The organism is Paramylibacter ulvae (genome assembly GCF_014652655.1).
In the GTDB taxonomy this organism is placed as follows: domain Bacteria; phylum Pseudomonadota; class Alphaproteobacteria; order Rhodobacterales; family Rhodobacteraceae; genus Amylibacter; species Amylibacter ulvae.
This window is the reverse complement of sequence record NZ_BMZF01000001.1, coordinates 863,558-920,254: the sequence shown is the minus strand read 5'-3', so window position 1 is coordinate 920,254 and position 56,697 is coordinate 863,558. Positions and strand designations below refer to the sequence as shown.

Annotated in this window: 59 protein-coding genes and 2 tRNA genes (1 of these 61 running past the window's edge); 34 read left to right on the top strand and 27 right to left on the bottom strand. The window is 50.0% G+C overall.

The features are described 5' to 3' along the window. Nucleotides 1-25 precede the first annotated feature (25 nt). Entirely contained in the window at nucleotides 26-277 is a 252-nt protein-coding gene (locus tag IE094_RS04565; RefSeq protein ID WP_189639344.1) for a hypothetical protein, read from the top strand. Between the two features lie 152 nt (nucleotides 278-429). Here the strand turns inward: IE094_RS04565 and IE094_RS04560 are convergent, their stop codons facing one another. Continuing rightward, complete coding sequence (locus IE094_RS04560; RefSeq protein WP_189639343.1) at nucleotides 430-636, bottom strand: cold-shock protein; 207 nt, start codon at nucleotides 634-636, stop codon at nucleotides 430-432. A 187-nt stretch (nucleotides 637-823) separates the two neighbouring features. Then, nucleotides 824-1,585 (bottom strand): NAD kinase, encoded by a 762-nt coding sequence (locus tag IE094_RS04555; protein ID WP_189639342.1) that lies wholly within the window; start codon nucleotides 1,583-1,585, stop codon nucleotides 824-826. A 244-nt stretch (nucleotides 1,586-1,829) separates the two neighbouring features. On the opposite strand from IE094_RS04555, the gene glyA reads away from it, so the two are divergent. The 5 genes from glyA (at nucleotide 1,830) to IE094_RS04530 (ending at nucleotide 6,282) form a co-directional block, all read left to right on the top strand. Further along, nucleotides 1,830-3,116, top strand: a complete 1,287-nt coding sequence (gene glyA / locus IE094_RS04550; RefSeq protein ID WP_189639341.1) for a serine hydroxymethyltransferase — start codon at nucleotides 1,830-1,832, stop codon at nucleotides 3,114-3,116. Between the two features lie 99 nt (nucleotides 3,117-3,215). Continuing rightward, entirely contained in the window at nucleotides 3,216-3,536 is a 321-nt protein-coding gene (locus IE094_RS04545) for a hypothetical protein (RefSeq protein ID WP_189639340.1), read from the top strand. Nucleotides 3,537-3,608: 72 nt separating this feature from the next. Further along, the gene (locus IE094_RS04540) at nucleotides 3,609-4,895 is read left to right on the top strand and encodes a homoserine dehydrogenase (protein WP_189639339.1); all 1,287 of its coding nucleotides are present in this window, start codon (nucleotides 3,609-3,611) and stop codon (nucleotides 4,893-4,895) included. 71 nt (nucleotides 4,896-4,966) lie between these two features. Next, nucleotides 4,967-5,932 carry a class II fructose-bisphosphatase gene (glpX, locus tag IE094_RS04535; protein ID WP_189639338.1) on the top strand — a complete coding sequence of 322 codons (966 nt, stop codon included), beginning with the start codon at nucleotides 4,967-4,969 and terminating at the stop codon, nucleotides 5,930-5,932. 5 nt (nucleotides 5,933-5,937) lie between these two features. Next, nucleotides 5,938-6,282 carry a hypothetical protein gene (locus tag IE094_RS04530; RefSeq protein WP_189639337.1) on the top strand — a complete coding sequence of 115 codons (345 nt, stop codon included), beginning with the start codon at nucleotides 5,938-5,940 and terminating at the stop codon, nucleotides 6,280-6,282. On the opposite strand, the gene IE094_RS04525 is transcribed toward IE094_RS04530, so the two are convergent. Further along, on the bottom strand, nucleotides 6,279-6,962 hold the full coding sequence (locus tag IE094_RS04525; protein ID WP_189639336.1) for a Crp/Fnr family transcriptional regulator: 684 nt from the start codon (nucleotides 6,960-6,962) through the stop codon (nucleotides 6,279-6,281). The genes IE094_RS04530 and IE094_RS04525 overlap by 4 nt on opposite strands. Before the next feature lie 107 nt (nucleotides 6,963-7,069). On the opposite strand from IE094_RS04525, the gene recJ reads away from it, so the two are divergent. From recJ to IE094_RS04510, 3 genes are all read left to right on the top strand, one after another. Next, nucleotides 7,070-8,833 carry a single-stranded-DNA-specific exonuclease RecJ gene (gene recJ, locus IE094_RS04520; RefSeq protein WP_189639335.1) on the top strand — a complete coding sequence of 588 codons (1,764 nt, stop codon included), beginning with the start codon at nucleotides 7,070-7,072 and terminating at the stop codon, nucleotides 8,831-8,833. A gap of 74 nt (nucleotides 8,834-8,907) precedes the next feature. After that, nucleotides 8,908-8,982 (top strand) — tRNA-Glu (locus IE094_RS04515). An 86-nt stretch (nucleotides 8,983-9,068) separates the two neighbouring features. Further along, nucleotides 9,069-10,001, top strand: coding sequence for an alpha/beta hydrolase (locus IE094_RS04510; RefSeq protein WP_189639334.1), 933 nt, complete (start codon nucleotides 9,069-9,071; stop codon nucleotides 9,999-10,001). On the opposite strand, the gene IE094_RS04505 is transcribed toward IE094_RS04510, so the two are convergent. Beyond that, on the bottom strand, nucleotides 9,998-11,998 hold the full coding sequence (locus IE094_RS04505; protein WP_189639333.1) for a CocE/NonD family hydrolase: 2,001 nt from the start codon (nucleotides 11,996-11,998) through the stop codon (nucleotides 9,998-10,000). The two genes, IE094_RS04510 and IE094_RS04505, sit on opposite strands and share 4 nt — an antisense overlap. Nucleotides 11,999-12,092: 94 nt before the next feature. Here IE094_RS04505 and IE094_RS04500 point away from each other — a divergent pair, with 94 nt between their 5' ends. Continuing rightward, complete coding sequence (locus IE094_RS04500; protein WP_189639332.1) at nucleotides 12,093-13,064, top strand: DMT family transporter; 972 nt, start codon at nucleotides 12,093-12,095, stop codon at nucleotides 13,062-13,064. Between the two features lie 5 nt (nucleotides 13,065-13,069). On the opposite strand, the gene IE094_RS04495 is transcribed toward IE094_RS04500, so the two are convergent. From IE094_RS04495 to IE094_RS04480, 4 genes are read right to left on the bottom strand one after another with little or no spacing between them, the layout of a single operon-like run. Then, nucleotides 13,070-14,242: a pyridoxal phosphate-dependent aminotransferase gene (locus tag IE094_RS04495; RefSeq protein WP_189639331.1), complete on the bottom strand. Its 1,173-nt coding sequence runs from the start codon at nucleotides 14,240-14,242 to the stop codon at nucleotides 13,070-13,072. 33 nt (nucleotides 14,243-14,275) lie between these two features. Next, nucleotides 14,276-15,493 (bottom strand): NAD(P)/FAD-dependent oxidoreductase, encoded by a 1,218-nt coding sequence (locus IE094_RS04490; protein ID WP_189639330.1) that lies wholly within the window; start codon nucleotides 15,491-15,493, stop codon nucleotides 14,276-14,278. Then, entirely contained in the window at nucleotides 15,490-17,193 is a 1,704-nt protein-coding gene (locus IE094_RS04485) for a hydantoinase B/oxoprolinase family protein (RefSeq protein ID WP_189639329.1), read from the bottom strand. The genes IE094_RS04490 and IE094_RS04485 overlap by 4 nt, the downstream gene beginning before the upstream one ends. Continuing rightward, the gene (locus IE094_RS04480; protein ID WP_189639328.1) at nucleotides 17,193-19,283 is read right to left on the bottom strand and encodes a hydantoinase/oxoprolinase family protein; all 2,091 of its coding nucleotides are present in this window, start codon (nucleotides 19,281-19,283) and stop codon (nucleotides 17,193-17,195) included. Before IE094_RS04480 ends, IE094_RS04485 begins: the two co-directional genes overlap by 1 nt. A 210-nt stretch (nucleotides 19,284-19,493) precedes the next feature. On the opposite strand from IE094_RS04480, the gene IE094_RS04475 reads away from it, so the two are divergent. Beyond that, nucleotides 19,494-20,372 (top strand): hypothetical protein, encoded by an 879-nt coding sequence (locus tag IE094_RS04475; protein ID WP_189639327.1) that lies wholly within the window; start codon nucleotides 19,494-19,496, stop codon nucleotides 20,370-20,372. Here IE094_RS04475 and IE094_RS04470 read toward each other — a convergent pair whose 3' ends face one another. After that, complete coding sequence (locus IE094_RS04470) at nucleotides 20,373-20,972, bottom strand: GNAT family N-acetyltransferase (protein ID WP_189639326.1); 600 nt, start codon at nucleotides 20,970-20,972, stop codon at nucleotides 20,373-20,375. It lies immediately after the preceding gene. Between the two features lie 166 nt (nucleotides 20,973-21,138). Between IE094_RS04470 and IE094_RS04465 the strand changes: the two genes are divergently transcribed. Further along, the gene (locus tag IE094_RS04465) at nucleotides 21,139-21,531 is read left to right on the top strand and encodes a helix-turn-helix domain-containing protein (RefSeq protein ID WP_189639325.1); all 393 of its coding nucleotides are present in this window, start codon (nucleotides 21,139-21,141) and stop codon (nucleotides 21,529-21,531) included. A gap of 13 nt (nucleotides 21,532-21,544) precedes the next feature. On the opposite strand, the gene IE094_RS04460 is transcribed toward IE094_RS04465, so the two are convergent. After that, nucleotides 21,545-22,249 (bottom strand): orotate phosphoribosyltransferase, encoded by a 705-nt coding sequence (locus IE094_RS04460; RefSeq protein WP_189639324.1) that lies wholly within the window; start codon nucleotides 22,247-22,249, stop codon nucleotides 21,545-21,547. Between the two features lie 104 nt (nucleotides 22,250-22,353). Here IE094_RS04460 and IE094_RS04455 point away from each other — a divergent pair, with 104 nt between their 5' ends. After that, nucleotides 22,354-23,553, top strand: a complete 1,200-nt coding sequence (locus IE094_RS04455; RefSeq protein ID WP_189639323.1) for an AMP-binding protein — start codon at nucleotides 22,354-22,356, stop codon at nucleotides 23,551-23,553. After that, complete coding sequence (locus tag IE094_RS04450; RefSeq protein ID WP_189639322.1) at nucleotides 23,550-24,656, top strand: thiolase family protein; 1,107 nt, start codon at nucleotides 23,550-23,552, stop codon at nucleotides 24,654-24,656. The genes IE094_RS04455 and IE094_RS04450 overlap by 4 nt, the downstream gene beginning before the upstream one ends. Here IE094_RS04450 and IE094_RS04445 read toward each other — a convergent pair. Genes IE094_RS04445 through IE094_RS04435 form a run of 3 tightly spaced genes read right to left on the bottom strand, consistent with a single transcriptional unit; the run spans nucleotide 24,645 to nucleotide 26,511 of the window. Next, nucleotides 24,645-25,190, bottom strand: coding sequence for a biotin transporter BioY (locus IE094_RS04445; RefSeq protein ID WP_189639321.1), 546 nt, complete (start codon nucleotides 25,188-25,190; stop codon nucleotides 24,645-24,647). The genes IE094_RS04450 and IE094_RS04445 overlap by 12 nt on opposite strands. 9 nt (nucleotides 25,191-25,199) lie before the next feature. After that, nucleotides 25,200-25,808, bottom strand: coding sequence for an energy-coupling factor transporter transmembrane component T family protein (locus IE094_RS04440; RefSeq protein WP_189639320.1), 609 nt, complete (start codon nucleotides 25,806-25,808; stop codon nucleotides 25,200-25,202). After that, entirely contained in the window at nucleotides 25,801-26,511 is a 711-nt protein-coding gene (locus IE094_RS04435) for an energy-coupling factor ABC transporter ATP-binding protein (protein WP_189639319.1), read from the bottom strand. The genes IE094_RS04440 and IE094_RS04435 overlap by 8 nt, the downstream gene beginning before the upstream one ends. 253 nt (nucleotides 26,512-26,764) lie before the next feature. Here IE094_RS04435 and IE094_RS04430 point away from each other — a divergent pair, with 253 nt between their 5' ends. From IE094_RS04430 to blaOXA, 3 genes are all read left to right on the top strand, one after another. Continuing rightward, a complete protein-coding gene (locus IE094_RS04430; RefSeq protein WP_189639318.1) occupies nucleotides 26,765-27,010 on the top strand; it encodes a hypothetical protein in 246 nt (81 codons plus the stop codon). Between the two features lie 191 nt (nucleotides 27,011-27,201). Next, nucleotides 27,202-28,416 carry an MFS transporter gene (locus IE094_RS04425; RefSeq protein WP_189639317.1) on the top strand — a complete coding sequence of 405 codons (1,215 nt, stop codon included), beginning with the start codon at nucleotides 27,202-27,204 and terminating at the stop codon, nucleotides 28,414-28,416. A gap of 5 nt (nucleotides 28,417-28,421) precedes the next feature. Then, nucleotides 28,422-29,207 (top strand): class D beta-lactamase, encoded by a 786-nt coding sequence (gene blaOXA / locus IE094_RS04420; RefSeq protein WP_189639458.1) that lies wholly within the window; start codon nucleotides 28,422-28,424, stop codon nucleotides 29,205-29,207. A 203-nt stretch (nucleotides 29,208-29,410) separates the two neighbouring features. Here the strand turns inward: blaOXA and IE094_RS04415 are convergent, their stop codons facing one another. The 5 genes from IE094_RS04415 to pdxH form a co-directional block, all read right to left on the bottom strand. Then, on the bottom strand, nucleotides 29,411-33,061 hold the full coding sequence (locus IE094_RS04415) for a vitamin B12-dependent ribonucleotide reductase (protein WP_189639316.1): 3,651 nt from the start codon (nucleotides 33,059-33,061) through the stop codon (nucleotides 29,411-29,413). A gap of 474 nt (nucleotides 33,062-33,535) precedes the next feature. Continuing rightward, a tRNA-Pro gene (locus IE094_RS04410) sits at nucleotides 33,536-33,612 on the bottom strand. Between the two features lie 54 nt (nucleotides 33,613-33,666). Beyond that, on the bottom strand, nucleotides 33,667-34,167 hold the full coding sequence (locus IE094_RS04405; protein ID WP_229802034.1) for a DUF192 domain-containing protein: 501 nt from the start codon (nucleotides 34,165-34,167) through the stop codon (nucleotides 33,667-33,669). Then, nucleotides 34,127-34,624, bottom strand: a complete 498-nt coding sequence (locus IE094_RS04400) for a cold-shock protein (RefSeq protein WP_189639315.1) — start codon at nucleotides 34,622-34,624, stop codon at nucleotides 34,127-34,129. Before IE094_RS04400 ends, IE094_RS04405 begins: the two co-directional genes overlap by 41 nt. A 104-nt stretch (nucleotides 34,625-34,728) precedes the next feature. Next, the gene (pdxH, locus tag IE094_RS04395) at nucleotides 34,729-35,334 is read right to left on the bottom strand and encodes a pyridoxamine 5'-phosphate oxidase (RefSeq protein ID WP_189639314.1); all 606 of its coding nucleotides are present in this window, start codon (nucleotides 35,332-35,334) and stop codon (nucleotides 34,729-34,731) included. 138 nt (nucleotides 35,335-35,472) lie between these two features. Between pdxH and fabI the strand changes: the two genes are divergently transcribed. Genes fabI through IE094_RS04375 form a run of 4 tightly spaced genes read left to right on the top strand, consistent with a single transcriptional unit; the run spans nucleotide 35,473 to nucleotide 38,293 of the window. Beyond that, the gene (fabI, locus tag IE094_RS04390) at nucleotides 35,473-36,294 is read left to right on the top strand and encodes an enoyl-ACP reductase FabI (protein ID WP_189639313.1); all 822 of its coding nucleotides are present in this window, start codon (nucleotides 35,473-35,475) and stop codon (nucleotides 36,292-36,294) included. Beyond that, nucleotides 36,291-36,794 carry a xanthine phosphoribosyltransferase gene (gpt, locus tag IE094_RS04385; protein ID WP_099591693.1) on the top strand — a complete coding sequence of 168 codons (504 nt, stop codon included), beginning with the start codon at nucleotides 36,291-36,293 and terminating at the stop codon, nucleotides 36,792-36,794. Before fabI ends, gpt begins: the two co-directional genes overlap by 4 nt. A 6-nt stretch (nucleotides 36,795-36,800) precedes the next feature. Beyond that, nucleotides 36,801-37,952 carry a trans-sulfuration enzyme family protein gene (locus IE094_RS04380; RefSeq protein ID WP_189639312.1) on the top strand — a complete coding sequence of 384 codons (1,152 nt, stop codon included), beginning with the start codon at nucleotides 36,801-36,803 and terminating at the stop codon, nucleotides 37,950-37,952. Nucleotides 37,953-37,954: 2 nt separating this feature from the next. Then, the gene (locus IE094_RS04375; RefSeq protein WP_189639311.1) at nucleotides 37,955-38,293 is read left to right on the top strand and encodes an antibiotic biosynthesis monooxygenase family protein; all 339 of its coding nucleotides are present in this window, start codon (nucleotides 37,955-37,957) and stop codon (nucleotides 38,291-38,293) included. Here IE094_RS04375 and IE094_RS04370 read toward each other — a convergent pair. After that, nucleotides 38,290-39,450 (bottom strand): M20 aminoacylase family protein, encoded by a 1,161-nt coding sequence (locus tag IE094_RS04370; protein WP_189639310.1) that lies wholly within the window; start codon nucleotides 39,448-39,450, stop codon nucleotides 38,290-38,292. The two genes, IE094_RS04375 and IE094_RS04370, sit on opposite strands and share 4 nt — an antisense overlap. 70 nt (nucleotides 39,451-39,520) lie before the next feature. Between IE094_RS04370 and mazG the strand changes: the two genes are divergently transcribed. The 9 genes from mazG (at nucleotide 39,521) to IE094_RS04325 (ending at nucleotide 47,285) form a co-directional block, all read left to right on the top strand. Then, nucleotides 39,521-40,360 carry a nucleoside triphosphate pyrophosphohydrolase gene (gene mazG, locus IE094_RS04365; protein ID WP_189639309.1) on the top strand — a complete coding sequence of 280 codons (840 nt, stop codon included), beginning with the start codon at nucleotides 39,521-39,523 and terminating at the stop codon, nucleotides 40,358-40,360. After that, nucleotides 40,353-40,865 (top strand): hypothetical protein, encoded by a 513-nt coding sequence (locus IE094_RS04360; protein WP_189639308.1) that lies wholly within the window; start codon nucleotides 40,353-40,355, stop codon nucleotides 40,863-40,865. The genes mazG and IE094_RS04360 overlap by 8 nt, the downstream gene beginning before the upstream one ends. Before the next feature lie 4 nt (nucleotides 40,866-40,869). Beyond that, nucleotides 40,870-41,361, top strand: coding sequence for an anthrone oxygenase family protein (locus IE094_RS04355; RefSeq protein ID WP_189639307.1), 492 nt, complete (start codon nucleotides 40,870-40,872; stop codon nucleotides 41,359-41,361). A gap of 82 nt (nucleotides 41,362-41,443) precedes the next feature. Further along, entirely contained in the window at nucleotides 41,444-42,457 is a 1,014-nt protein-coding gene (locus IE094_RS04350; protein WP_189639306.1) for a Fe(3+) ABC transporter substrate-binding protein, read from the top strand. Between the two features lie 141 nt (nucleotides 42,458-42,598). Beyond that, nucleotides 42,599-43,846 (top strand): cation:proton antiporter, encoded by a 1,248-nt coding sequence (locus tag IE094_RS04345; RefSeq protein WP_189639305.1) that lies wholly within the window; start codon nucleotides 42,599-42,601, stop codon nucleotides 43,844-43,846. 75 nt (nucleotides 43,847-43,921) lie between these two features. Further along, nucleotides 43,922-44,344 (top strand): Fur family transcriptional regulator, encoded by a 423-nt coding sequence (locus IE094_RS04340; protein WP_189639304.1) that lies wholly within the window; start codon nucleotides 43,922-43,924, stop codon nucleotides 44,342-44,344. Continuing rightward, nucleotides 44,341-45,201, top strand: coding sequence for a DMT family transporter (locus IE094_RS04335; protein ID WP_189639303.1), 861 nt, complete (start codon nucleotides 44,341-44,343; stop codon nucleotides 45,199-45,201). The genes IE094_RS04340 and IE094_RS04335 overlap by 4 nt, the downstream gene beginning before the upstream one ends. Nucleotides 45,202-45,269: 68 nt before the next feature. Further along, the gene (gene eno, locus IE094_RS04330) at nucleotides 45,270-46,547 is read left to right on the top strand and encodes a phosphopyruvate hydratase (RefSeq protein WP_189639302.1); all 1,278 of its coding nucleotides are present in this window, start codon (nucleotides 45,270-45,272) and stop codon (nucleotides 46,545-46,547) included. A gap of 114 nt (nucleotides 46,548-46,661) precedes the next feature. Then, nucleotides 46,662-47,285: a thiamine phosphate synthase gene (locus IE094_RS04325; RefSeq protein ID WP_189639301.1), complete on the top strand. Its 624-nt coding sequence runs from the start codon at nucleotides 46,662-46,664 to the stop codon at nucleotides 47,283-47,285. Here the strand turns inward: IE094_RS04325 and olsA are convergent. The 3 genes from olsA to IE094_RS04310 form a co-directional block, all read right to left on the bottom strand. Next, nucleotides 47,269-48,078 (bottom strand): lyso-ornithine lipid O-acyltransferase, encoded by an 810-nt coding sequence (gene olsA / locus IE094_RS04320; RefSeq protein WP_189639300.1) that lies wholly within the window; start codon nucleotides 48,076-48,078, stop codon nucleotides 47,269-47,271. The genes IE094_RS04325 and olsA overlap by 17 nt on opposite strands. A 1-nt stretch (nucleotide 48,079) precedes the next feature. Further along, nucleotides 48,080-48,850 (bottom strand): GNAT family N-acetyltransferase, encoded by a 771-nt coding sequence (locus tag IE094_RS04315; RefSeq protein ID WP_189639299.1) that lies wholly within the window; start codon nucleotides 48,848-48,850, stop codon nucleotides 48,080-48,082. A 92-nt stretch (nucleotides 48,851-48,942) separates the two neighbouring features. Then, nucleotides 48,943-49,122, bottom strand: coding sequence for a DUF3553 domain-containing protein (locus tag IE094_RS04310; RefSeq protein ID WP_229802030.1), 180 nt, complete (start codon nucleotides 49,120-49,122; stop codon nucleotides 48,943-48,945). Between the two features lie 89 nt (nucleotides 49,123-49,211). On the opposite strand from IE094_RS04310, the gene IE094_RS04305 reads away from it, so the two are divergent. Next, nucleotides 49,212-49,766: a histidine phosphotransferase family protein gene (locus IE094_RS04305; RefSeq protein WP_189639297.1), complete on the top strand. Its 555-nt coding sequence runs from the start codon at nucleotides 49,212-49,214 to the stop codon at nucleotides 49,764-49,766. A gap of 2 nt (nucleotides 49,767-49,768) precedes the next feature. Here IE094_RS04305 and IE094_RS04300 read toward each other — a convergent pair whose 3' ends face one another. The 3 genes from IE094_RS04300 to IE094_RS04290 are packed head-to-tail and all read right to left on the bottom strand — an operon-like array spanning nucleotide 49,769 to nucleotide 51,841. Further along, on the bottom strand, nucleotides 49,769-50,299 hold the full coding sequence (locus tag IE094_RS04300; protein WP_189639296.1) for a gamma carbonic anhydrase family protein: 531 nt from the start codon (nucleotides 50,297-50,299) through the stop codon (nucleotides 49,769-49,771). Continuing rightward, on the bottom strand, nucleotides 50,296-50,943 hold the full coding sequence (gene gmk, locus IE094_RS04295) for a guanylate kinase (RefSeq protein WP_189639295.1): 648 nt from the start codon (nucleotides 50,941-50,943) through the stop codon (nucleotides 50,296-50,298). Before gmk ends, IE094_RS04300 begins: the two co-directional genes overlap by 4 nt. A gap of 4 nt (nucleotides 50,944-50,947) precedes the next feature. Further along, nucleotides 50,948-51,841 (bottom strand): YicC/YloC family endoribonuclease, encoded by an 894-nt coding sequence (locus IE094_RS04290; RefSeq protein WP_229802028.1) that lies wholly within the window; start codon nucleotides 51,839-51,841, stop codon nucleotides 50,948-50,950. Nucleotides 51,842-51,978: 137 nt separating this feature from the next. Between IE094_RS04290 and IE094_RS04285 the strand changes: the two genes are divergently transcribed. Continuing rightward, a complete protein-coding gene (locus IE094_RS04285; RefSeq protein ID WP_189639294.1) occupies nucleotides 51,979-52,677 on the top strand; it encodes a PAS domain-containing protein in 699 nt (232 codons plus the stop codon). Nucleotide 52,678: 1 nt separating this feature from the next. On the opposite strand, the gene IE094_RS04280 is transcribed toward IE094_RS04285, so the two are convergent. Then, the gene (locus IE094_RS04280) at nucleotides 52,679-54,049 is read right to left on the bottom strand and encodes a class II 3-deoxy-7-phosphoheptulonate synthase (protein WP_189639293.1); all 1,371 of its coding nucleotides are present in this window, start codon (nucleotides 54,047-54,049) and stop codon (nucleotides 52,679-52,681) included. Between the two features lie 157 nt (nucleotides 54,050-54,206). Here IE094_RS04280 and IE094_RS04275 point away from each other — a divergent pair, with 157 nt between their 5' ends. Continuing rightward, complete coding sequence (locus IE094_RS04275) at nucleotides 54,207-55,178, top strand: GlxA family transcriptional regulator (RefSeq protein ID WP_189639292.1); 972 nt, start codon at nucleotides 54,207-54,209, stop codon at nucleotides 55,176-55,178. Here the strand turns inward: IE094_RS04275 and IE094_RS04270 are convergent, their stop codons facing one another. Continuing rightward, nucleotides 55,179-56,237 (bottom strand): PQQ-dependent sugar dehydrogenase, encoded by a 1,059-nt coding sequence (locus IE094_RS04270; protein WP_189639291.1) that lies wholly within the window; start codon nucleotides 56,235-56,237, stop codon nucleotides 55,179-55,181. Nucleotides 56,238-56,331: 94 nt separating this feature from the next. Here IE094_RS04270 and IE094_RS04265 point away from each other — a divergent pair, with 94 nt between their 5' ends. After that, nucleotides 56,332-56,697 carry the beginning of a 3-hydroxybutyrate dehydrogenase gene (locus tag IE094_RS04265; protein ID WP_189639290.1) on the top strand. Its footprint extends 417 nt past the window's final position, so 366 of the gene's 783 nt are visible here — the first part of the coding sequence; its start codon is at nucleotides 56,332-56,334; its stop codon lies off the right edge, out of view.

The following is a 56,697-nucleotide window of genomic DNA, read 5'->3' as shown; positions in this document are numbered from 1 at the left end:
GCCGTTTAACCATTAGGAGAATAAAATGATGAAAACGACACTTATCACAGCCGCAGTTATCACCAGCTTTGCTGGCGCTTCTTTCGCACAAGACACATTGGCGTGCGACGAAGAAACAATCGCAGCGGTTGCGGCAGCAGTCGAAGCATCACCAGAAGCCACGAAAGAGGCTGCCATGTCTGAATTGACAATGGCCAAGGAAAAAATGGCTGAAAATGATGCGGAAACATGTGCATTGCACCTGACAAATGCATCTTCATTGTCAACACAACAATAAGAATACAAAACCGCCAGCCATCCCCCTTACGCTGGCCGACCCCTCGCATTTTGCGGGGGGTTTTTTTGGGTATCGTATGATCGGGCATAAAAAAACGGTGGCTTGGATCACCAAACCACCGTTCAAATCAAATCGATAAATCGAAGCTTATATTATAAAGCTTCCAGATTGATCGCAGATTGTTTGCCGTTACGACCATCTTCCAGCTCGTAAGTAACTTTCTGATCGTCATTCAAACCTTGCAAACCAGCCGCTTGTACCGCTGTGATGTGTACGAACACGTCGTTTCCACCATCATCAGGTGCGATAAAGCCGTAGCCTTTAGTTGCGTTAAACCATTTTACTGTGCCGTTAGCCATCAGTATTCTCCTAAAAATATCGCCATCCGCATTATGCGATGACTGTGGTGCAGTGCGATCTCAAGAAACAAACCGTCTGCGTAGGCTTTCGGAGAATTTTTGTGAAAGAGTACTTCACAATCGCTATCTAGGCTTGCGCCATACAAAATGCAAGGTTTCTTTGATATTCCCTTAAAAATAGGCGATGTTAGGCGAATTGTTCGCGGATCAGACGTTCTTCTAATCCATGACCTGGATCGAACAGAATGCGATGTTCCAAGTCTGGGGCACTTATGATTTCAACGGCGAGCACATCGCGGGCTTCGGCGCTATCGGCGGCGGCGGTGACTGGGCGCTTTTCGGGTTCCAAAACATCAAACCGCACCTTTACTCCCATCGGTAACAATGCACCGCGCCAACGGCGTGGACGAAACGCAGACATTGCCGTTAATGCCAAAATTTCAGCACCAATTGGCAAGATCGGACCATGCGCCGAATAGTTATATGCGGTTGATCCCGCAGGTGTCGCCAATAATGCGCCATCACAAACCAATTCGGACAATCGCACCTTATCATCGACGGAAATTTTCAATTTGGCCGCCTGTGGTCCTGCGCGTAACAGGGATACTTCGTTGATTGCTAATGCTTTTTGTTTGCTGCCATCGGCGCAAAATGCGGTCATTGCCAGTGGGTGGATCACCGCCATTTCGGCATCTTTGATCCGCTGTTCCAGATTATCCTCGGCATATTCATTCATCAAAAACCCAACAGACCCACGATTCAATCCAAAAACAGGTGTCGACAGATGTTGTGTGCTATGCAGCGTTTCCAACATGAACCCATCTCCGCCCAACGCAATAATCGCATCGGCATTTTCGGCGGGCGCATTTCCATATCTGTCAATCATTATCGCCAACGATTTTTGCGCCACTTGCGCGCGGCTGGCGACAAAATTCAATTTCAATGCCATATGCAATTCACCTTTTCACTTTGTGTTCTTGTACCATGCGATGTTCGCATCGGAAACACCATGCGCCTATCAGCGCGCAATAATATTGTTTATGAGTTTTTTTCACGCGCTTGGCTATTTCAATAAAGCCAGAGTTTAGCTATTTCACCGCCTTAACGGGGATACATGTCGCATTTATGCTTTGACTGGCCCGATGTTTCCGATAGGAAACTTTTGACAATGCTCGGCCAACAGGAGACGCGCCATGACAAAAGACAACGGATTTTTCACCCAAGATATCGCTGATCGCGATGCAGAATTATTTGCTTCGATTACGGCAGAGCTGGGCCGTCAACGAGATGAGATCGAATTGATCGCATCCGAAAACATCGTATCCAAGGCCGTGATGCAGGCACAGGGTTCGGTTTTAACCAATAAATATGCCGAAGGTTACCCAGGGCGTCGTTATTATGGCGGCTGCCAACATGTGGATGTTGCAGAAAACCTTGCCATTGATCGCGCCAAGCAATTGTTCGGCTGTGACTTTGCCAATGTGCAACCCAATTCAGGATCACAAGCAAACCAAGGCGTGTTTCAGGCGCTGTTGCAACCGGGTGATACGATCCTTGGGATGTCATTGGATGCAGGTGGTCACCTAACGCACGGTGCAAAACCAAACCAATCTGGTAAATGGTTCAACGCCGTTCAATATGGTGTGCGCAAACAAGACAGCCTGTTGGATTATGACCAAGTCCAAGAATTGGCAAATGAGCACAAACCAAAAATGATTATCGCGGGTGGTTCTGCGATCCCCCGCCAAGTGGATTTTGCCAAAATGCGCGAAATTGCCGACAGCGTTGGTGCATATTTGTTTGTCGACATGGCACATTTTGCAGGTTTGGTCGCGGCGGGCGAACACCCATCACCATTCCCATACGCGGATGTTGCAACCACAACCACACATAAAACATTGCGCGGCCCGCGTGGTGGTATGATCCTAACCAACAATCCTGATATCGCGAAAAAGGTAAACTCTGCCATTTTCCCAGGGATCCAAGGTGGCCCGTTGATGCATGTCATCGCGGCCAAGGCAGTGGCCTTTGGCGAAGCGTTACAACCAGAATTCAAAACCTATCAAAAACAAGTACGCGCGAATGCTGTGGCATTGGCCGATCAGTTGATGAAGGGTGGTTTGGACATTGTATCAGGCGGTACAGACACGCATTTGATGCTGGTCGATTTGCGCCCCAAAGGTGTGAAGGGCAACGCAACAGAGGCCGCGTTGGGCCGTGCACATATTACCTGTAACAAAAACGGAATTCCGTTTGATCCAGAAAAACCAATGGTGACATCTGGTGTGCGTTTGGGAACACCTGCGGGCACAACACGTGGGTTTGGCGAAGAAGAATTTCGCGCAATCGGTGATATGATCATCGAAGTCGTCGATGGTTTGGCCGCCAATGGCGAAGACGGTAACGCCGCCGTTGAAAAATCGGTCAAGGCCAAGGTCGAAGCGCTCTGCGCGAAATTCCCAATCTATACTGACCTTTAATCGGTCAATCGACGCCGATATAAAACTCCAAGATCAGCGCCCTTGTGACACGGCCCGCTGATCTTTACATTACCGTATATAATTGCGGGATATAAGCAGATGAATTTCCAAACTGGAACATTGATAATTGTAATGGGCGCCCTGTCTGCCTGTTCGATCAAAAACCATGTGCCCGACTTGGAATATTTACCTCAAAGCGATGTGCAAAACCATACTTGGCCCGAATTGGTCCCCACGGATGAGCTCGCCAATAAGGCCGTTCCAATTGATCCTGCAAGTATAGAGGCGTTGAACACAGTTGCCGCACGCGCCAATGGGTTACGCCAACGCGCGGCGGGTTTACGCACCGCACCGATCACATCTGCACGGGTTGCGAATTTGCGCGCACGCGCGGCGGCACTGATTGCTGCTGAATTTTAGCCGAATCTTCATTGCCCCAATCGCTCCTTTCCGATAACAGACAGGGGAATTTATTGAACGGAGCAATCGCATATGTCTCACCCTTTGCGTCTTGGTATCGCGGGTCTTGGCACCGTAGGTGTCGGTGTCATCAAAATCGTAATGCAACATGGGGATTTGTTGCGCGCACGTTCTGGGCGCGACATGACGATCACGGCTGTTTCTGCACGTTCCAAATCCAAAGATCGCGGTGTGGATTTATCAAGCTTTGCTTGGGAAGATGATCCCGTTGCATTGGCCACACGCGATGACGTGGATGTTTACGTTGAATTGATGGGCGGCGAAGACGGCCCCGCATTGGCATCAGTAAAGGCCGCGCTCAACGCAGGTAAACATGTCGTAACCGCGAACAAGGCGATGTTGGCCATCCACGGTCAAGAATTGGCCGAACTGGCCGAATCCAAAGGTGTGAACCTGCGATTTGAAGCCGCTGTCGCCGGTGGTATTCCAATCATCAAATCCCTGACCGAAAGCCTTGCAGGCAACAAAATCACCCGCGTGATGGGCGTGATGAACGGCACCTGTAACTATATCCTCACACGTATGGAAACCGCAGGTTTGCCGTATGATGAAGTGTTTGAAGAGGCAAACCAACTTGGCTATCTCGAAGCGGATCCAAATTTGGATGTGGGTGGTATTGATGCGGCACATAAATTGGTGCTGTTGTCATCCATCGCTTATGGCACACAAGTGGATTTTGCATCGGCGCAATTGCAAGGTATCCAACGCATTTCGATCGTGGATATCAAACACGCTGCTGAAATGGGCTATCGCATTAAATTGCTTGGCGTATCACAAATGACAGATGCGGGTTTAATGCAAACCATGCGCCCGTGTTTGGTTCCCGCCCTATCCCCGCTGGGCCTGTTGGAAGGCGGCACAAATATGGTGATTGTTGAAGGCGACAGCGTTGGCCAAGTGGTTCTGCGCGGCGCGGGTGCTGGCGAAGGGCCAACCGCAAGTGCAGTGTTTGGCGATGTGATGGATATCGCGCGCGGGATCAATATCCCTGTGTTTGGCATCCCTGCTTTACAGCTCGCAAAATCAACGCCAGCGGATTCATCTGGCGAAAGCGCATATTACATGCGCCTCAACCTGAAAGACCAGCCAGGCGCCATGGCCAGCGCATCCAGCGCATTGGCCGATGCGGGCATTTCCATTGATAAAATGACCCAGCACAGCAGCGACGACAATGTTGCCCGCGTGTTGATCGTTACCCATCCAACAACAGGTGAAACCGCATCGAATGCAGCACAAGCAATCGAAAACACAGGTGTTTTGGAATTGCCCCCTGTCGTGCTAAAAATCGAAACAGTTTAAATAAATTTTACAATTGATGCATAATACCGCCCGCAAATCACTTGTTGGCGCGCAAAGAATAGGACAATACAATGGCTGATAAACAAGTATTCCAAGATCGCATGTTATCACTTGGGCTGGCACGCGTATCAGAGGCCGCCGCAATCGCATCCGCAAAATGGATTGGGCGCGGCGATGAAAAAGCAGCGGATCAAGCCGCGGTCAACGCCATGCGTGAACAGCTAAACTTGTTGGATATCAAAGGCGTTGTTGTCATCGGCGAAGGCGAACGCGACGAAGCACCAATGTTATACATCGGTGAAGAGGTCGGATCGGGCGATGGTCCAGGTGTGGATATCGCGCTGGACCCACTGGAAGGCACCACATTAACCGCCAAAGACATGCCAAACGCATTGACCGTGATCGCCATGGCACCGCGAGGCACAATGTTGCATGCACCCGATGTTTATATGGATAAACTCGCGATTGGCCCGGGTTACCCCGTCGATACAGTAACCATGGATATGTCGCCCAAAGAACGTGTTGAAGCATTGGCCAAAGCCAAAGGTTGCAGCACGGAACAAATTACCGTTTGCGTTTTGGAACGTCCCCGCCACGAAGATATGATCGCAGAATTGCGCGGTACTGGTTGCGCTCTTCGCCTTATCACCGATGGTGATGTGGCGGGTGTGATGCACACCGCAGAGGCAGAAAAAACTGGCATTGATATGTATATGGGTTCTGGTGGCGCACCAGAGGGGGTTTTGGGTGCCGCCGCATTGAAATGTATGGGCGGGCAAATGTATGGCCGTCTGACATTTCGCAATGATGACGAACGTGGCCGCGCCAGCAAGGCAGGCATCACCGATTTCGATAAAATCTACACACGTGATGAACTCGTCACCGATGATGTGATTTTTGCAGCAACAGGTGTAACCGATGGTTCGATTGTATCAGGTGCGCGCCGCGATGGTGATTTCATGGAAACCGAAACTATTTTGATGCGCTCACGAACTGGTTCCGTGCGCCGCATTCAATACCGTCAAAACAACAACTGATCACGATGGTACGCCGCGTCGGATTCAGCGAACCAGATACCGAAGCCAAGAAAAAACGCGGCGTTTATAGAAATGCCGCAAACGACGCCGTCGAAACCAACAGCAACGAAATTGAATCTGGAACCCCGCCTGGGCGCTTGTTTAGCATTATTTTCCTCTGCCTCTGGTTAACCGGTTGGTCCGCCGCAATTTTCTTTGTTTTTGACACAATAATTAATGGTAATGGCGGCGCATTTTTATATGTCTGGCTTATTCTTGCATTGATTGGTTGGTGCGTGGCGGTTTTAAAGCTTTTCACATTGGTCTTTGGCAAACATGAGGGCGCGAACGCAAGCAGTGACGATCGCTAAGTCGCGAATTTAACCGTATCCGCCATCGGTTGTGATCGCTCCACCTTGCGCGCCAAATCGGTACTGAACAACGCAATCAACGCGTTATTCAGCGGCGCAGAACGGCGCATCATTTTGCGCAGGTCTGACACCTGCCAATATACAAAAACCGCACCTGTTTGCGCCGTAACGCTGGCCGATGCCGCCGATTGATTTAAAAACCCGACTTCACCAATAAAACTGTTTAATGGAACGTTATATTCAACACCGCCTTTGTACATCACTGCCTTGCCCGCGACCAACAGGTATAATCGTTCATTCAAATGCCCCGTTTCACACAGAACTGTTTGTCCGCTGGCCGTGGTTGTTTCGCTATCGCGCATTACTTTGCGAAATTGACCGGGCGTAAGCGTTGGGAAACATTGGTAAATCACACTTTGATCCGAGTTCATTGCAAATGTTGTGCGTTCCAAAATCAAGGTGCAGATCATCGCAAAATTAATCAACGCCATGGTGCCAGATGCAAAAATCGCATCCCAAAGTGGCGTATCGTTGATGTTAAAATAATACAGAATATAAAATGCGGATCCGATCAAAACCAAACCCCGCAAAATCAATTGGTCCCGCGCCAAAAAACCCAGCGAAAAAAACAATAGAGCGAAATGAACTAAGATCGCTGCCGAAAAAATGTAATCAACCATTGCATTCACTCCCTGAATCGCTCCGACAGTAGCGTGAAAAACCATGTTAATCGGTGTATTATATCACTGTTTCGCATGCTAAGTTTACGCAAATGAAAAGGCCACACATGACCCAAAAGCCCGATGACACTGCATTTCTTGGCGTAGCGCAATCCGCAACGGGGCGACGCTGGTGTGGGTTGTCTGTCGAAACAGATCGCCAATCACAATTGATCGCGCAACAAACAGGATTGCCCAATGCGGTGGCACGTACATTGGCGCGGTTGGGCGTGAACGAACAAGACGCAGTCAGTTATCTTTCTCCAAGTTTGCGTGAATTGATGCCCGATCCGTCGAAACTTCGCGATATGGAAACGGCGGCTGCGCGGATCAACGAAAGCGTTGTGAACAAACAGCGTATTGCGATTTTTGCTGATTACGATGTGGATGGCGCCACATCCGCCGCACTATTATTCAACTGGTTCGCCGATCTTGGAATATCGGCGACAATATATGTCCCCGATCGTATCGACGAGGGGTATGGCCCAAATGACGCCGCGATGATGGAACTCGCCGCCAATCATGATCTGATCATTTGTGTCGATTGTGGCACATTATCCCACGGCCCGATTGCGGCGGTAGCGGGAACGGATGTGATCGTGCTTGATCACCATTTGGGTGGTGAAACCTTGCCCGCTGCATATGCGGTGGTGAACCCCAATCGCCAAGATGAATCAGGTGATTTGGGATATCTTTGTGCCGCGGGTGTGGTGTTTTTAACCTTGGCCGCGATCAACCGCATTCGCCGCGGCGTGGGCGCACCCTGCCCTGATTTGATGCGATTGTTGGATCTGGCGGCACTTGGCACGGTTGCCGATGTCGCACCGCTGATTGGGTTCAACCGCGCATTGGTGCGCCAAGGTTTGAAAATCATGGCCAAACGCGAACGGGTTGGTCTGGCAAAACTGGGCGACATTGCGGGGCTTAAATCCGCGCCGACGTCATATCATCTCGGCTTTATGTTGGGGCCGCGTATCAATGCAGGTGGGCGTATTGGCAAGGCGGATTTGGGGGCACGATTGTTAACCACCAATGACCCGCACGAAGCAGAGGCAATCGCAGATCGGCTCCACCAGTTAAACGATGAACGCCGCGAGATAGAGGCCGAAGTCCAGCTCAAGGCAATGGCCCAAGCAGAGGATCGCGGGCTTGATGCCCCCCTTGTCTGGGCCGCTGGCGAAGGCTGGCATCCAGGCGTTGTTGGCATCGTCGCATCGCGATTAAAAGAATCGACTAACCGCCCCAGCGTTGTCATCGGTCTGGATGGTGACGAAGGCAAGGGTTCGGGGCGATCCGTCAGCGGCATCGATCTGGGTGCCGCCATTGCCACCTGTGCCCGCGAAGGTGTGTTGATCAAGGGCGGCGGTCATAAAATGGCGGCAGGACTTTCTGTTGCGCGCGATCAATTGGATGCGGCGATGGCCCGCCTATCTGCATTATTGGAAAAACAAGGTGCGGGTAATATTGGCCCGCGTGACTTGCATCTGGATGGTGTAATTGCGCCCAGCGCCATAACACCCGAATTAATTGAACAGTTGGAAACCTGCGGCCCATTTGGCGCGGGCGCACCTGCCCCGCGATTTGCGCTTCCATCTGTTTCGATCAAGTTTGCAAAACGTGCGGGTCAGAATCATTTACGCCTGACATTGGGTGATGAAAACGGCGGGCGCATTGATGCGATTGCGTTTGGTGCATATGATTCTGAACTTGGCCCATTGTTGGACGATCATCGCGGGCACAAATTCCATTGTGCAGGCCGATTAGAGATCGACGATTGGGGTGGACGACGCCGTGCCAAGCTCAGATTAGACGATGCGGCCCTAATCAAATAAAAACATTTCAATAATGTGAAAAAAGCCCTTGCAAGGGATGCGGGCTTTCCCTAAATACGCCCTCACGAACAAGCGGTCCCTTCGTCTATCGGTTAGGACGCCAGGTTTTCAACCTGGAAAGAGGGGTTCGATTCCCCTAGGGACTGCCAGTTCGTCGATCCACCCAAAATCATTGCCAATTGCAAATGTGTTTTCATATCGGCTAGGCTTGTGGCATTCCCACAAGGTGGCCGCGATGGATTACAAAACCAAGATTGATGAACAAACTTGGGCATTTATACATAAAACTGCACAATTTCATCCCCCCGAAACCGCCAGTTTTCCGATTGAGGAACAGCGGCGCATCTATGATGACATGTGCAAATCATTTCACGCGGGTCATCCCGATGGTTTGGGCGTTGAAACCACATCGATGAATGGTGTGCCTGTGCGCATTTATGCACCGTCTGATTCCGCAATGCTGGAATCGGGTGTCACCATTGTTTACATCCACGGTGGTGGATTCGTTGTGGGAGGATTGGACAGCCACGATGACATTTGCGCTGAAATTTCGGCGCGCACAAAACGCCGCGTCGTTGCGATTGATTATCGCCTTACCCCCGAACACAAACACCCCGCCGCGTTTGATGATGTGATCACGGCCATCAACAGCATCGCCGCACGATATCAAACGCCTCTGCTGTTGGTGGGCGACAGCGCAGGTGGAAATCTGGTGGCGGCGGCAAGTGGCGCGCTTCGTGGTGATGACATCGCGATCATCGGACAGGTATTAGTATATCCAGCATTTGGTGGAGATATGACCAAAGGATCCTATATCACCCATGCCAATGCACCGATGCTGTCATTAAAAGATGTGGAATTTTATCACACCATCCGTGGCACACCGCCCAAAGAAGATCCGACATTCGCGCCGTTGGGCGGCACCGATTTTACTGCGCTTCCACCCAGTGTAATTTTCAGCGCCGAATGTGATCCCCTGTGTGATGATGGCCGCGATTATCGAGATGCAATGCTGCGCGATGGCGGCAAGGCATATTGGATTTGCGAGACTGGATTGGTTCACGGGTATTTGCGCGCGCGTAACAGCGTTGATCGTGTGCGTGACAGTTTTGATCGCATCATTCACGCGATCAGCAGTTTATCAAATCACGTTTGGCCCTATAGCTAAACCAAATCGCGTTTTACCTTATCGCCAAATTTTCGTTCAAAAAATAACGTATTATTATCCCATGCGCTCAGCGTTGCGGTAAAGTAAAAATACTGCGCATCACAAGACATTTTCGCATCCACAAACGTACGCCACATCGCACCGTCGCGCCCGCCTGTTTGTTCCCACTGCGTTTCAACCTTGGCCGATAATGGATCTTCGGGATGTACTCGCCAATCTTCGCGCATCCATCCCCCCGATATTAACCCATGTTCCAAATCACGGTTTTCGCCAAAATCGCAGAAAATTTTAGTGCTGGTTTCACCCGTGTTTTCATCCGTTTGTAAATCGCGTGTATACTCGCTAGGGCGTAAATTTTCTGTACGCCATTCGGCCGCGCCTTCTGGCTCTTCGAATTCCCATTCAGCACCAGTTGTCGTTTTACGAATAGGCAACGATATTTCGCCAGCATAAACGGTAATTTCCGTGTCCGTGGCTGCGGGCCACATCATTGGGAAATACGACGTTGATATCGCCACCCGCAACCGATGCCCCGCGGGCAGGCGATAGGCGATGTGATCAAGATCAAAAGCCACATCAAACGCTTGCCCGGCCACCAATGGTTTGGGGGTGGCGTGATCATTCGCATGGGTCAGGTTTAAAACACCGTATGTGATTAACGCCGACGTCCCGTCGGGGAAAAGATCGGTCAGGCGTACCGCGATTTTCCCCTCGTCCCGATCGGCAGACAAGGTTAATCGAATATTTGGCGCACCAACAATGTCCATGTCTGACACGCTGACCGCGCCATCAAAACAAAGCGATTTGGCGTCGTCGCCGTTTTGCGCATCAGGTAATTCATCACCAAAGGCAAAAGGAAAATATTCACCCGCACCCGCACCACAATCGGCGGGCGATTGAATGCACACATTGGGCGCACCGTCTCCACCCAATAATCCGCCCGCTCCAAGCGTCAATGACACATCCGATATATCGCGGCTTGGCCATTTTTGCTCTGCAATCCAACGCCCTGCGCGCTCACCGAGCCAGCGATTGGGCGCAACCGAATCCATCAGATAGGCGCGGTAATCTGGGTCATCCGCCACACCTGTATCAATACCCTTCAGCCAGTGATCAAACCAACGCTTTGCCTCTTGCAAAAAACCAATCGCGGGGGCTGGTCCGGCATAGTGGGGGTATTTATGATTCCACGGGCCAACGATGGCCTTGCACGGCGATGACAGGTTTTCAACCAAATGGGACGGCGTATTGCGATACCCATCATGCCAGCCACCAATCGCCAAAACAGCAGCCTTGATCGCGCTGTAATCTTCGCAAACCGACCCATGTTGCCAATATTCATTACGGTGTTGATGGCGCAGCCATGTTGAAAGGCTAAAGTCCAAGTTATCCAAACGATGCCGCCACATTTCACGCCAACGTTCCCCAACCAAGGCGGGATCAGGTGGGCGCGATGAATAAGACAGCATATTACAAGACCATCCGAAATTTTCGCCCAATAGACATCCACCCTTGTAATGGATATCGTCGGCGTATCGATCAGTTGTGGAACAAATAGTTATCACAGCCTTTAACGGTTTGGGCGCAAGGGCGGCCACCTGAAGCCCGTTAAAACCACCCCACGAAATCCCCATCATGCCAACATTACCGTTGCACCATTCCTGATCTGCGGCCCAGTTGATCACTGCAACCGCATCAGCCAATTCTTGGGGGGTGTATTCATCGTCCATCAACCCGTCGCTGTCACCATTGCCCCGCATGTCGGTACGAATGCAAACATAGCCATGCCCTGCGAGCCACGGATGCGTATATTGATCGCGAACAATTGTGCCATCACGTTTGCGATACGGCAGATGTTCCAAAATTACAGGGGCAGCTTGTAATGGCGCATCAACGGGCATCCAAACCCGCGCAGACAATCGCGTACCATCAGGCATTTCAATCCCCATATCGGGATATTCAACAACCGCATGGGGGAAATCTGTGACTGTTTTCATTGCGCACCTCTTTGGTTCAGGCTGCGCCGATTTAATTCACATGTCTAGGTCGAAATTTCTGGCACAGTGATGATTTCTTTGAAACAGTCCCCCAATGAATCGCTTGTTTTCCAATCCTATTGCGCTGGGAATAACCTGTGCGCTGATCGCTGCTTTTTTCTTTACGCTCAATGATGTGGGGATCAAGTTTTTAAGCGGTGATTATCCGTTGCACGAGGTGGTGTTGATCCGTGCCGTGGTGGCATTATCAATCACGCTTGCAATTTTCATGCCACTTGAAGGTGGCTATCGTAATATGCGGACCAAACGGCTTGGGATGCATATGGTGCGCGGCGTGTTTGTAGTGATGGCAAACCTTTTGTTTTTTCTTGGCCTTGCGTCCATTCCATTATCCGAGGCGACAGCGATATTTTTCATATCACCCGTCATAATCACTGTATTTTCTGTCATATTCTTGGGTGAAACAGTGGGTAAATGGCGATGGTTTGCGGTTGGGGCGGGGTTGCTGGGCGCGATCATCATGTTGCGCCCCAATCCCGCGAGTTTCCAAATCGCATCATTATTGCCAATGTTCGCTGCCGTTTGTTATGCAACCCTACATATCCTATCGCGCAAAATGGGCGGAACGGAAAGCGCATCAACATTGTCGTTTTACATCCAGCTGACTTTCGTATTGGTCAGTGGTGCGATGGGGCTCACATTTCATGAAGGCACCGCCGCAAACAGCGATAACGTCACCGTTCAATTTTTGCTACGCGCATGGGTAATGCCAACACCGTTTGATTTTACAGTCATGGCAGGGGTCGGAGTTGCCAGCGCCGTCGGTGGATATTTTATCAGCCAAGCTTACCGCACCAGCGAGGCCGCATTGGTCGCACCGTTTGAATATGTCGGCCTGTTGCTCGCGATCATCTGGGGCATCACGATTTTCGGGGAATGGCCCGATCTGATCGCATGGTTTGGCATGGCACTGATTTTATCCAGCGGGTTATTGATGTTATGGCGTGAAAGCGTTCAGAAAAAACGCGAACGAACACGCGACAAGGGATTACATCGGTTGCAATGACAGATTCAGCGCAAACTCTTTAACAATCCAATCAGCCCATCAATAACACGCTCCATATCCTGATCGCACAGCGTTAACCCCACGCGAATAAACCCTGCCCCTTGCTCACCAAACGCTTCGCCAGGCATGACGGCGACATTGTGGTTGTCCAATAATCGCCTTGCGAATTCTTCACCGTTTAACCCCGTTGGGCGAATATCAACCATTGCAAACATACCCGCATCGGGCATCGCCACCGCCGCGTTTTTGGCACCTTGCAATCCCGCCACCAACATCTGTGCACGGTGCATATAGTTTTTGCGCATGGTTTCGGCCGTTGGGTTTGGTTCCACCAGCGCCGTTGCGGTAGCATCTGCAATAAACGGTTGATTGCCAAACAGTATCGTTTCTGAAATTGGCAGCACGTTTTTGATAAATTCAGCAGGTGCCACAATCCAACCGCTGCGCACACCAGGGGCGGCATAGGATTTTGACACAGATGAAACAACAATGGTGCGTTCCAACAGGTCATCAAATTCTATCGGCGATGAAAATTCTCCGCTAAACACCAAATCCTCATAAACCTCGTCTGAAATAATCCACAGATCGTGGTTCTTTGCCACGTCGCCAATCGCGCGAATATAATCGCGGGTTAAAACTGCCCCTGTTGGATTATGCGGCGTGGTCAATAATATCGCGCGGGTTCGATCCGTTATCCGCTTTTCAATCTCTGCGGCCTCTATTCGAAAACCATTTTCGAGCGACAACGGCACCGGCACCAATTCACCACCCTGCGCGGCGACCAGTCCATCGTATGTTGCATAATACGGATCGCCCACCAAAACCTGACCACCATGATCAATCAATCCTGCTAGCACAATATACAGTGCCGTTTGTGTCCCGGGCACACACATTACATTTTGGGGCGTGATTGTCTGACCGCGACGCTCGGAATATCGATTCGCGATTGCCGCCAACAAATTCGCCTCGCCCTGACCGTTAGAATAGGCGGTGCGCCCCGCCGTCAACGATTGAATGATACCATTCGCCAGCACCGGGCTTGCGGGTATTTCTGGTTCACCAATCGATGCTATCACCACATTTTTCCCTGCTGCCTTCATTTCCTTGGCACGCAGATGAACCGCCCATTTGTCCGAACCAAGATTTGCCAATCGCGCCGATTTATTGCTGTAACGCATGATTCTCCTTTGCGCAGAATTGAAAATTGGGGGTTAAATCACCGCAGTTTCAACCATGGGTTTGTTTTCATTAACGCGATCAAAATGAAACGGTGTCATGTCCAATGATTGGTATGTGTCATGCACCATAATTTCTGCGATACCACGCCCCATTGCGGGGGATTGTTGCAAACCATGGCCTGAAAATCCGTTCATGAAATAGAAATTTGTAATTTCGGGATGTGGCCCGATAATCGCATTTTGATCCAGCGTATTATATGCGTAATGCCCAACCCATTCATTTTGTACTTTGATCGCATCAAATTGGGGGATACGCGTAGCAAGGATTGGCCAAACTTTATCTTGCCAAATATCGTGATCCATATCGAAATCATCGTATTCAACGATGGGGTCACGCGCGGTGTGCCCACCACATTGATACGTGCCACCACCGTTTTCGCGTACATGCACACCCGATGGATCGATGGTTAGCGGCAAATCGCGATCCAGTGGTTTTTCCGCGCTAAACACCCATGAAAATCGTTTGCGTGGTTCAACAGGCATATCGACACCAACCATTTGCGATGTGCGCACCGCGCGTGGACCCGATGCATTCAACACCTTACCACATGCGATTTTCTCACCTGATGCGAGTGTTATCGATTTTACCTGACTACCAGAACTATTTTTGGTTATCGCCACAACCTCGTTCTGGATATATTCAACACCTGCCTCTTGCGCCTTGCGCCGCCACCAATCAAACACGGTTGATCCGTCCCAATATCCCTCGTCCACCAAATTGATCGAACCCAGAACAATGTCATCGACATTGTAAAACGGATAGGCACGTTTGATCGCCGCGGCATCCATGACCTGTGTCGCCGCACCCACTGCGTTTTGCAATTTTTGATTTCGCCGCAGAACATCGGCAAAAGCGTTATTATCCGCAAGATACATGTAACCAAAGCTGCGTATCGATAATGGGGGAATGCGTTCGTCTCCGCCCATATATTCGCGCAGGTTTTTCACATAATCCGCCGCGAACTGGGAAATGCGCACGTTCAATGTGGTTGAAAATTGTTGGCGCATACAACTGTTGGTGTGGGTGGTGGATGCAAATTCATATGTTGCATCACGTTCAACAACCAACACCCGCCCGTCAAAGGTTTTGTCTTGGCTTAAAAACCAAGCCGCAGATGATCCCATGATCCCGCCGCCGATAATCACGATATCATAGCTTTGCTGTTTGGGCGTTTGAATTTGTGCACTCATTTCAAATCACCTCCGTTTTGGATGATCATGGCAATGTCATCAACATCTGCTTGGCTTAATCCATAATCATCCATCGCGGATTGCGCACAAATATAGCCACGCAACAAATCTCGTTTTACCAATTCTTTGTCACGCAATTTTACATCGCCATAACCGCCACCACCTGGCAGCGCCAACATCACCTTGCGCCCAGATGCAACAAACTGTTTGCCCTTGCCGCGCATGACTGTGCCGTCATCCTGCGCAATTGTGGTGGGTGCACCTGCGCCACCATCACGGCGACCATTCGCCGGGTGATCGACGCGATCAAACATGGCTTGGAAATCAAATTCATATCCGGCCTGTGCCCCCACTTCCATATATTGACCAAGCCCGCCGCGTTGTTTCCCAACACCACCTGAATTTGCGCGCAACTCTTTGCGCCAAATGATAACAGGGCCTGCATGTTCGGTGGCTTCGATTGGCATCGTCATCACGCCCGATGGAAATGCGGTTGCGTTCAATCCATCATGGTTTGGGCGCGCCCCTGCGCCACCAGAATTGAATGTCAGCACTTCGGATCGCGCGGTGCTACCGGTTGGTGCATCTTTACTTGGGCGTAATGATACTTGGAAATTGCACAAACATCCCGCGCCTTCTGCAGGAACAACATCGGGCAGGATTTTATCCAACGCATTATAAACCGTATCAGGCACAAAATGCCCCACGATATGGCGCAGCGCAACAGGTGCTGGATGCACGGCATTCACAATGGTATCAACAGGAGCCTCCATTTCAAATGGTGCCAATGATGCAGCGTTATTGGGGATTTCAGGCGCGATGGCACATTTCAGCGCGTAACATGCGTATGCTTTGGCATAAACTTTGGGACAGTTGATACCCTTTTTATCCACACCAGATGTACCCGCAAAATCGCAAATGATGCGATCTTGTTCAATTGACAGCGTCACGCACAGCTTGATCGGTTGATCAAACCCATCAACAGTCATTTCCCCGCTCGCCGATTTGCGAGGCAACGCATTTATCCGCTCCAAAGTGGCGCGCCGCGAATTGTCCAAAATAAATTCAGCAATGCCAGTCAGATCAACCAGATCAAATTCACCCATCATTTCGATCAATCGCCGATGGCCAATTTCATTACATGTCGACAACGCATAAAGGTCACCGATCAATTGATCAGGCTCGCGCACATTACCCCGCACAATACGCACCAAGGTTTCATCAACCACACCGCGTGCTGCAAACTTCATGATGGGAACATATAATCCTTCTTCGAAAACGCTGGCCGCATCGGCACCAAAACCACGCCCACCCACATCAACCACATGCGCGGTGCAGGCGAAAAATCCAACCAAATTTCCGTTGCAAAACGACGGTGTCACCATGGTGAAATCATGCAAATGCCCCGTGCCTTCCCATGGGTCGTTCGTTACATACACATCGCCTTCGTATATATTCGCATGTCCAATGCGACGAATGAAATGCGCCACCGCATCGGCCATCGCGTTCACGTGGCCGGGCGTGCCCGTAACCGCCTGTGCCAACATGCGTCCATCTACATCGTAAACCCCTGCGGACAAATCGCCCGCCTCGCGAACGGAGGTGGAAAATGCAGTTCGCACCAGCGCTTGTGCCTGTTCTTCGACCACAGAAATCAAACGGTTCCACATAACCTGATATGCGACATTAGAATGGGTCATTACACTGTTCCTTTGTCATTGCGGGTAACGTCGATACAGCCATCTGATTGGCGCGTTGCGATGCGACTGGACGGCACGATAATTGATGTTTCAGATTCAACAATAACGGCGGGGCCACCAATCGTTTCCCCGTTCAACATGGTTTTGCGATCAACAATATTGGACGCGACAAATTTGGATAATGCGGGATCAAATACATCCCGCACAGATGCGATTGTCGGATCACCAGCATTTGACGATATCACTGCGCGTTCCACAGGTTCGGGTGGTGTTGTTGCATTCACCGCCCATACCGTAATTTCAACGTCCATTCCCTCCACGGATCGCCCGAACAGCTTGGCATACTCCGCCTCAAACAGCGTCAAAAATTCGTCGCGGCAAGGATTCATCGCTTGATCTTCACTGATCACAATAGGAATTTCCCACCCTTGCCCCGCGTATCGCATATAAACTTTGAACTCTGACAAAATTGGCGATGTCGCATCACAATTGCGCACAAATCCCGTTGCCTCGTTTTGCAATTCAGACAGCAATGTTTTTATTTTATCCGCGTCAAACCCTGACAGTTTCATATAAACAGAACGGTTTGCCTCAAAACTAAACGGTGCGCGCAAAAATCCGATGGCCGAACCAACACCTGCACCCGCAGGCACCAACAATCGATCAACGCCCAATTTTTCACACAAACGCCCCGCATGAAGCGGCGCCGCACCACCAAATGCGATCATCGTATATTCGGACAAATCTTCGCCGTTTTCCACGGCATGAACCCGCGCCGCATTTGCCATATTTTCATCGACGACCTCGGCCAAGCCAAACGCTGCGGTTGCGGCGTCCACGTCCAATGGATCACCCAGAACGGATTGCAACGATTGTGCGGATTTTTTTGCGTGTAACTGGATTGAACCACCCGCAAAATTATCGGGGTCGAGTTTCCCCAAAACCAAATCGGCATCTGTCACCGCTGGTTGCGTGCCACCACGCCCGTAACACGCAGGCCCCGGTTCAGAACCCGCACTTTCAGGACCCACACGAATTTGTTTCATCGCGTCCACATGCGCCAGCGATCCACCGCCCGCGCCAATTTCCACCATATCAATTACGGGGATTGATATCGGCATGCCGGATCCCTTTTTGAAACGATATGTGCGGGCAACTTCGAACACGCGGCTGGTTTTTGGGGTTTGATTTTTGATCAAACATATCTTGGCAGTTGTGCCACCCATGTCAAAGCTTAATACCTTATCCAACCCGTATCGCGCGGCAATATTAGCGGCAAATACCGCCCCCCCTGCCGGGCCTGATTCAACCAAACGCACGGGAAATTCGGCGGCATTTTCGATGGATATGATTCCACCCCCTGAATGCATCAAAAAGATATTGCATGAAACCCCTTCGCCCGCCAAGCGATCCGCCAAACGCCCTAGGTAAGATTTCATCAATGGCTTGATATAAGCATTCGCAACAACGGTATTAAACCGTTCGTATTCACGCATTTGTGGGCTAACCTCGCATGACAAAGACACCATGATATCAGGAGCCTTTTGCGCCAACACATCGCGCACCAATTCTTCGTGGATTGGATTCAGATACGAATGGATCAACCCAACCGCCACCGTTTCATAACCAGCGGCGATAATATGATCCACAATCCCCTCCACTTCATCGCGTTCCATCTGGATAAGGATTTCACCGCGCGCATCAATGCGCCCCGCAACCGTGTAACGCATTTGTCGTGGCAGTAATGGTTCGGGCAAGTTTAGATTCAAATCATATTGCTCGAACCTGCTTTCGGTGCGCATTTCGATCACATCACGAAAACCTTGCGTCGTGATCAATGCGGTTTTTGCTCCACGTCGTTCAATCAACGCATTGGTTGCCAATGTCGTACCATGAATAATCTGTGTGATATCGCAGGGCTCTAACCCAGCCTGTTGGCAAACCTGATACATACCATCGATGATCGCATTTTCGGGCGCATCATACGTGGTCAGTACCTTCGTTGAAAAACGCTGAGCGCCCGTTTCCAACACCACATCGGTAAATGTCCCACCGATATCAACACCCAACCGCACAGAAGAATTTGCCATCGCTCATACCTTTGATTTTTTTGAAAACTAATCAGCACTGCGCCATTTAATCCATCACTTTTTTGCTCGTTTCCAAGATAATTACCTCCAGTTCATTATTTTGCCTGAATTAAGGTGGAATATGCTCCCATTCGTGCGCTCTCGCAAATTTGCAAATCCTTGGGTCGCATAGCACTAGAAAATATTGAACTTGAACGGTATGCCTTTGTAATGAAAAATTTCTCCACGCTATTTATTGTGATTTTTATGTGGGCGGTGTTTTGCGTTTGCGCATTTATTTTTCTGTTTCTTGGATTGGGCGTTGCTGCAGGGTGTGGTGCACTGGCGAACACGAATTTTTGCAATCCAAATTATCTGCCGTGGTTTTTCACCTTTCTTGGTATCAGCATATTCACCTTTGGTACGATTGCCGCTTGGGCCACGCTACAGATCAAAAATTATGATAAAAAATATACCAAGTATTTTGTGATCGCGTTGGCCGTTTCACTGATCGTTCAAATCATACTGCCATTTGCGGTAAAATCGCAGCCACAGTTCTTAGTCCAACACATTGGCAACACGCCCTACAACGTACCGCGCATCTATACACAATCAGGGGAAAATGTTGCCCGTGACGATGCAAAAATGACCATCACTTACTGTAAAAACTCTCTTCGCGGCGTTTATCAAGGTTCGCAATATTGCGAGGAACAAGAAGCAATTGTTGATCAGCTTGCGCTTACAACAGCATATCAACCTGCGCAATTTTTACGCGAAGTGCTTAAGCAATCCGCATCCGACAATCGTGTGCCCAACAAACGTGATTGGATCGAATTTTGTGAAAAAACGATCATCGGAGATACGGTTTCTTGCATTAATTTTCGCACGATTTATCGGCGCAAGAATATCAACCATTTTGTCTTGGACGCAGATGATAATTTGATAGTGTTCGCCAGCTGTCCACGCATCGGAAAGCCAGGTTGCGACATCGTTTCGCAAACTGAACTTGGCCGAATGTTTTATCGCTATGACGGGACCACGTTTTTTAATCCAGATGCCTGGGGTGCCTATGAATCACGCATTGTCGATATGATCAAATCTTGGCAATGACTATGTGCGCGGCTTGGCCAATTGCCATTGCAAATGCGCCTTCACTGTTGGCCATTCACTATTGATAATGGAATACAACGCCGTGTCGCGTATGGTTCCATTCGCCACTTTCATGTGATTGCGCAAAATCCCATCGGGCTTTGCTCCCAAGCGTTCAATCGCACGCCTGCTCTGCAAATTTACAACATGGGTTCGAAATTCAACGGCGATGCAATCCAACACTTCGAACGCATGACCCAACATCATCAATTTGCATTCGGTGTTGATCCCTGATCGTTGCACCGATTTGCGATACCATGTCGATCCGATTTCCACTCGCTTGTTCTGGGCATCAATATTCATAAATGTCGTCATGCCCACGGCATGTCCGCTGGATTGATCGATAATTGCAAACGGCTGCATTGATCCAACGTTGCGCAGCTCACAGCGTCGCTCGATTTCCATCGCCACATCGTCTGGCGCAGGAATCCACGTGTACCACAATTTGTGCAATTCGCCGTCTGCTGCACTTTCTTGTAGATCACTACAATGATCCATCGAAAGCGGCTCTATCTTCACGAGTGTTCCTGACAACACCACATCATCTGGCCAAACAGACATATTCAAATCCTTTCATGTTTCGCAAATCCAATCAAAGGTGTCGCCAAACGTCCAGTCGTATTTGCTAGATTTGGTAAAACCGAACCAAGGTACAGTTTACAAACCAACCACAGGCGCGTTAGGTCTGTGCACAAGATCAACCAAACCCCTCGCCACGGAGCAGCAAGTGTCCAACGAAAAACCAGACAGCACCGAATTTTTCAACGAAGACGTCGCCACATTTGGAGATCGGCTAGAGGCCGCGCGCAACGCAAAGGGAATCACGACCCAAGCATTGGCACAAAAGCTGGGCGTGAAAAAGAAAACGGTAAAGGCATGGGAAAATGATACTGTCGAACCACGCGCCAATCGCATCCAAATGCTGGCTGGTTTGTTAAATGTATCAATCATCTGGCTGATCAACGGCGAGGCAAACGGCACCGAAAATGTTGCGCAAAGCTTTGATCGACCAGAGGGCGTGAATGATACGCTTGGCGAAATCGCCAGCCTTAAATCCACGCTATCCCACGCGCTTGAACGGCTTGAAAATTTGGAAACGCGGCTGCGCGATCTTAATTAATCGCGGGGCGCCTTTATTTGGCAACCGGCAATTCTGAAACGCCACCATGTGCCGCAGACCATTCCAATGGCGCATTTAAAAATGCTTCCACTTGGTCGAGTTTTTCTGCGCTGAATTTGCCCTGATCGCGCGCAACCTTCAAAACATCCCACCATGTTACCAAATAATGAAGCTTAAGCCCGTTTTCGGCCAACATCTCATGGGTGTTTTTGAAAATATCGTAGTAAAATACAACCAACGTATGATCGCATTTTGCACCCGCATTGCGGATTGCTTCTGCGAACATCAATTTGGACCCACCATCGGTTGTCAAATCTTCGACTAACAATACGCGCTGGTCTTCGGAAATATCGCCCTCGATTTGCGCATCACGGCCATAACCTTTGGGTTTTTTGCGCACATATTGCATTGGCAATCCCATGCGTTCCGAAATCCACGCGGCAAACGGGATGCCTGCGGTTTCACCACCTGCGGCGGCATCAAACTGTTCAAACCCAACATCGCGGTACAATGTTGCCACGGCAAAATCCATCAACGCGGATCGGATGCGCGGGTAGCTGATCAATTTGCGACAATCAATATAAACGGGCGATGCCAAGCCAGAAGCAAATTTATAAGGTTCCTCTGGGCGGAATTTCACCGCGTCAATTTCCAGCAACATCGATGCCGCCAATTCGGCCATTACGGATTTTTCGGGGAATGTGTTTGGAAATGTCATCGGATTGTCCTGCTGTTAGCGTTCCACAGGGTTTAGCCAGATTCGCCCGCCCTGCCAAGGCTGTGATTGCACCTGATTGCCCCGCAGTTTAGACATTTATCACCATGACAACCGATTTAACCACAAAACCGATGCGATCTGCGCAAAACACCCCGCTTCAGGCGGGATATGGGGCCTGGGCGGACACATTGCCCAGCAATGCACGGGTGGTCATTTGTCTGCATGATCCATTCCATGCGCTCGCCGCATTTTTTGGCATATTATCAACAGGGCGCATTTGTGGTGTTGCGAGTGTGAATATTGCGCAAAACCTGCCCGATGATTTTATCATACTAAATACGCCTTGCGCACCGATCACCAACGCCTTGCACGAGCGAACGGCGACACGGTTCATCACTTTCAGTGGTGGAACCACAGGCACGCCCAAGGCCATTTTGCGCAGCACCGAAAGCTGGATTTACAGCTTTGATCGCAATGGCATCACAGCCGATGATCGTGTGGCGGTGCTGGGTTATTTATCCCACTCACTTGCGTTTTATGGTGCGGCAGAGGCTGCTTTTGTTGGTGCAAAAATTGCATTTTTGTCACCACGCGCAAAACTGTGCAATCATGATATTAACGTCATTTATGCCACCCCAACACAGCTGAAAATCTTGTGCCAACAAAACGCAATCAATCTCGAAGTGAAACATATTTTCGTGGGTGGTGGCGCATTAAGTGCAAATGATCACGCCACCCTGTCCACATATTTTCCAAACGCGGTGATCAAAGTGTTTTACGGCGCCGCCGAAACCAGTTTTGTCACCATCAGTGACGCGACCACGCCAACGGGATCGGTTGGCAAACCCTATATCGGTGTTGATGTTCAAATCCGCAATGGCGGCGTTTTCGTCAATAGCCCGATGAATGCAACGCGATATCTGACATCAGACACTGCCGTTGTTGGTTCAGATGGATATGTTGACGTTGGTGAGCTTGGACATTTTGATACCGCTGGAAACCTGTTCATCACCGGGCGGCGCGATCGTGCAATCAACATTGCCGATCAACTGGTGCATCTGGATGAAATTGAACGCGCCGTATTGGCAAACGATGGTGTTGAATATGCCGGCGTCATTGCCATCCGCGATGATTTGCGCGGCCATCAATTAGCCTGTGCGATCTGTGGTGATGTCGGGCGGATGAATGACATCAAACATCTATCGAAACGTCGTATCTTCACGATTGATGATTGGCCAACCCTGCCCTCTGGTAAAACAGATTATCGCCGTATCACCGCATTGATAAAGGATCGCATGACATGAGCAAACACGCCTATGTCATCGCCGCAAGGCGCAGTGCAGTCATGGCACAAAATGGTGCATTTGCCGATGTTGCGCTCCATGATTTATGCGCGCCAGTGATCAGTGCAACTTTGTCTGATGCCAAACTTGATTCAGCGCAGGTGGATGAATTGATATTGTCCAACGCATTATATGGTGGTGGCAACCCAGCCCGCATGGCGGCACAGGCCGCAGGTCTGCCAAATAGGGTGGCAGGGCTGTCGATTGATCGCCAATGTGTTGGTGGGTTGGATGCGATTTTACTGGCGACACAGATGATCCAATCGGGTTCATCCCATGCTGTTATCGCTGGCGGAGGCGAAAGCGCATCCATGCGCCCCATCCGCATGACACAGGGGAAAAACGGTGCACCACCGGTCTCATATGATCGCCCCGCGTTTAGCCCCTTTGCCAACCAAGATCCCGATTTGCACGTCGCCGCAAACGCATTAAATATCCCCCGAAACGCCCAAGATAACTGGGCGATTGAAAGCCATGCAAAGGCCATCCAACACCGCGCCGATCTGCGCCGAGAAATTGTGCCCATCGCGGGTGCAGGTGAAACCGATGGATTTACCCGCGTATTATCCCCCGCGTTATGCCAACGCGCCAAACCAATCATTAGTGACATCACCGCCGCCAATACCGCGATCAGCGCGGACGGTGCTGCATTTGTCTTGGTAGTGTCCGAACAGATGTTAAAATCTCTGGGGAATCCACCCGCATTGCGCATCGTCAACGGGATAACACTGGGTGGTGATTCATCCCAACCAGCACTTGTTCCAATTGGCGCAATTGAAAATTGTTTAAACCAAACCGGTATGGCGGTGGATAGCCTCACCCAATGTGAAATCATGGAGGCCTACGCCGCGCAAGCGATTGCATGTGTAAACGGCGCATATCTAGACGCGGATCGCGTGAATATCAAAGGTGGCGCATTGGCTCGTGGCCACCCAATTGGCGCATCAGGTGCGATTTTGGCAGTGCGCCTGTTTCACGATCTGGTGCAAAAAAATGGCGGCACAGGTTTGGCCGCCATCGCCGCCGCTGGCGGATTGGGTACTGCGCTGATACTAGCTTCGTGACATCACTGCATTTGGGCGGGCTTTGTATATTGCTTGGGTCACGACACCTGCCAACAACGCCTTCACCGCATCACCAGGAATGAACGCAGTCACTAATAGCAACGATTCAGTAAACGATTTTTCCAGCTTCCATGCCAATCCCATAACGCCCAAAATATACAACGCAACCACGCCGCCGATGATTGATCCGATCACGCTGACAATCATGATATTCATATCCTTGGCACGTTCCACAATCAAACCAGTGACGAATGCCGCAATAGGAAAGCCCAAGAAAAAGCCAACGGATGGTGATTGAATTGCCTCGAGCCCGTTACGACCACCTGCCAAAATTGGCAGGCCAACAATGGCGAGCCCGACAAATAACAACGCGGCCAAGAACCCACGCTTGGCACCCAATACAGTTCCCGCCAACATCACGCCCAGTGATTGCGCCGTGATTGGCACACCAAATCCAAGCGTTAATTTTGGCAATAAACCCAGCACCGCGATGAGTGCTGCGAAAAGCGCGATAAATGTAAGATTTCGTTCCATATGTGTCCCCTAATGGTCCGATGTCACGCCACCACGGGCGCGCAAGGCTTCTGATATATGTTCTGCATCGTCAATTGCCACGAAACACAGCGGCAACACAACCCGCCATCCAACACGTTTTGGGCTGCGCGCGCGCCAAGAGTTGGCAATATCTGCGCTTTTTTGAAACAAGACGGGCGTAAAACGAATTACCATGGCAAACGCCAGCGCGATGGATCGGGTGTTTATCCCCAACAGTTTTAGTGGGGCCAGCAATATCATCACCACAGCGATCATATCATCCAAACGGGTGGTCATGGTTACGAAATTTGCAATCCCGACGAGCGCGAACATTTTAAGGGTGATACGGATCCCTTCGCCAATCTGTCCCGTAATCACATGATAAATCAACAATATCGCCATCATCCACGCCAAGGGTTTCAACATCTTCAACCCTTGCGCACAGGCCATACGACCAAGTGTGAGGTATAAACAGGTCACCCCCCCAACAATCACCGCCAAAATCGCGATATCGCGTATTGGAAACATCGCAAATGATATGACAACCAACAGCGCAAGTTTCACCCACGCAGGAATGGAATGCGCCCAGCTTTGCATTGGCAATGTAAGGCTAAGCATCAGGTTGCCCCGCACGCGCGGTCATTTCGGTGATGTATTTTGGAATAACATCCGCAGGCGTGCCATCGCCAACAACTTGGCCCTGATCCAACCAGATCACACGGTCAAATCCCGCCAATACATCCATGTCATGGGTAATCAACACCACCTGTTGATCCAGTGCATCAATGCTACGGTGTAACTGAATCGATGTTGGCAAATCCAACCCCGCATAGGGTTCATCGAACACCAACAATTTAGGCTGCATGACCAACACCGACAACAGGCACAAGAAATGCCGCTGTCCTTGCGATAAATCATGGGTGGAACGGTTTGCCCAATCGCGGCGGTCAAATTGCGTTAAAATGGCCAGTGCCGTACGGCGCGCTTGATCCTTAGGTTGCCCCAATTGTGTTAACCCGAATGCGATTTCTTCTTCGCATGTGGGGAAAATAATTTGATGATCTGGGTTTTGAAACAACATCCCCACGGTTTTCAACGCCGCTTTACGATCGTTCCAGATATCAACACCGTGGACGCGCAAATCACCCGAATTGATTTGCAACAATCCCAAAATCACACGCGCAAGCGTGGATTTCCCCGATCCATTCGCCCCGATCAGACCGATGCGTTGTTCATCCGCATGAAAAGAAACGTCATTCAGCACGGGTTTGCCATGAACCGACAAAACCACATTATTGAGCGATAACCCACCAGATTCCATTTGCGCACCTACTACATTTGCCTATGCAAATATCACCAATGCATCGAAAATACAATGCAAAAAATTCACAATGAACTTCACTTTAAGGTACTGACAGCGACGATAAAACAATCTAGAAGCGAAAAAAGGTAATTAACATTCAAATCGCATTCATATTAAGATATTATTTCACAACAGCGCCTTTAAAACCAAAATTAAATTTCCATATTGGAACCGTACAAGGGGTACATTTATTATTATTGGAGTAACAAGTATGGGTCGAATTTCATTCACCACAATCAGAGCACTTTTGCCGATTTTTGCGGCATCCGTTTTGATGGTTGTATTGGTGCCTTTCGTGGTTATTAATGACAATACCTTGGCCAGTATGATGGCGATTTCAGGGTTTATGGCGGTGGGGCTTGCATTAACATTGGTATATCATCAGATTCAGCACAGTGATTTGATCTCTCAAATCACTCAGGCTACAAAAGATCGCGCGAACGCGCAAAACAGTTAAGGTTCTTTCGCTCTTTCAACCGTTTACCCCCCCCAAACGGTTGTTCGCTCAAGAGCTGGGACCTGGCAACGCCCAGAGTATACGATATCCTAGTGTCGTTTCTCTGGGCGTTTCTTTTAAGGGGTACAAAGTTACATGATAGGTACAAAATCACCGTTGGTCTTTGATCTGAATTCCCCTAGACCAGAATTATGAACCTTGCCGCATTACGACATTCAGATTTTCGCCTGTATTTTTTGGGGGGCGCATGTGCAGTAAATGGCATGTGGATTTTGCGCGTGGTCATTGGTTGGCTTGCGTGGGATCTGACACATTCAGCGAGTTTCGTTGGCCTGATTGCCAGCCTATCAATGTTTCCAACATTATTCAGCGGCCCGTTTTTTGGGGTCTGGGTTGATCGTGGTGATATAAAACTTGCGAATTATCTCACGAACATTGGCATGATGTGCTGTACCTTCGCGCTCTTGCTCGCAAATCTGTTGGGGTTCGCAACCCCCATATTGCTCAGCGCGGTTGCGCTTGCGGTGGGGATCGTTGCATCCGCGCATCATCCTGTGCGTCTGTCGATGGCGCCACGCTTGGTTGGCCGCGAAGATGTTAGCTCTGTCGTGGCACTTGCCGCGATCAATTTTAACGTTGCACGCCTGATTGGCCCCGCGATTGGTGGCGTGTTGATCGATCTGGTCGGTATCCCACTAACCCTGAGCGTGACGCTGATCCTTTATTTGCCAAGCCTTGCGATCATTCACCGCCTGCAACCGCGCAACGCGCCCGAAACCGCACCAGAAAGCTTTTTCAGCGCCTTTCGCACAGGCATCAAATACATCGCAAACCGCCCCAGCATTATATCCGCACTTGTTCTGATTTCGGTCATGTCATTTTGTGTGCGCGGGATCATGGAAATTTTACCCGTCATCGCCGATGGCGTGTTTGAACGTGGTGCGGTTGGCTTTGGCCAAATGACATCGGCCATTGGCGCTGGATCATTATGTTGTGCTTTGCTGAAGGGGCTCGCAAGTGCACGGCCAATAACCGTAATTAACCCCGTGACAATTATCATTGCTGCGTTTGGCATTGTGTTTATGGGTGTGGTTGGCAACACGCAATCATGGACATTTGCAATCATCGCGGTCTCGGTGTTGGGGTTTTGCACCACTTACGTTGGGGTCACATTACAAGCATCCATTCAAACCGACCTGCCCGATAATATGCGCGGGCGTGTGATGAGCATCTGGGTCGTTGTCGCCATGAGCGTCACCGCAATGGGTGCGGTCGCACTTGGGGCGTCGGCACAGTTTTTCTCGATCCCTGCCACGACGTTCGCCACCACCATGTTTGGCCTAACGGCGCTGATCGCCATCGCTGCATTTTATTATCGCGCGCGCAAACGAAAGCTGTCGCGTTGATCCGAATGCTTGCCCCCTTTGCCAGTGGCATGTTTTTGGCGCTGAGTGCATCCGCAAACACGCTATGCCAAATTGTCGTTGACACAGATACACATAACACGGTGCGTGAAATCGGTGATTGCAATGCGCGATATACGCCCGCATCCACATTCAAAATTCCGCTGGCCGTCATGGGTTACGATGCGGGTTTTCTACTTGATGCGCAAACGCCCAGCATTCCTTATCGTGATGGATATGTTGCCTGGGGTGGTGCCAATTGGAAAACCGACACAACGCCCGCGCGTTGGTTGCAATATTCCGTTGTCTGGTATTCCCAACAAATCGCAAAATCACTTGGACAAACACGCATTGAACAATACGCCCGTGATTTTGGGTTTGGCAACGCTGATCTGTCTGGGGACGAGGGCAAAAACAACGGGCTGGAACGAGGTTGGATCAATTCATCATTGCAAATTTCCCCCCGTGAACAGGTACAGTTTATATCAAAACTGATCACGTATGATTTGCCCGTGGAAAACAGCGCGATTGATAAAACCTTGGCAATCGTCACCGAATTTTCCGCCAATCACGGCTGGCAGGTCTGGGGCAAAACTGGTTCTGCCTATCCGCGCAAACCATCGGGTGGGTTTGATTATGATCGCGGCTGGGGCTGGTTTGTGGGCTGGGCAAAACGCGATGAAACCACGATTGTGTTTGCGCATCTGACGCAGGATGAAAAACGCCCAAACGTATCCGTGGCCAAACGCACACGTGCGGCGATGATAAAAGCGATTGAATCGCTGCCCCGTTAACACCCAAAATTCAGACAAAAAAATAGGGGGATCGAAATCCCCCTAGTTAGATTTTCAGGCTCATCGTTGTACTGCTCGGTACCGATTTATGCCTGCGGCCTGAAAACGCTGGGGCGAGCGCACCCGCCCCGAACCTTGTTGCACGGCGATATTCACCGCGTATTCGTCGCATGCCCCGCCATTAGATCGAGGCATGCTGATGCTTAGCTACAACCGCTTGTCGCGCCGCAGGTGTTACACTTCATACAGGTGCCATTGCGCACCAATGTGTAATTCCCGCAATCGCCACATGCGTCCCCTTCATAGCCTTGCATTTTTGCTTTGGCACGTTCGTCCAATTTTGGCATGGCTGCTGTTTCCACAACGGCGGCGGCAACGGCTTCTGTTGCGACAGCCTCGGTGGCAACGCCTGTGTCAACTGTGAACAATTGTGATTGCCCACCTTGCAGCACCATCAATTCTTGTGGCAAGCGCTTGCGCAGATAACCCGATGAAGACACTTGTTTGATCACAGCCAAATTTTCTTCGGATGGGTTTTGCACATTTGATGCACCCTCCTCCACACCACGACCCAATGTGTCAAAGCTCTCGCCCTCTGGTTTCACATGCGCAAGGTCTGTGCGATCCAGATATGACACTGCCAATTCGCGGAAAATGTAATCCAGAACGGATGTCGCATTTTTGATGCTGTCGTTGCCCTGAACCATGCCAGCGGGATCGAAACGCGTGAATGTGAATGCATCAACGAATTCTTCCAATGGCACCCCATATTGAAGCCCAACAGAAACTGCGATGGCAAAGTTGTTCATCATGGCGCGGAAACCCGCACCCTCTTTGTGCATATCAATGAAAATCTCACCGATTTTGCCGTCTTCGTATTCACCTGTGCGCAAATAAACCTTGTGCCCACCAACGATGGCCTTTTGGGTGTACCCCTTGCGGCGCTCTGGCAGTTTTTCACGGCTGCGTTTTTGAACCTCTTTGATCACAATTTTCTCGACGATCTTTTCGGCCAAGATTTGTGCGCGATCCCCTGCGGGTGCGTCCATCAACGCTTCTTCGATGTCGTCATCATCATCGTCGATCAGTGCACCAGACAATGGTTGTGACAATTTCGATCCATCACGATAAAGCGCGTTCGCCTTTACACCCAATGACCATGACAATTCATATGCCGCTTGGCATTCTTCGATTGTTGCATCATTTGGCATGTTGATGGTTTTTGAAATCGCACCAGAGATGAAAGATTGCGCCGCTGCCATCATGGTGATGTGGCTGTCCACGGACAAATAGCGCGTACCGATTTTGCCACATGCGTTGGCACAATCAAACACATCGTAATGCTCTTTCTTCAGGTGCGGTGCACCTTCCAGTGTCATCGTACCACAAATGTGGTTATTCGCGGCCTCAACTTGTTTTTTGCTAAACCCAAGATGTGTCAGCAAATCAAATGATGGGTCGTTCAACAATGCCGTTGGAATGCCCAATGTGCCTTTGCAGAAATCTTCACCCAATGTCCATTGGTTGAACACAAAACGAATATCAAATGCTGTTGGCAATGCTGCTTCGATTTTATCCAGTTCTGCCTTGCCAAAACCATGGCCTGTCAGTGTCGTATGGTTAATGTCAGGCGCATTGCCCATGGAACCATGCCCAACCGCATATGAAACGATTTCTTCGGAATGTGCCGTGCCATAGCCAAGTTTTGCCAATGCCGCAGGAACCGATTGGTTGATGATTTTGAAATAACCACCACCGGCCAATTTTTTGAATTTCACCAATGCGAAATCTGGTTCGATCCCTGTGGTGTCACAATCCATAACCAAACCGATTGTACCTGTTGGTGCGATCACAGAAACCTGTGCGTTGCGATACCCGTGCTGTTCGCCCAGTGCGACGGCCTCTTCCCAAACGGTTTTGGACAATTCGGACAAGATTTTATCAGGGCAGTTTTTGTGATCTAGGGCTACTGGCTTCACTTCCAACCCTTCGTAGCCTGCTTTTTTGCCAAATGCCGCGCGTTTGTGGTTACGCATGACACGCAACATATGTTGTGCGTTTTTCGCATACCCTGGGAATGGGCCCAACTCTTTGGCCATTTCAGCAGATGTTGCATATGACACACCTGTCATTACGGCGGTCAATGCGCCACATAATGCACGCCCTTCATCACTGTCGTATGAAAAGCCCATGTTCATCAACAAGCCACCGATGTTGGCGTAACCAAGACCCAATGTGCGGAATTTATATGAACGCTCTGCGATTTCAGGTGATGGGAATTGTGCCATCAAAACAGACACTTCCAATGTCATTGTCCACAAACGACATGCGTGCATGTAATCATCGGCCATGAACGTGTCATCTTTGTAGAATTTCAACAGGTTCATGGATGCAAGGTTACAGGCCGTATCATCAAGGAACATATATTCGGAACACGGGTTTGATCCACGGATCGCGCCGTCTTCTGGGCATGTGTGCCATGCATTGATTGTGTCGTGATATTGCACACCCGGATCGGCGCAAGCCCATGCCGCGTGGCCAACTTCTTCCCACAGATCGCGTGCCTTTACCGTTTTGGCAACTTTGCCATCGGTACGGCGGATCAATTCCCAATCGGCGTCTGCTTTGACTGCTTTTAAAAACGCATCTGTAACACGCACAGAGTTGTTTGAATTTTGCCCTGCAACGGTCACGTAAGCCTCTGAATCCCAATCGGTGTCATATGTTGGGAATTCAATGGATGAATAACCTTGGCGTGCATATTGCAACACACGGTTTACATATGTTTCGGGGATCATGGATTTTTTCGCGGATTTGATCGCCGCTTTCAATGCCGTGTTTGATTTTGGATCAAACGCATCATTCTCTGCGCCATCCCACGTGCGGATCGCTTCAAAAATTTCGTTCAATTTCACTTCGTGCAATTTTGAACCGGCAACAAGGGATGCAACCTTTTGCTCTTCTTTCACTTTCCAGCTGATGAATTCTTCAACATCTGGGTGGTCCATATCACAGATCACCATTTTCGCAGCGCGGCGTGTTGTGCCGCCCGACTTGATGGCGCCGGCGGCCCTGTCCCCAATTTTCAGGAAGGACATCAAGCCAGATGATTTACCGCCGCCGCCAAGCGACTCGTTCGCACCACGCAGGGAGGAAAAGTTGGTGCCAGTGCCCGAGCCGTATTTAAACAGACGTGCTTCGCGCACCCACAAATCCATGATACCGCCGTCATTCACCAAATCATCACCAACGGATTGGATGAAACACGCATGTGGCTGTGGATGTTCATAAGAGCTGGTCGATTTTGTCAGCTCGCCTGTTTTGTAGTCAACGTAATGGTGCCCTTGTGATGGGCCATCAATGCCATATGCCCAGTGCAAACCTGTGTTAAACCACTGTGGGCTGTTTGGCGCGGCCATTTGGTTGGCCAGCATGAAACGCATTTCATCATAATAAGCGCGCGCATCTGATTCAGAATCAAACATGCCACCTTTCCAACCCCAATATGCCCAAGCACCTGCCAAACGATCGAACACTTGTTTGGATGATGTTTCACCAGAATATTCATCACCAGATTTCACTTGTTGGCCATCTGCTGGTGCAGAGCGCCACAAAAATTCTGGAACGTCGTCTTCTGCAAGTTTAACCAAATCTGCTGAGACACCGGCTTTGCGGAAATATTTTTGTGCGATCACGTCCGCTGCAACTTGGCTCCATGATTCTGGCACTTCCACACCTTCCAATGAAAACACCACGGACCCGTCTGGGTTGCGAATTTCAGATGTTGTTTTGTGAAATGCGATATCTGCGTATGCGTCTTTGTTTTCTTGCGTAAAACGACGTTCAATTTTCATTGCTGCCCCTATTGGTCACTAATAATGCCCGCGACTCCAGCGTCGTTAACCGACGTCTTAGCCCCCTTGGCGGTTTCAAATAATTGCGTATCACTTGTAGCGATACACCAGATGTTGTGTTTGCGATTGCTGTCTGCACAAAGTGTACGATCACACTGAATCGGTCAACGGAAATTTTACGATTTTTTCAAGATTTTGTTATTGACAGAAACCTATCCACAAGATGCGGTGAGCGAATTGTCAAAGGCACGTAAACGTCACTTAAAATTTAGTGAATGTTTTAGCAGGGATAGCAAAATAGGGCATAAATGTGACGCTACTTATCAACATGTTGTGGTTGAATCACACTTCTTCACAATAACCGCTTGATGTAACGATTCCATGACAGCCCAGTGGCGCAAAAGACAGTTTAAATGCAAAAAATCACAGTGAACATATTGCGCGATGCAACGGTTCAACTGTGATTTTTGAAAATGGTCGGGACGGCTGGATTCGAACCAACGACCCCTTGTACCCAAAACAAGTGCGCTACCAGACTGCGCCACGCCCCGACTGATGCAGCGTTTACAAAACTCCTGCAGGATTGAAAAGCCCTAAATCGCGCCTTATTGCATTTCCTTGCATGGCCAGGACGCAAATTCATTTAAAATTGACGGGTGCTGGATTTCTGCACCCACGGGAATACGTAATTTCGCCGCCACGCCACCATTAATTTCCAAAACATATTGAATCGATTCACCGCCATAGATGCTGCTGCGATCCAATGGCACGGCATTTTCATGGATATGTTGCAAACGCCCCGCGGAATCAAAAAATAACATATCCAGCGGGATCAATGTGTTTTCCATCCAAAATGATACGGGTTGGGCGCGATCATAAACGAATAACATTCCCGAATATCGAGGCATAGACTCTCGATGCATCAAACCCTGTGCGCGTTCCTGAACTGTATCAACCACCTCGGTCTGGAAACGCACAGCGCCCCCATCCCATCGCAGGTTCACAACGTCAATCTGACATGTTTTGGCAAATGCTGCGCTGGCAAAGCTCAGCGCGATAATAACGCTAGCGAGGAATCGCAAAATCCCAAGGTCGCACTTCGACAACCATTTTGCCCCTTGGGCCATCTGATAATTTGATCGCAATTGCTTCACCCTGCTGTAATTCCGCCATGCCATATGCACGTAACACTTCTACGTGTAGGAATATATCATCAGATGAACCAAAGACATTCACAAATCCGAAACCTTTGGTTTTATCAAACCACTTGGCGCGTGCGGCCAACAATGGCAGCGCGGAAAAATCGCCCTGTGGGATTTGCATATCACTTTGCACGGTTTGCGCATCGGGCAAATCCAATGACACGATCTTGGTCACCTGTTGCCCACGCTCTGTTTCAACGGTCTCTGCAACGATCACCGAATTTTCGACAACGGAGCTCAACCCGAAATCGCGCAGAACATTTGCGTGCAACAAAATGTCCGCTCCACCGTGATCATCAACGACAAAGCCAAAACCCTTGGCGGTGTCGAACCACTTTATCTTACCAGTCTTCTGTATCATTTCACCGAAATCCCCTTGCCCATGTTTTAAGACTAAAACCAGTCAAAGTGCACGGAATTTTTTTGAATTTACTTAAATTTATTAGAATATCAAAGAATTGACCCCTATGGGTTGAGGCGCTGAATATTCCATTCATCTTTGACATTACTTCGTTTCCACACGAAACGGTCGTGCAAACGGTTCGCTCCATCGGCCCAAAATTCAATTTCAAAAGGGGTAATACAATACCCACCCCAATGCGGCGGGCGTTTGGGGTCACCGCCATGTTCGCGGCGCATCGCATCGACACGTTTTTGCAACACTTCACGGCTTTCCAATGGGCGCGATTGATCGCTTGCCCAAGCGCCAATGCGGCTCGCAACGGATCGCGATTCATAATATGCATCCGCTGCGGAATTATCGAAACGCTCGATTGTGCCGCGCACACGGATTTGACGGCGCAGCGATTTCCAATGGATAACAAATGCAGCCTTACCTGCGGATGCCAATTCCTGTGCCTTTGCGCTTTCGTAATTTGTGTAAAAAACGAAGCCATCATCGGTGATGTCTTTCAACAAAACAACACGCACATTTGGCATGCCTGTGCTGTCCACGGTTGCCAATGACATTGCGTTTGGATCGTTGGGCTCCAGATCGCGCGCCTCTGCCAGCCAATCCTTGACCAATTCGAACGGGTTTTCGCCCGCAAAGATACCTGTTCTGTCTGACATTCACGATCTCCATCTTTTCGCGATTATATGCTTAGGTTTGTTACCACAATGCGACAAGTGCAAAATTGACGCTAGAATGCTTGATGCAGCGGGTCGCATGAATTAAACCAGTGCAAACACAAACGAAAAGGTCAAAATATGAGCAAAGGCATAATGGATGGCAAACGCGGCCTGATTATGGGCGTCGCCAACAAACAGTCCATCGCATGGGGCATTGCGCAGGCTTGTCATGAACAAGGTGCCGAAATGGCGTTTTCTTACCAAGGTGAAGCATTGGGCAAACGTGTACTGCCATTGGCAGAAAGCATCGGTTGCGACATGGTTTTGGAATGTGATGTCACAAACTCAGAATCCATCGACACATTATTCGCCACGCTCGAGAAAAAATGGGGCAAGTTGGACTTTGTCGTTCACGCCATTGGCTTTTCCGACAAAAACGAATTGCGCGGACGTTATGTTGATACCAGTGCGGAAAATTTCCGCATGACGATGGATATTTCTGTTTATTCATTCACCGCCATTGCCCAGCGCGCAGAAAAAATGATGCCCGATGGTGGTTCATTGCTCACCCTCACCTATTACGGTGCGGAAATGGTGATGCCCCATTATAACGTCATGGGCATTGCAAAGGCCGGATTGGAAGCATCTGTCAAATACATGGCAATGGATTTGGGCCCGAAAAACATTCGTGTGAATGCGCTGTCCGCAGGGCCAATTAAAACGTTGGCCGCATCGGGCATTGGTGATTTCCGCTACATCCTGAAATGGAACGAATTGAACTCACCACTGCGCCGCAATGTATCCACGGCGGATGTTGGTAAATCTGCGATGTATCTGTTGTCTGATCTGTCATCTGGCGTGACGGGCGAAAACCTGCACGTTGATGCAGGCTATCACGTGGTCGGAATGAAGGCCGAAGATGCCCCCGATATTGACGTCGTTACAGGACGCAAAGAATGACAACACAACTCCCCCATGAAAAAGGTTTCCACGTAAGCTGGGATCAACTCCACCGCGACAGCCGCGCATTGGCATGGCGTCTGGATGGCAAAGGCCCCAATGATGGCGAATGGAAAGCAGTTGTTGCAATCACACGTGGCGGCATGGCCCCTGCAATGATTGTGGCGCGTGAATTGGATATCCGCACAGTTGATACCATCAGCGTAAAATCATACGACCACCAAGATCAATCATCCAAGGCAACGGTTCTAAAATCACCAGATGCCGAATTGGTTGGCGATGGTACGGGCGTGTTGGTGATCGACGATCTGGTCGACAGCGGCAAAACACTGGAAGTGGTGCGTGAAATGTTGCCAAACGCGCATTTCGCCACTGTTTACGCCAAACCAAAGGGACGCCCACAGGTGCAAAGCTTTATCACCGAAGTGTCCCAAGATACGTGGATATTCTTTCCTTGGGATATGGCATTGCAATATGTCGAACCTTATCGCGGACGCTAAACAGCCATGAAAAAACGCAATGACCGCCTGTCACCCGAAACCATCGCGGCACAGGCCGCAGGGCAAATTGATCCTGTAACGGGCGCGGTCATTGCCCCCATTCACACCGCCGCCACTTATGCGCGTGATGATGATTATGAAACGCGCGGATATATCTATTCGCGCTATGGCACGCCAACATGTTTACAATGTGAAACGGTTTTGGCCGAAATTGAACGTGCTAATGATGCGATGCTGTTCAACTCTGGTCTTTCCGCAGCCTGTGCAGTTTTGGAATCATTGCCAGCGGGGGCACATATCGTGGTGCCCGAAAACATGTATTTTGGCGTATTGGTTTGGATGCAACGCCAAGCGGACAAAGGTTATTTAACCCTGTCGAAATACACACCCGCGGATTTGGATAACCTGCGAAACGTGATGCGCGATGATACGGCAATGGTATGGGTCGAAACACCCACCAACCCGACATGGGCGGTAACAGACATCGCCGCCGTTGCGGGCATTGCACACACGCACGGTGCGATATTGGTGGTTGATTCCACAACCGCACCCCCACCCACAACACGCGCCTTGGAATTGGGTGCGGATATCGTTTTCCATTCGGCCACAAAATATCTGAACGGTCATTCGGATGTGACGGCGGGTGTATTATGCACCAACGATCAAAACCCACGTTGGGAAGACATGCGCGAAGTGCGCAAATTACAGGGCACCGCCCTGCCCGGTTTTGAATCATGGTTATTGATGCGCGGTTTGCGCACATTATATGTGCGCTGGGATGCAGCCTGTGCCAATGCCCTGAAAATCGCCTCACATTTCGAAAACCACCCGCTGATAGAGGCTGTTCAATACCCAGGCCTGCCCAATGATTCAGGTCACGATGTTGCAAAACGCCAAATGATCCGTGGATTTGGCGGGATGTTATCAATTCGTGTGAATGGATCAGAGGACCAAGCCCGCAATGTCGCGGCCAGCACAAACCTATTCCTGCCGGCGACATCGCTTGGCGGTGTTGAAAGCTTGATCGAACATCGCTTTACCGTTGAGGGCCCCGATTACGGCACACCGCCCAACCTGTTGCGCCTGTCCGTTGGCATTGAAAACGCCGATGATCTGATTGCTGATCTGGAACAGGCGTTGAAATCAGCGTTGGCGTAACCATGTTTACCGCCAATTTCATCTTTACCGAAACCAATTTGGACGAAGAATTTTTTCGCCTTGATGCGCTGATCTTGCAAGCTGCCGAAGATACAGAGGGGTATCTGGGCAAAGAAAATTGGGTCAGCCAAGATGGCAAAAAACGCAACTCGATTTATTATTGGGAAAACATGGCCGCACTGAAACAGTTTTCGCGCCACCCATCCCATATCGAGGCAAAGAAACGTTATACCGAATGGTATGGCGGTTTTCACGTTGTGATCACCGAGGTCGTCAAATCATATGGTGACGATGCGTTTGCGCATATCACACCCAATGCGCGCAAACGCCAAACGCCTTAAACTGGCTGAGCGGTTTCCACCAAACGGGCAAAAAATGTCGCGCCATACGGTGCGGCCTCGTCATTGAAATTGTATTTGGTGTGATGAAGCCCCGCACTTGGCCCATTGCCAACAAACAAATACGCACCCTTTGATTTTTGCAAGAAGTAGGCGAAATCTTCTGCACCCATGCTGGGTGGCACATCCGATGCCACCTTGCCATCGCCAACGATACTCGCGGCAACCGATGCGGCAAAATCTGCCTGTTCGGCGTGGTTCACCGTGGCGGGATACCCATCATTGTATTTCATCGAAACGGTTGCACCAAACGCATCGGCAGTATTGTGCATGATGGTTTCCATACGCGATTTAATCATATCCTTAACTTCGGATTTGAACGTGCGCACCGTGCCAACCAATCGCGCGGTTTCAGGGATCACATTTGTGGTCGTGCCTGCGTGAATTTGGGTGATGGTCAACACGGCGGTGTCAATTGGATCAACATTGCGGCTGACGATGGATTGAAATGCTTGCACCATTTGTGTGGCCACGATGATGGGATCAATCGTGCCATGGGGATATGCGGCATGCCCACCACGCCCATTGATTTCAATGGCAAAATCATCTGCCGCCGCCATAATCGGCCCACGCGTTGTTTCAAATTGCCCAATCGGCAAATCAGGCAGATTATGCAACGCATAGGTTTGATCGATCCCGTATTTTTCAACCAATCCCTCATTCACCATGACACCTGCACCACCGCCACCTTCTTCTGCGGGTTGGAAAATCAACACAACGCGGCCTGAAAAATTGCGTGTTTCCGCCAAATATTTCGCCGCACCCAACAACATGGTCGTATGCCCATCATGACCACAGGCGTGCATTTTCCCCGCGTTTTGCGATGCGTAATCCAAACCCGTTTCCTCTGGCATGGGCAAGGCGTCCATATCGGCGCGAAGCGCAATTGTGCCGCCATCTCCTTTGCCATTAATCACCGCAACCACACCCGTTTTTGCCCAGCCCGTGGAAATGTCATCAACACCAAATTCGCGCAAACGATCCGCCACGAATGCCGCGGTTTCATGGCATTCAAAACCCACCTCTGGGTTGGTATGGATGTGCTGGCGCCATCCTTTCATTTCGTCAAAATAATCTGCGATGCGATTGATTACTGGCATGGGGTGTCGACTCCGTTCAAATTTGCGATACCATAGGGGCAAGCATTATCATTTGCAGAAAAGATCATAGATGACAAAAGATTATTCAGCCAGCCAAGAACTTTGTCTTAATCCCGATGGCGGCTTGCCCCGTTTGTTGGAAATCATGGCGCGATTGCGCGACCCTGAAAATGGCTGTCCCTGGGATATTGAACAAACCTATGAAACCATCGCCCCCTACACGATTGAAGAAGCTTACGAAGTCGCCGATGCAATCCAACAGGGCGATATGAATGATCTGGAAGGCGAGCTTGGCGATTTATTACTACAGGTTGTTTATTTCACCCAAATGGGGGCCGAGGATGGGCATTTTGATTTTGCCAGTGTTACCAAATCCATCGCCGATAAAATGATCCATCGCCACCCCCATGTGTTTGGCGATGAAAGCCGCGATAAATCCGCCGCCCAACAAACCGCCGATTGGGAAAAAATCAAGGCCGCCGAACGCGCGGCCAAAGGGGACGCACCCACACGCACATTGGATGGTGTTGCGATCAACCTGCCCGCGCTCACCCGCGCGACAAAATTGCAAAAACGCGCGGCACGCGTTGGATTTGATTGGCCAAGCACGACAGAAGTCTTGGATAAAATCACCGAAGAAGCGGGCGAATTGGTCGAAGCGGTGCAAACCCTGCCCCATGATAAACAGGTCGAAGAATATGGTGATCTGATGTTTGTCATGGCAAATTTGGCGCGTCACCTTAAAATCGATCCCGAAGAAGCCTTGCGCAGTGCCAATGCAAAATTCACCCGTCGGTTCGAAGGCGTGGAAGACAGGCTCGCCGCCCTTGGAAAAACGCCTGACCAATCTTATCTAGAAGAAATGGACGCAATGTGGGATGCGGTCAAAGCGGGGGAGCGCAATGGATAAACGTAATATCATTTTGGGGCTGATGGCGATTGTCATCTTGTTTGGCTTAATGCCAACACACAGCCAATTTGTGACAAGCATCTCTGGTGAACGGATCAGTGTCATTCAATCCGTGATCGGATTTGGCGCGGATCTATCGGTGGTTGCCCCCCTGATTTCAATCCTGTTGTTACAGCTCACGCGGTTTCGTCTGCCCGATTTAATGTTTCAAACACTGGCGGTGATGATTGTGATCTTTGGCGGCTTGGCCGTTGCGATCAATCTAATACTGGGTGGTGGCGATATGTTTGGCATACTGCGTATCGCGGCCCATATTTGTGCCCTGTTGGGCGCCGTGTTTTTATTGGGGCGTGAAGCCAGCACATTAAAAACCGCCACATCATTTGGCGCGATCATCTTTGCCTTTGTCATTGCCGCTTGGTCATTGATTGCCCCACCTCTGGGTGGAACGGACGGTATGGCATCCGGACACGGCCAAACCGAAATCGCAAAAACCATAGGATAATCAAATGGCCCTTTTGTTTCGCCTCTCGCTTTCAATCTCTTTGATTTTGGTTGGGGGGATATTTGGGTTTTTCTATGCCTATGTTGCATCGGGTATTAATGGGTTGAACACGATGGCGGGGGTTGACGCAATTAATGCGATGAACGCCATTAACGGTGCCATTCGCAATCCAATCTTTTTCCCGTTTTTCTTTCTGCCACCTGTGGTCTGTTTTATCGCCTGTGCCTTGGCGCGTGTAAATATGCGCCCGACCAGCGCGATTTGGCTCGCCCTTGCGGGAATGATTTATCTGGGCGGTGGGATTTTGATCACGATGTTGGTCAATGTCCCCATGAACGAAACATTGATGTTGGTGGATACGGTGACCATCAACGCGCAACAGGGTGATGAAATCTGGGATGCGTATGCGCGCGATTGGTATTTCTGGAATGTCTGGCGCACAGTATTATCGGGGATCGCGCTTATTTGCGTTGGAAACGCATTCTTCCGCGCATAATTTTTCCGATTATTTTAATCAGGTATTGTCCAAGTGTTTTTGTCAGGTTAAAGAAGGGCAAATTTAACCACGAGGATTCGACATGTTCAAAACCCTGCGCAATGCAATGCTGGCATCCGTTGCCGCGACAATCGCCACCCCCCTGATCGCAGACGAAGTGAATGTTTATTCATATCGCCAACCTGAATTGGTGACACCTCTTTTCGATGCGTTCACCAAAGAAACTGGTATCAAGGTCAACGTGGCTTTTTTGAACAAAGGCTTGGTTGAACGTCTTGTGGCAGAGGGTGATCGCTCGCCTGCTGATTTGGTAATGACGGTTGATATTTCCCGCCTGTCAGAAGTGGCAAATGCTGGTGTGACGCAACCCGTTGTATCCGAAACGCTTAACGCCAATATCCCCGCGGAATTTCGTGACCCAGCCGGCCATTGGTTTGGCCTGACATCGCGTGCACGTATCGTTTACGCATCCAAGGATCGTGTTGCCGACGGTGAAGTCACAACATACGAAGACTTGGCCGATCCAAAATGGAAAGGGCGCATTTGTATCCGCTCTGGCTTGAACGCCTATAACCTAGCACTCACATCTGCCGTGATTGCCCATCACGGCGAAGAAGGTGCGAAAACATGGCTGGAAGGGTTGAAATCCAACCTTGCACGCAAACCACAAGGGAACGATCGCGCACAGGTCAAAGCGATCTATGCAGGCGAATGCGACATTTCCGTGGGTAACACATATTACATGGCGAAAATGCTGTCCGACGAAGAACAAAAAGAATGGGCGCAATCCGTGCGCATCGTTTATCCAACGTTTAAGGACGGCGGCACGCATATGAACCTGTCAGGCGTTGCCATGACCAAAGCAGCCCCAAACAAAGAGGATGCATTGAAATTGATCGAATTCTTGGCGTCCACACCAGCCCAAGAATTATACGCAGAAGTAAATGGCGAATTCCCATTGCAACCAGGTGCGAAACCATCCGAATTGGTGGCAAGCTGGGGTGAATTCACACCAGATGCAACACCGTTGATCGACATCGCAAATCTGCGCCCTGCATCATTGAAATTGGTTGAACAGGTTAATTTCGACGAATAACACCATATCTCTCGTTGATTGGACGGGGCGTTGTCACATGACAGCGCCCTTTTTATTTGCACCATTGCAACTGCTTGTCTGTTTACTTGAATTGCTACGCGGTGTTAAACCCATCTCAAACAGATATAACGGATGCATTTCATGACCATTTTACAAGTCGCTTCTTTGTTAATCGTATTGGCAGGGGCGTTTGGTGCGATAAATTATCTTTTCCTGCGCCTGCCTTCATCCATTGGTATTTTGGTCGTTGCATTGCTGGCATCACTTGTGGTGATGGGGCTGGATCTGGCATTCCCTGCGCTTGGCATGACCAACGAAATTCGCATCGTGGTCAATGAAATCGAATTTTCCGAGGCCTTGTTAGAGGGCATGCTTGGGTTATTGCTTTTTGCGGGTGCGCTGCATGTGAAAATGGGCGATCTGCGTCAACAGGGCTGGGTTGTGGCACTGATGGCGACCATCGGCATTGGTATTTCCACCGTCATCGTTGGTTACGGGTTCAGCTGGCTCATGGGTGCACCGATCCTGATTGCACTGGTGTTTGGCGCATTGATTTCTCCAACCGACCCTGTGGCGGTTTTGGGTGTATTACGCGAAGCAAACCTTCGCAAAGAGCTGGAAACAAAAATCGCGGGCGAAAGCTTGTTTAACGATGGCGTTGGCTATGTTGTGTTTTTGGTGCTGGTTGGCATCGCATTTCCCACAGGTGATGCGCATGGCGAAGGCTTGGAAGGTGCCGCAAAATTATTTGTACAAGAGGCCCTTGGTGGTGCCATTTTGGGCGCGGTGCTGGGCTATCTCGTGTTCCAAGTGATGCGCCGCATCGACGATTACGCGCTAGAGGTTCTATTGTCGCTTGGTCTTGCCTTTGGTGGCTATCAACTGGCGGTTTATCTGCACATGTCAGGGCCAATTATGGCCGTTGTTGCGGGTCTGTTCATTGGTGATGTTGGCGTGAAATACGGCATGACAGAACAAACGCGCCGCTATCTGGATGGGTTCTGGGAATTGGTTGATGAAATCCTCAACGCAATCTTGTTCCTGTTAATCGGGATAGAGGTGTTCGCAGTCGCATTCAGCATGGATGCAATGTTAAGCGGTGTGATCATAATTGCACTGGCACTGTTTGCACGCCTGATGGCCGTGGCTGTGCCGATCATCATGCTCAAACCATTTCGCACATTCCCATCCGATGTGATCCCGATCATGACATGGGGTGGGTTAAAGGGTGGTATTTCGGTTGCACTGGCGCTGTCATTGCCCGACAGCGAATGGAAACCTGCGATCCTGACCGCGACATATGTTGTGGTGATTTTCTCGATCATCATCCAGGGCCTGACCATTGCGCCATTGGCAAACAAATTGGGCCGTGAACCAGACTTGCTGTAACACGCACAACAATTTTTGGTTTAACCCCACGCTCTGCATTGTTAGGCTGGCACGAATAAATAGACGAGCATTCACATGGCTGACACCATCATCCAACGCTGCGAGGCATCTGGCCTGCGCATGACCGAACAGCGCCGCATCATTGCACGCGTACTCGAAGACGCGCGCGACCATCCCGATGTCGATGAATTGTTCAACCGCGCAGTTGCGATTGATGGCGCCATTTCAATTGCCACCGTTTATCGCACCGTCAAATTATTCGAAGAAGCCGGCATTCTGGAACGCCACGAATTTGGCGATGGGCGCGCACGTTACGAAGACGCCACTCGCGATCACCACGATCATCTGATCGATATGCATTCAGGCGAAGTGATCGAATTCGTCGATCCTGACATCGAAGCATTACAAGAAAAGATCGCACAAAAACTTGGCTATGAATTGCGCGGGCACCGTCTGGAACTTTATGGCGTGCCGATCAAAAAATCGGATAAAACATGATCTCTGATACCCGCCAGGGTATTTTGTTGATGACCTTTTCAATGCTCGGCTTTGCAGCCGCAGATGCATTGATCAAAGCATCATCGGGCGCGATGACATCAGGGCAAATCGTTCTTGCACTCGGCATTGGTGGCACGATCCTGTTTTCAATCATCTGCATCGCCAAAGGCCAAGCGCCATTTTCAAGCAACTTTTTTGATCGCGCCGTAGTGGTGCGCAGCATTGGCGAATCCTTTGGTTCTGTTGGGATTATCACATCCATCGCGTACATCCCGATTTCCACCGTATCAGCTATTCAACAGGCCACCCCACTGGTGGTCACATTGGGCGCGGTGTTGTTTTTCAATGAATCCGTGGGCTGGCGGCGGTGGCTTGCGATTGTTATCGGATTTTTCTGTGTCATGTTGATCATTCGCCCGGGGATGGATGCATTCAACCCATATGCCTTGTTGGCGTTGCTGGGCATGTTTGGATTATCGGTGCGTGATCTGGCAACCCGCCCAGTGAAAAACAGCATCTCCACCATGCAATTGTCAGTTTATGGTTATCTGGTTCTAATCCCCGCTGGCATCGTCGTCAGTTTGATCATGGGCACCGAAATATTGCCCCCCTTTACTGCGTTGGGGCACGCTGCGATCATCTTATGCTTTTCGGCACTTGGGTATGTTGCAATCACCCAATCCATGCGTATCGCCCCCCTATCCGATGTGGCCCCATTTCGATATTCTCGCCTGTTGTTCGCGTTATTCTTTGGGATCGTGTTTTTTGGCGAACGCCCCGATTGGCAAACCTATCTGGGATCGTTTGGTATCATCATGTCGGGTTTGGTGCTGATCTGGCGTGAAAAACGCTCTTAAACCTTCCCTAACGGCATTTCACACGCTAAAGAATGCGTGAACGAAACTCTGCAAAGGAATCTTCCCCCATGAGCACAATTATCGACATTATTGGCCGAGAAATCTTGGACAGCCGCGGCAACCCAACTGTTGAGGTCGACGTGATGCTAGAAGACGGCACAATGGGGCGTGCAGCCGTACCATCTGGTGCATCCACTGGCGCACACGAGGCGGTGGAACTGCGTGATGGCGACAAAAACCGTTACAAAGGCAAAGGCGTGCTCAAGGCTGTGGATGCCGTGAACGGCGAAATCGCAGAGGCCTTGGTTGGATCTGACGTGATGGAACAGGTCGAAATCGACATGGCGATGATCGAACTGGACGGCACAGAAAACAAGGCTCGTCTGGGTGCAAACGCGATTTTGGGTGTATCATTGGCGGCGGCCAAGGCGGCGGCGGAATATTCCGCACAGCCACTTTATCGTTACGTGGGTGGTACATCTGCGCGTATCCTGCCCGTGCCGATGATGAACATCATCAATGGTGGCGAACATGCCGACAACCCAATTGATATCCAAGAATTCATGATCATGCCTGTCGCCGCTGAAAATATCCGCGACGCTGTGCGGATTGGTGCGGAAATTTTTCACACGCTCAAGGGTGAATTATCCGCCGCTGGCCACAACACAGGTGTCGGCGACGAAGGTGGCTTTGCCCCCAATTTGAACAGCACAACAGATGCGCTTGATTTCATCATGCAGTCCATCGAAAAAGCAGGCTACAAACCCGGTGACGAGGTGCATTTGGCACTGGATTGCGCTGCATCTGAATATTTCAACGATGGCGTATACAATTTCAAAGGCGAGGGCAAAAAATTATCCTCCGAAGAAAACGCCAAATATTTGGCAAATCTGGTTGCAAACTATCCCATCATCAGCATCGAAGATGGCATGGACGAAGACGATTGGTTGGGCTGGGAAGCATTGACCGATCTGGTTGGCGACAAATGCCAATTGGTGGGTGACGATTTGTTCGTAACCAACTCCAAACGTCTGTCCACGGGTATTGAACGTGGCGCGGCCAATTCCATTTTGGTCAAGGTTAACCAAATCGGCACATTGACCGAAACATTGGAAGCCGTGGAAATGGCGCATCGCGCGGGCTACACATCCGTGATGTCACACCGTTCCGGTGAAACCGAGGATGCAACCATTGCTGATCTGGCTGTTGCAACCAATTGTGGCCAAATCAAAACAGGTTCATTGGCACGTTCAGACAGGCTCGCCAAATACAACCAATTGATCCGTATCGAAGAATTGTTGGGTGCATCCGCACAATACGCTGGGCGTTCAATTCTGCGCAGCTAATCCAAACAAACCCATTCAAACGCCCGTCTGCACCATCAGGCGGGCGTTTTTCGTTTATCTTTGACCAATGCGCACGGCACGTTTAAACCACGCACAAACAGTGAGAGAATTATCATGGCCGACCAAGACACTCCGCAAATTTATCTGATCACACCGCCCAGTGTGGATCTGGAAACATACCCCAAACAATTGGCAGGTTTGTTGAATGATTTTGATATTGCATGTGTGCGCATCGCATTGGCCAGCAATGATGAATCCACCATCAGCCGCACCGCCGATGCCGTGCGCGAAACCTGTCACAAAAGCGAGGTCGCATGCGTGATCGACACGCATCACCGTCTGGTGACACCTCTTGGGCTTGATGGTGTGCACCTGTCCGATGGTGGTCGTAACCTGCGCGATATTCGCAAGGATTTGGGCCAAGATGCCATTATCGGCGCGCATTGTGGCACATCAAAACATGCCGGCATGACCGCGGGTGAAATCGGTGCCGATTACGTCTGTTTTGGCCCCGTTGGCCAATCCGCACTTGGCAGTGGCGAATTGGTCGCGTTTGAAACCTTTGAATGGTGGTCACAAATGGTGGAAATTCCCGTGGTCGCCGAAGGATCGCTTGATCTTGACACAGTGGAACGTCTGGCACCGGTGGTTGATTGGTTCGCCTTTGGTAGCGAGATTTGGGATGCGCCCGATGGGGCCGCGGTACAGTTGGGCGCGTTTATCAAACGCCTTGGCTAAAATCCAAACCCGATTTCACGGCCGCCTCGGCGACACTGGCCAATTCTTTGCGGTTTTTGAATGTGTTCAAATGCAATGGCTCTTGAAAGGTCAGCGTGATTGCGCCCTGTCGCAATTGCGATAACACCATGGCAAAATGCGCGCCAAAGCTCATATCACCCCACCAGCCATAAAAATCTGCGCGTTCGCCATCAGGTGCGTGATACATCACAGAAACGGGTTGTATCCACATATCCTGCGTTTGCGCCGCATCAAAAAACGCGGCAAACAGGGATGATCGAAATGGCAAAACGCGCCGCCCGTCGGTGCTTGTCCCTTCTGGAAAAAACAACAGCTTGTGCCCCATTGCGATACGTTCGCTGAATTGCGATTTATGGCGATGTGCATGTGTGGTTTTGCGTTCAATAAACACGGTGCCCGTACTACGCGCAATTGGGCCCAACACGGGCCAGCCCGACACATCAGCCTTGGATACAAAATAAACCCGCTGGGCGGCGTTTAGCGAAAAAATATCCAACCATGATGCATGATTTGCCACCACTCCGCCGTGATGTTGCATCGGGATGCCATGCACATTCAAACGTATTCCCAAAATGCGCAGACTGATCCGACAGGCGCATTTCACAATCCGTTGCCCTGTGTGATGAAACCCGATGATGCGCAACATAATTAACGGCACCATCAGCCCAAAAATTACTATCGCCAGCGCAGATGTGCGCAAAATGACCAACACCCAACCGATCATTGTTGGGCGTGTCAGCTCTGGTTCTGGCAGGCCGTGCCACAAAAACATGCTATGCCCCTTTTGCATAGCGCGAACGCTGGGTCTTGGGCATCTTTTGCGTGTCCATAATCATGCAAACATCAATGGTATTAAACGCATCATCAACATAGGCTCCCGCCCCCACAACTCCGCCCAACCGCAGGTATGATTTTATCAAACTGGGCATTTGGCGCATGGCGGCAAGGCGATCCACCTGATCGCGCGGCAAAATATTCATATCAACGGCGCTGTCCCCACGCGCAACGGGCCGTATACATTCAGGGGCCAGATGATTGTGGTGCAAATGCGATAATGCCTGTGCATAGATTTGCGGATCTACCCCCGCAAATGACGCCACACCAAACAGGATTTCCACCTGATTTTGCGCAACATAATCGCCCAATCCTTGCCATAACAAATGCAACGCACAACCGCCACGATGCCCTTGGGCCAAACATGACCGCCCCAATTCAACCGATTTGCGCGTGCTGTTTGTAAAAGGTGCAAAATCATATTCTGATGCACCATAAAACCCCAAACCCTTTGCGGCGGTTTCGCTGGGTAACAGACGGTAAACCCCGACGACATTTTCATGCGGATCATCAATGTCGCGATCAATCAAGATCAGATGGTCGAAATAAGGATCAAAGCGATCGTATTCGCGTTTTGCACGGTGGCATTCATCGCTAACCGTTGCCCCCATTTCCGTGACAAAAACCCGATAACGCAAACGCTGTGCTGCAAAAATTTCGGCCTCTGTTTGCGCGATTTTTACCAAATATTTTGATTCATCAATAATCATGGGCGTTCTATAGTATCTTCGCCACTAAACTGCACTCAAAATCATGCAACCTCACCCAACGACACTGAATCGCCTTTAAGTTGTCAAAAATTTCACCTATTATTCTGGCTGATTAACTCCAACGAAATTAAAGCGCCATTTATAACGACTTTGCCCGCTTGTTCAAAATTAACGGTGATTTTATGTCCAACAACCGATTGCACCTGCCCTATCCCCCAATCATCCTGATCGGGGTGTTTCACAAATTGGCCTGGCGTTAAAAATTCATTCACAACTTCATCCTTATGATTCAGAGCTATCGATAATGTACAAAGACATTGAAAGAATTTCATCCTTAATCAGTTCGCGCATTTGCCACGATATGGTAAGCCCCGTTGGCGCCATTCGCAACGGTTTGGAATTGCTCGAAATGTCGGGCGTCAAACCCAGCTTGGAATTGGATTTGATCAACCAAAGTGCGCAAAACGCCAATGCGCGGTTGTCGTATTTGCGCGTGGCTTTTGGTGATGCTGGAGGGAGTTCAAAATTCTCTCAACAGGAAATCACCGCGATTATTGGCGCCTATTTTGAAAACAAACGTGTGCGCGTGAATTGGCAAGTGACCACGGATCAACCGCGATCTGTGGTTAAAACCTTGCTTTTGCTGATCATGTGTTTTGAAACGGGTTTGCCGTATGGTGGTGAAATTTTGGTGCGCACAGCGGATTCAACTTGGGCGATCACCGGCAGCGATGACCGCACCGCATTTGATACGCCACATTGGGATGCAATGATTACGGGGCAGGATTTTGAACTCTCGTCTGCAACGGTGCATTTTGAATTGGCACGCGCGGCGATGTCGCTAAATGATATTAACCCTGAATGGGGTAAAACATCGGGCGCGCTACGTATGCAATTTCAAACCAACGCGGCCTGAAATCAATCAACCGCCTTCATGCCATCGCGAAAACGGCGCATGTTTTCCTGATAGCTGAGCGCGGATGCCGTCAGCATCTGTATGGTTTGCGCATCCAATGCGCGCGCAACCTTGCCCGGCGCACCGATCACCAGTGATCCGTCGGGGATCACTTTGCCCTCTGTCACCATGGCGCCCGCACCGATCAAACAGTTTTTGCCGATCACTGCGCCATTCATTACCGATGCGCCCATGCCGATCAAACTATTGTCGCCGATGGTACAGCCGTGCAAAATCGCCTTGTGCCCGATGGTACAATTTTCACCGATAGTCAGGGGGAAACCCATATCGGTGTGCAGAACAGAATTTTCCTGAATATTTGTGCCCGCGCCAATGGTGATCATTTCATTGTCACCGCGTGCCACCGCGCCAAACCAAATTCCAACGCCGCCATGAATGGTGACTTTGCCCATCACATGTGCGCCTGGTGCAATCCAATAATCGTCTTTGTCAACAACTGTTGGCATAATGCCATCCAACGCATAAATCGTCATTTCAACGCCTCGAATTCTTCGTTCAATTTGGTGACATGTTCCATCAAATCGTTTCGGCGAATGCGTTTGGTGCGTTCGGCAACCAAGATTGATTTAAGCGTTTCAAACGCCTTGTCCAAATCATCATTGACGATCAGATATTGATATTCTGCCCAATGGCTAATCTCGTCGCGGGCTTTGGCCATGCGGTTCGCCACCACTTCGGCGCTGTCTTGGCCGCGGCTTTGCAATCGGCGTTCCAATTCGATGATTGATGGGGGCAGGATGAAAATGGATACCACATCGTGGTTCATGGATGATGCACGGATTTGCTGGCCACCTTGCCAATCGACATCGAACACCACATCATTGCCAACGGCAATCGCCTCTTCCACTGGCTTTTTGGGGGAACCATATCGGTTTCCAAAAACTTCGGCATGTTCCAACATGCCCCCGTCATCCACAATCTGTTGAAATTCTTCGGGTGTTTTAAAATAATAATCGCGCCCGTACTCTTCGCCCTTGCGTGGTGGACGTGTGGTGGCGGATACAGAAAACCGCATATTTGGGTCCCAGTCCAATAACATATGCGACAATGTCGATTTCCCCGCACCAGATGGCGACGACAGGATCACCAATAAACCGCGTCGATGTGTTTGTGCCATCTGATTACTCCACGTTTTGAACTTGTTCACGCATCTGGTCTATGATCGTTTTCAGGTCAAGTCCTATGCGCGTTAATTCCGTGGAACCCGATTTGGAACACAGGGTATTTGCCTCGCGGTTGAATTCTTGCATTAAAAAATCAAACTTGCGCCCGATGGCGCCTTTGGTTTTCAACAATGCTTTGGCCGCGTCCGCATGGGCGCGGAGGCGATCCAATTCTTCGGTAATGTCATTTTTCACCGCGATAATCGCCAATTCTTGTTCCAAGCGGGTTTCATCCAAACCATCGCTTGCATCCAAGATTGCTGCCAATTGCGATTGCAATCGTGCCTTAACCACATCTTGGCGCAAATCGGCACTTGTTGCTGCGGCATCGGTCAATTTGGCAATGGATGCAATCTGTGATTGTAGCGCCTTGGTTAATGCCGCACCTTCATCGGCGCGTGCATCGGCGAATTTGTTAACCAATTCGTCCAGCTGCGCCCCCGCCGCACCAATCCATTCCGCATCGTTTTCACTGTCTGAAACTTGCCGTCCCAGCACCATTGGCAAGGATAATAACGTTGAAACATCGGTTTCACGCACGCCCAGCCCCGCCATTTTTGCCGCATTCACGGCAATTTTTTCAGCGGCAATAACGGCGTCCAAGGCGGCCATATTCAAAACAGGTGTTGCGCCCAGTTCATCTTGTTTTATTTTCAGCGAAACAAAAATAGTGCCGCGTGCGCATTTGGCAGAAACCTTTGATTTTACAGCCTTTTCCAGCTGCTCGCAGCCATCTGGCAATCGTTGGCGCAGATCAAAACCCTTGTTGTTGACGGATCGCATTTCCCAAGCCCAACTGACGTGATCATGTTGCCCTGTGACACTGGCAAAGCCAGTCATTGAATTAACCATATGTTAAATCCGCCCTTTTGAATTGATACAATTTTATGCCAATAATCAATAATTGCAAACAATACAGAACCAAGCAGCGAATGTTGCACCTGTGTTGTTGAGAAATGGTTAATGAGTATTGATAAAATGGTTAACAAATGACAGAATTTATTCCAAGTTTTAACAATGCACGATTGGTGCAAGGGTCCTTGATGCAAGATGAAATCATACTTGATCTTTTGACATACTGGGAAAACCTGCGCGCAGGCCGTATTGTGCCAGCGCGATCTGATATTGATCCGCGTGAAATCAAATCCGCATTGGATCACACCTTTATTTTGGAACAATGCCCAAGTTGCACCACGCGGTTTCGTTTGGCGGGAATAAAAATGTGCGATCTGTTGGGGATGGAATTGCGCGGGATGCCCGCACATGCGGTGATTGCACCCGAATTTCGCGATCAATTCAACGCCCAATTGGCCGATGTTATGGGCGCACCCAAAATCGTGGAATTGCACCTGAGCGGTGAAATTTCAGGTGATCGCCAGATTAACGCACGCATGTTGTTATTGCCGATGCACGATAAAAATGATGCCATCACCCGCGTGCTGGGCTGTTTATCATTACAGGGCAATTTGAAACGCGCACCCATTCGGTTTGACATCACCGATGTAAAAACCACGCGGATCGTGGCGGGACAATCCGCAACGCCTCTGCAAGGGTTTGCAGAACCATCTGTTGGGTTCGAACATGCGCCAACGCAGGTATTTAAATGTATCAATGGCGATGGTGGCGAACGCAAAACGCCCAACCAATCGGCTGGGCGTTCGCATTTACGTTTGGTCAAAGACGACTAAATTAGCCAGCCTTGCGTGCCGCGGTGCGGCGGTCTTCCAATTCTTCGGCGACCAAGAATGCCAATTCCAATGATTGTGATGCGTTCAAGCGTGGATCACATGCGGTGTGGTAACGATCGGACAAATCTTCGTCCGTTACGGCGCGCACACCACCTGTGCATTCGGTGACGTCTTTGCCTGTCATTTCGAAATGCACGCCACCTGGTACGGTGCCCTCTGCCGCGTGAACGCCAAAGAATTCGCGCACTTCACGCAGGATTGAATCGAACTGACGGGTTTTATAGCCCGTGGATGATTTGATTGTGTTGCCGTGCATTGGATCACATGTCCAAACCACGTTGCGCCCTTCGGCCTGCACCGCCTTGACCAAGCGTGGCAGATGATCACCAACGCTGCCCGCACCAAAACGTGCGATCAGGGTTAGTCGACCCGCTTCGTTTTGTGGGTTCAACTTGTCGATCAATTTCAACAGATCATCCGTTGTGATGGATGGACCACATTTCAAACCAATCGGGTTTTGCACACCTGAACAGAATTCAACATGTGCACCGTCTGGTTGACGTGTGCGATCACCGATCCAAATCATGTGGCCAGACCCCGCCACAGGCAAACCTGATGTTGAATCAACGCGGCACAATGCTTCTTCGTATTCCAGCAACAATGCTTCGTGTGATGTGTAAAAATTCACCGTTTGCAATGCGTTTGAATTATCCGCATTCACACCCGCTGCATTCATGAAATCCAACGCATCGGAAATGCGGTTGGCCATTTTGCGATATTTGTCACCCGTCCCTGATGTTTTGGCGAACCCCTGGTTCCATTCATGCACATGATGAATATCGGCAAAACCACCTTGGCTGAACGCGCGGATCAGGTTTAGCGACGCCGCCGATTGGGTATATGCGGTCAACATATTATTCGGGTTTGGAATCCGTGCCTCTGGCGTGAAATCCAATTCGTTGATGATATCACCGCGATAACTTGGCAATTCCACACCGTTGATGGTTTCGGTATCGGCCGAACGTGGTTTTGCAAACTGTCCCGCAACGCGGCCAATTTTCACCACTGGCACCTTGGCGCCATATGTCAGCACAACCGCCATTTGCAACATTACCTTGTAAGTGTCGCGAATAAGGTCAGCGTTGAATTCTGCAAAACTTTCGGCGCAATCGCCACCTTGCAGCAAGAATGCTTCGCCACGGGAAACAGCAGCCAGCTTTGCACGGAGCTGGCGGGCCTCGCCTGCAAATACCAACGGCGGATAAGAGGCCAGACGGCTTTCAACTGCGCCAAGCGCTGCTGCATCCGTATATTCTGGCATCTGGATCCGCGGTTTGTTGCGCCATCCTGATTTTTTCCAAGCCGTAGACATTTGTAATCTCCATATTGTCTGTGAAACTGCGTAATAGCCCAGTCAAAAGGTGAAAACCAGACCCACAGGAAAAAAACGCGAATTTTACGAAATCTTATTGCGTAAAGTATCACTTTTTTTGCATGGTGAGCCAATTCACCCCTTGCAAGGCACATCAATGAACTCAAATCCTAAGCCGCACCATTTCGTTTTTCTGTTGCTCGGCGAATTTTCACAAGCCTGTTTTACCTGCGCATTGGAAGCATTGCGCCAAGGCAACCGTGCGGTTGGTTATGATGCCTATACGTGGTCCATCGCTGCGGAAACGGGTGACATGATGGCGGGATCAAACGGGATCGAGATGAAGTTGAATATGAATCTGGACGAGGTGAACCGCGACGATACGATCGTGGTGTGTGGCGGATTGAACATCGCACAAAACACGACCAAGCCGATTATCAACTGGTTGCGCCGAGAATCGCGCAAGGGTGTTGCCATCGCGGGGATTTCCACTGCGTCATACACATTGGCCAAGGCGGGTTTGTTGGATGGGCGGCGGTGCACCATCCATTGGGAAAACCACGATTCATTCGAAGAAGATTTCCCAGAGGTCGAATTATTAAAAACCGTTTATGTCATCGACGGCAACCGCATGAGCTGTGCGGGGGGCACGTCGTCCATCGATTTGTTTTTGAAAATCATTTCCGATGATCACGGCCAAGACGCAGCAAACTGGGTTTCGGATCAATTGATTTACAATTCCCCGCGCACCGAAAAAGACGGGCAACGATTGTCCATTCCCACACGTATCGGCGTGCGCCACCCCAAATTGGCAGATGTGATCAAAATGATGGAGGAAAACATCGAAGAACCGATTTCCCCATCCATCCTTGCCAAGGATGTTGGCATGTCCACACGCCAATTGGAACGGCTGTTTCGTCGATATCTGGATCGATCACCCAAACGATACTACATGGAATTGCGCCTGCAAAAGGCACGCAATTTGTTGATGCAAACAGGCATGACCGTCATCAATGTCGCACTTGCCTGTGGGTTTGCATCACCGTCGCATTTTTCCAAATGTTACCGTGCGCAATATAACACCACGCCATATCGCGAGCGTGGTTCGCAAATGTCCGTCGACAATTAATTATTGCGGCGTGATGCGATAGGCTGCGCCATCACCCACGGATAAAAACCAGATTGATCCATCGGGGGCTTCGCGAATATCGCGGATGCGTTCATATTTGTTTTGAAACAGGCGCTCCACCTCTGTTGCGGTGGCGCCTGATGTGGTGCTGCGCGAAATCATATCGAATTTCAATGACCCCACGAAAATCTGATCTTTCCATTTGGGGAACAGCTTGCCCGAATAAATCATCATCCCTGATGGTGCGATGGAAGGGTCCCAATACAATGCGGGTTGTTCCATGCCCTCCCTGGATTGGCCTTCGCCGATTTTTGTGCCTGAATAATTGCGCCCATATGAAATGATCGGCCAGCCGTAATTTTTACCTGCAACGGGTTTGTTAATTTCATCGCCACCCTTTGCACCATGTTCCACGGTCCACAAATTGCCCGCGTTATCCAGCGCCGCACCCTGTGGGTTGCGATGCCCGTATGAGTGAATAACAGCGGCGCCCGCGCGCGATACCCGCACAACCTTACCATTAAAATGATCCATGCTCTGCGCCAATTTTCCGTTGCCGCGATCACCGATGGTTAAAAACAAATCACCGTTTTGCGCCTCGACCACGCGCGATCCGAAATGATGGGTGGATTTGCTGGTGTATTTTTGGCGGAACAATACGCGCAAATTGGTTAGCTGATCACCATTTGGCGACAGCTTGGCCACCGCCAATGCAGTATGACCGCCCGCATCAGATGGCTCGGCATATGTTAAAAACACCTCGCGCGAATTTGCAAAATTGCGTGAAACAACGATATCCAACAAGCCACCCTGCCCTTGGGCATGAACGGCGGGTACACCCGAAACTTTGTGCCGTTTCCCGTCGTCGAAATAATATAGATCGCCATCGCGTTCAGTAATCAGTTGATCGCCATTTGGCAAAAACGCAATCGCCCAAGGCGCATAAAGGTCATCAACCATTTTTGTCACCGTCACCGTGCCGATATCGGTTTTCACATCTGTGGCATGTGCTGCCATGGCGACAAGGCTAGAAAAAACAACAGTGCAAAAAATACGCATAAACGGAACCTTTCAGATTGATTAATCACACTATCCTTTAGATAGTCGCGATAACAAAATCACAATATTATCAGGATCAACAAAGGGTCGTTTCATGCTGACAGGAAAATCCGCGCTTATCACAGGTTCAACCAGCGGCATTGGACGAGGCGTTGCAATTGCGCTGGCGTCATTGGGGTGCAAGGTCATGATCAACGGGTTTGGCGATCAGGGTGATATTGATGCGCTGCTTGGTGAATTACGCGCAGCATCTGGTACGGATGCCATTCACCACGGCGCGGATATGACCAAACCCGATGAAATCGGTGATATGGTGCAAACCTGTATCGATCAATTGGGCGGCGTTGATATCTTGGTCAATAACGCGGGCATCCAATTTGTATCCCCCGTGGATGAATTCCCCGTTGAAAAATGGGATCAGATTATCGCGATTAACCTCACATCCAGCTTTCACACCATC

Excerpts from the sequence above, each read along its gene's own strand:
- IE094_RS04565 (WP_189639344.1), top strand. The coding sequence starts at position 26 with ATGATGAAAACGACACTTATCACAGCCGCAGTTATCACCAGCTTTGCT.
- IE094_RS04560 (WP_189639343.1), bottom strand. The coding sequence starts at position 636 with ATGGCTAACGGCACAGTAAAATGGTTTAACGCAACTAAAGGCTACGGC.
- IE094_RS04555 (WP_189639342.1), bottom strand. The coding sequence starts at position 1,585 with ATGGCATTGAAATTGAATTTTGTCGCCAGCCGCGCGCAAGTGGCGCAA.
- glyA (WP_189639341.1), top strand. The coding sequence starts at position 1,830 with ATGACAAAAGACAACGGATTTTTCACCCAAGATATCGCTGATCGCGAT.
- IE094_RS04545 (WP_189639340.1), top strand. The coding sequence starts at position 3,216 with ATGAATTTCCAAACTGGAACATTGATAATTGTAATGGGCGCCCTGTCT.
- IE094_RS04540 (WP_189639339.1), top strand. The coding sequence starts at position 3,609 with ATGTCTCACCCTTTGCGTCTTGGTATCGCGGGTCTTGGCACCGTAGGT.
- glpX (WP_189639338.1), top strand. The coding sequence starts at position 4,967 with ATGGCTGATAAACAAGTATTCCAAGATCGCATGTTATCACTTGGGCTG.
- IE094_RS04530 (WP_189639337.1), top strand. The coding sequence starts at position 5,938 with ATGGTACGCCGCGTCGGATTCAGCGAACCAGATACCGAAGCCAAGAAA.
- IE094_RS04525 (WP_189639336.1), bottom strand. The coding sequence starts at position 6,962 with ATGGTTGATTACATTTTTTCGGCAGCGATCTTAGTTCATTTCGCTCTA.
- recJ (WP_189639335.1), top strand. The coding sequence starts at position 7,070 with ATGACCCAAAAGCCCGATGACACTGCATTTCTTGGCGTAGCGCAATCC.
- IE094_RS04510 (WP_189639334.1), top strand. The coding sequence starts at position 9,069 with ATGGATTACAAAACCAAGATTGATGAACAAACTTGGGCATTTATACAT.
- IE094_RS04505 (WP_189639333.1), bottom strand. The coding sequence starts at position 11,998 with ATGAAAACAGTCACAGATTTCCCCCATGCGGTTGTTGAATATCCCGAT.
- IE094_RS04500 (WP_189639332.1), top strand. The coding sequence starts at position 12,093 with ATGAATCGCTTGTTTTCCAATCCTATTGCGCTGGGAATAACCTGTGCG.
- IE094_RS04495 (WP_189639331.1), bottom strand. The coding sequence starts at position 14,242 with ATGCGTTACAGCAATAAATCGGCGCGATTGGCAAATCTTGGTTCGGAC.
- IE094_RS04490 (WP_189639330.1), bottom strand. The coding sequence starts at position 15,493 with ATGAGTGCACAAATTCAAACGCCCAAACAGCAAAGCTATGATATCGTG.
- IE094_RS04485 (WP_189639329.1), bottom strand. The coding sequence starts at position 17,193 with ATGACCCATTCTAATGTCGCATATCAGGTTATGTGGAACCGTTTGATT.
- IE094_RS04480 (WP_189639328.1), bottom strand. The coding sequence starts at position 19,283 with ATGGCAAATTCTTCTGTGCGGTTGGGTGTTGATATCGGTGGGACATTT.
- IE094_RS04475 (WP_189639327.1), top strand. The coding sequence starts at position 19,494 with ATGAAAAATTTCTCCACGCTATTTATTGTGATTTTTATGTGGGCGGTG.
- IE094_RS04470 (WP_189639326.1), bottom strand. The coding sequence starts at position 20,972 with ATGTCTGTTTGGCCAGATGATGTGGTGTTGTCAGGAACACTCGTGAAG.
- IE094_RS04460 (WP_189639324.1), bottom strand. The coding sequence starts at position 22,249 with ATGACATTTCCAAACACATTCCCCGAAAAATCCGTAATGGCCGAATTG.
- IE094_RS04455 (WP_189639323.1), top strand. The coding sequence starts at position 22,354 with ATGACAACCGATTTAACCACAAAACCGATGCGATCTGCGCAAAACACC.
- IE094_RS04450 (WP_189639322.1), top strand. The coding sequence starts at position 23,550 with ATGAGCAAACACGCCTATGTCATCGCCGCAAGGCGCAGTGCAGTCATG.
- IE094_RS04445 (WP_189639321.1), bottom strand. The coding sequence starts at position 25,190 with ATGGAACGAAATCTTACATTTATCGCGCTTTTCGCAGCACTCATCGCG.
- IE094_RS04440 (WP_189639320.1), bottom strand. The coding sequence starts at position 25,808 with ATGCTTAGCCTTACATTGCCAATGCAAAGCTGGGCGCATTCCATTCCT.
- IE094_RS04435 (WP_189639319.1), bottom strand. The coding sequence starts at position 26,511 with ATGGAATCTGGTGGGTTATCGCTCAATAATGTGGTTTTGTCGGTTCAT.
- IE094_RS04430 (WP_189639318.1), top strand. The coding sequence starts at position 26,765 with ATGGGTCGAATTTCATTCACCACAATCAGAGCACTTTTGCCGATTTTT.
- IE094_RS04425 (WP_189639317.1), top strand. The coding sequence starts at position 27,202 with ATGAACCTTGCCGCATTACGACATTCAGATTTTCGCCTGTATTTTTTG.
- blaOXA (WP_189639458.1), top strand. The coding sequence starts at position 28,422 with ATGCTTGCCCCCTTTGCCAGTGGCATGTTTTTGGCGCTGAGTGCATCC.
- IE094_RS04415 (WP_189639316.1), bottom strand. The coding sequence starts at position 33,061 with ATGAAAATTGAACGTCGTTTTACGCAAGAAAACAAAGACGCATACGCA.
- IE094_RS04400 (WP_189639315.1), bottom strand. The coding sequence starts at position 34,624 with ATGATACAGAAGACTGGTAAGATAAAGTGGTTCGACACCGCCAAGGGT.
- pdxH (WP_189639314.1), bottom strand. The coding sequence starts at position 35,334 with ATGTCAGACAGAACAGGTATCTTTGCGGGCGAAAACCCGTTCGAATTG.
- fabI (WP_189639313.1), top strand. The coding sequence starts at position 35,473 with ATGAGCAAAGGCATAATGGATGGCAAACGCGGCCTGATTATGGGCGTC.
- gpt (WP_099591693.1), top strand. The coding sequence starts at position 36,291 with ATGACAACACAACTCCCCCATGAAAAAGGTTTCCACGTAAGCTGGGAT.
- IE094_RS04380 (WP_189639312.1), top strand. The coding sequence starts at position 36,801 with ATGAAAAAACGCAATGACCGCCTGTCACCCGAAACCATCGCGGCACAG.
- IE094_RS04375 (WP_189639311.1), top strand. The coding sequence starts at position 37,955 with ATGTTTACCGCCAATTTCATCTTTACCGAAACCAATTTGGACGAAGAA.
- IE094_RS04370 (WP_189639310.1), bottom strand. The coding sequence starts at position 39,450 with ATGCCAGTAATCAATCGCATCGCAGATTATTTTGACGAAATGAAAGGA.
- mazG (WP_189639309.1), top strand. The coding sequence starts at position 39,521 with ATGACAAAAGATTATTCAGCCAGCCAAGAACTTTGTCTTAATCCCGAT.
- IE094_RS04360 (WP_189639308.1), top strand. The coding sequence starts at position 40,353 with ATGGATAAACGTAATATCATTTTGGGGCTGATGGCGATTGTCATCTTG.
- IE094_RS04355 (WP_189639307.1), top strand. The coding sequence starts at position 40,870 with ATGGCCCTTTTGTTTCGCCTCTCGCTTTCAATCTCTTTGATTTTGGTT.
- IE094_RS04350 (WP_189639306.1), top strand. The coding sequence starts at position 41,444 with ATGTTCAAAACCCTGCGCAATGCAATGCTGGCATCCGTTGCCGCGACA.
- IE094_RS04345 (WP_189639305.1), top strand. The coding sequence starts at position 42,599 with ATGACCATTTTACAAGTCGCTTCTTTGTTAATCGTATTGGCAGGGGCG.
- IE094_RS04340 (WP_189639304.1), top strand. The coding sequence starts at position 43,922 with ATGGCTGACACCATCATCCAACGCTGCGAGGCATCTGGCCTGCGCATG.
- IE094_RS04335 (WP_189639303.1), top strand. The coding sequence starts at position 44,341 with ATGATCTCTGATACCCGCCAGGGTATTTTGTTGATGACCTTTTCAATG.
- eno (WP_189639302.1), top strand. The coding sequence starts at position 45,270 with ATGAGCACAATTATCGACATTATTGGCCGAGAAATCTTGGACAGCCGC.
- IE094_RS04325 (WP_189639301.1), top strand. The coding sequence starts at position 46,662 with ATGGCCGACCAAGACACTCCGCAAATTTATCTGATCACACCGCCCAGT.
- olsA (WP_189639300.1), bottom strand. The coding sequence starts at position 48,078 with ATGTTTTTGTGGCACGGCCTGCCAGAACCAGAGCTGACACGCCCAACA.
- IE094_RS04315 (WP_189639299.1), bottom strand. The coding sequence starts at position 48,850 with ATGATTATTGATGAATCAAAATATTTGGTAAAAATCGCGCAAACAGAG.
- IE094_RS04305 (WP_189639297.1), top strand. The coding sequence starts at position 49,212 with ATGGTAAGCCCCGTTGGCGCCATTCGCAACGGTTTGGAATTGCTCGAA.
- IE094_RS04300 (WP_189639296.1), bottom strand. The coding sequence starts at position 50,299 with ATGACGATTTATGCGTTGGATGGCATTATGCCAACAGTTGTTGACAAA.
- gmk (WP_189639295.1), bottom strand. The coding sequence starts at position 50,943 with ATGGCACAAACACATCGACGCGGTTTATTGGTGATCCTGTCGTCGCCA.
- IE094_RS04290 (WP_229802028.1), bottom strand. The coding sequence starts at position 51,841 with ATGGTTAATTCAATGACTGGCTTTGCCAGTGTCACAGGGCAACATGAT.
- IE094_RS04285 (WP_189639294.1), top strand. The coding sequence starts at position 51,979 with ATGACAGAATTTATTCCAAGTTTTAACAATGCACGATTGGTGCAAGGG.
- IE094_RS04280 (WP_189639293.1), bottom strand. The coding sequence starts at position 54,049 with ATGTCTACGGCTTGGAAAAAATCAGGATGGCGCAACAAACCGCGGATC.
- IE094_RS04275 (WP_189639292.1), top strand. The coding sequence starts at position 54,207 with ATGAACTCAAATCCTAAGCCGCACCATTTCGTTTTTCTGTTGCTCGGC.
- IE094_RS04270 (WP_189639291.1), bottom strand. The coding sequence starts at position 56,237 with ATGCGTATTTTTTGCACTGTTGTTTTTTCTAGCCTTGTCGCCATGGCA.